Raw genomic sequence first — 54,797 nt, 5'->3', positions numbered from 1 at the left:
TCGGCCTCGAGCTGGACCCAGGCCCACCCTTCGCCGTCCTCGTCGAGAACCCGCACGGTTTCGCCGAAAAGCGCCTCCGTGTCGAGTGGGGCGTCCCCGCCCGGGCGCCGGCGGAGGGGGGCAACCGGCACGGCGACGCGACGCATCTCGCCGGTGACGAAGCGCGGCGCATCCACGACGCCCTGAAGCTCGGCGGCGGCAAGGTCGGGGCGGGCGGGGGTGACGCGCGGGTCGAGCGCGGAAGGAGAGGACATCGCGCCGCGATCAGCCGAAGCGCTCGGCGATGAGCGCGTCGAGGGCGCGGATCGTCTGCGCCTCGCCGCCCTCGGGCCGGCCGGGGCGGGTGCTGGAATTCCACGCGAACAGGTCGAGATGGAGGAAGGCCCGCGCCTGCTTCACGAACTTCTCCAGGAACAGAGCCGCGGTGATGGCTCCGGCGAGGCCGCCGGCGGAGACGTTGTTGGTGTCCGCCACCTTCGACTCGAGCATGCCTGCATAGGGCGCCCACAAGGGCAGGCGCCAGAGCGGATCGGCCTCCACCATGGCGTGGCGGGCGAGGTCGGCGGCGAGGTCCTCGTCGGCGGTAAAGGCGGCGGGAAGCTGGGGGCCCAGAGCGACGCGCGCCGCGCCGGTCAGGGTTGCGAAGTCGATGAGAAGCTCGGGCGCCTCCTCGTCCGCCAGGGCGAGGGCATCGGCCAGCACCAGGCGTCCCTCGGCGTCGGTATTGCCGATCTCCACCGAGAGGCCCTTGCGGCTCTTCAGCACGTCGCCGGGGCGGAAGGCGGGGGCGGAGACGGAATTCTCCACCGCCGGGATGAGAACCCGCAGATTCACCTTCGCGCCCCGCGCCATCAGGATGTGGGCGAGCCCCAAGGCATTGGCGGCACCGCCCATGTCCTTCTTCATGAGCAGCATGGCGGAGGAGGGCTTCAGATCGAGCCCGCCGGTGTCGAAGCACACCCCCTTGCCCACCAGCGTCACCTTGGGGTGGGTTGGATCGCCGGCCCGGATCTCGATGAGGCGGGGCGGCCGGTCGGCGGCGCGTCCGACCGCGTGAATCATGGGGAAGTTGTCGGCGAGGAGCGCATCGCCCACCACCGAGCGGAAGCGTGCTCCGTGCCGGGCGGCGAGGGCGCGGGCCGCGTCCTCAAGTTCCGGCGGGCCGAGATCGTTGGCGGGGGTGTTGACGAGATCGCGGGTGAGCCGCACCGCCTCCACCGTGCGTATCAGCTGGTCGGCATCGACGCCGTTCGGCATGGCGAGGCGCACGTCCTTCGCCTTCGCCGGCTTGTAACGGGTGAAGCGGTAGGAGCCGAGGGCGAAGGCGAGCGCGGCGAGGCGCGGGCTCGGCACTTCGCCTTCCAGCCGCCACGCGCCGGCGGGCAGCAGGCCGGGCAGGGCGCCAGCGGCGAAGGCGTCCGTCGCGGGGGCTGCGGTGACGCCGAACAGAGCGCCGCCCACCCCGCCGTCGGGGCCGGGCACCAGGAGAAGCTTGCCGGCCTCGCCGGCGAACCCGGCGGCCTCGGCGAAACGGCGCGCGGCATCCGGCACCGGCGCCGCAGCGAGGCTGTCCTTGGTCACGCACCAGACGGGAAGGCACAGGGCGGAGGCGGGCGCAAAGCAATCGGTCATCAACGAACTCCTGGCGCGGCCGCCGGGGGCGGGCGGGAAGCCTCGCTCCGCCATCCCGCCCGGCAGTGCCGCGCAAACCGCTGCATGGTGGGCCGACGAGCGGGCGGCGGCAAGACGGCTCCGGCGCCCCGACCGGCATAGCCGCCGGATGGCCCTGAAGACAACATCTGCGGATAAACCTGCGGTCTCATTTGCCCTTAGGGAAATGAGGCTCAGCCGCGCGTCAGCCTTGCATGAGGCTGGAGAAGGGGTGAAGCAGGAGCCCCGCGCCCGCCAGGGCGACGCCGTAGGGCAGGCTGGCCTGCCGTGCAAACGCGCTCCTCTCCCCCATCATCCCGGCCATCCGCCCGCTTGCCGCCGAGGCGACGCTCAGGGCGGCGCCGATGAGGCCGGCGCAGAGGATGAAGAGCGGCACCTGGAGCGGGTCGAGCCACAGCATCAGCGCGCCGGCGAGCTTGGCATCGCCCGCACCGATGATGTTCTCCGCGAACAACGAGAAACCGAGGCCGGTGACAGCCATGGCCACGAGGATACGCAGGGAGAGGTCGGGCAGCGGCGCCATCGCCGCCACCATGGCGAAGGCGAGGATGAGGGCTGCAACGATGGCGTTGGGAATGATGCGGCGGGCGAGATCGGTACCGATGCAGGCGCACAGCAGGGCGGGATAGAGGCCGAGCAGCAGCAGCTGTATTGCGCCCGCCACTCCGCTGCCCACCGTTCCGCTCACGGCGCCGTCCATTTGCCTCAGTTCCCGGCCGCGGCGGTGGACGCCTGCAGACGCGCGAAGGTGGATGCGATCTGCACGAGCACCGTGACGATGGCAATGGAGAGCCCGGCGGCGATGAGGCCGTATTCGAGGGCGGTGGAGCCGTCCTCTTCCTGGATGAAGCGCGAAAATAGAAGCTTCATGACTGGCAATTCCGATAAGGCCCGGCACCAGTGCCGTGACGAAGCCGACGCTAGGGGGCTGCCCTTGCGGGGAGGTAAAGATCGGGAGCCTGAGGGGCGGTGGGCGGCGGCCGCCGTGTCGAAGGGTTAACGGTCCGCTCTCGCGGCTTTGACCGCCACGCCCTTTGACCTGCCGCCGGGCGGGCGCCAAGGTCGGTACGAAATGCCGGCTCAGGCACCCCGCCGCGCCGGCTCGGCACCTCTCCCGGAGCTTCATGTCCCATGAGCTTTGCGCCCTCTCCCGATCCCATCCTCGGCGACGCCGCGAGCTGCGCCGCGGTAGAGACGATCATCGTCCCGCGCGCTCACGACATCGGTGGCATGGAGGTGGCGCGCGTGCTGCCGTCCGTCCACGGCCAGATGATCGGACCCTTCATCTTCTTCGACCGCATGGGGCCCGTGCGGTTCTCGGCCGCGCAGGCGCAGGACGTGCGGCCGCATCCCCACATCGGTCTCGCCACCGTCACCTATCTGTTCGAGGGAAGCATGGTCCATCGCGACAGCCTCGGCTCCGAGCGGGTGATCGAGCCGGGCGCCGTGAACCTCATGACCGCCGGACGGGGCATCGTCCATTCGGAGCGCCACGAGGCAACGGTGAAGGCGCGGGGTGGCCCGCTGTTCGGAATCCAGAGCTGGATCGCCTTGCCGAAAGACAAGGAGGAGACCGCGCCGGCCTTCCTCCACGCCGGCGGCGAGCTTCTCCCGGTGGTCGCCCACACGGGCGTAACGGCCCGCGTCATCCTCGGGTCTGCCTTCGGATCCGTTTCGCCGGTGCAGCTGGCCTCGCCAGCGACCTATGCGGAGATCCAGCTCGCGCCCGGCGCGCGCGTGCCGGTGGACGCCACCCATGAGGATCGGGCGCTGTTCACGCTGGAAGGCGAGGTGGAAGTGGACGGCACGGCATTTCCCCCCGGCCAGATGTTGGTGATCCGGCGCGGTGTAGCGACGTCCGCACGTGCGGTGACGGCGGCCCGCCTGATGCTGGTGGGTGGGGAGCCGCTGGATGGCCCGCGCTTCATCTGGTGGAACTTCGTCGCCTCCGACCTCGACCGGCTGAACGCGGCCAAGGCGGCGTGGCGGGAAGGCCGGTTCGACCTGATTCCCATGGACCACGACGAATTCATCCCGGCCCCGGACGACGGCGCCGGCCGCCCCCGCCCACAAAATCCGCGCCCCTAACCGGACAGCGCCGGCTGGGGGCTCTTCGGTCCTAGTCTTTCTTTGGCTGGGTCTGGGACGGCGGATCGCTGGCCGGGAAGGAATCGTCCAACGCCTCGTCGAGCTCCTTGGAAGCCTCACGCTTCTCCTTTTGCTCGGCGGGGGAGGGCGCCTTCGCTTCCGACTTCTTTTCCTCCGGACGGCGGGTCATGGACGGCGGGTCGGAGGCGGGGAAGCTGTCGTCTAGCGCATCGTCGAGCTTGGCTTCGGTCTCCCGCGCCGTGTGGGTCGAGGTACTCATGGCATGGTCTCCTTTGCCATGGTCAACGACCCCGTGCCCGTGCGCGTTCCTTGGCATTGCCTTTGCGCCAATTCCGCACCCGATGTCAGGCGCCCTGCGGCACCTCCTCGCGGGCGAGCCGGCTCGCGTTCCGGTAGAGCCCTGCCACGAGGGCGCGCGCGATCGGCGGCCGTTGCTCTCCGGCGGCGAGGCGCAGAGCCAGGGCCTCCAGAACGAAGGCGTCGAGCAAGATCCGGCCGGGGGCCGGGTGGCGTTCGAGATAGGCGGCGAGCACTGCCCGCTCCGCGCGAATGCGGAAGGCCGAGAGAAGCTCGGCCCGCAGCTCCGGCGCGTCGCGCGCCGCGCCGGCCTCGCCGGCGGCCACTCGTCCAAGGGTAATCTCGATGGAGACCAGCAGCGCCGCCACGTCGCGCCACGGATTTTCCTTGGCAAGGATGCCGGTCGCGGTACCGCGGCCGCCCTGGGCGCCGGTGATGACGGCGTCGCTGCCGGCCACCAGCAGGTGCTCCAGATCGAGCCGGCCATGGATGCGGATCACCGGCAGGCCGGTGGTGGCGAACAGCGTCGCCAGCCGGTCGCGCAGACGCGGCGCGAGGGCGCTCAATTCGCGCATCCGGGCGGCCGCATCCGCTACCGGCGCGTCGGCGCCGGCCTCGCGGGCGGCGGCCAGCGCGTCCTCGACTGCGCTGCGCCACGCCTCGGTCGTGGCCACGTCGGCGATTTCCGGCGCGAAGGCGGGATCGTCGCTCGGCCGCGCCAGTGCGGCATGCAGCTCGGCGAGCCGCCGCCCGCTGGCGCGCAGCAGGCGCATGAGGCCGGCGGTCTCCTCCTCGAAGCGCTGGTGCGCGCCCTCCGCCGTCGCTGCGGCGGCGTCGAGGGCGCGCTGGACCTGGTTCATGGTCCAGTCGGCGGCGTTGCCCTGGTTGCCCACGAAGGCGTAGGCGAGCGTGACCAGGGCCGAGCCCTCCGCGCCGGTGCGGGTGATGGTGCCCAAGAGCGGAGGGACGTGGGCGAAGCCCAAAGCGGTGAGATGGCGCGCCATCTCGGCTTCGCCGGTGCGACCGAACTCCACCCGGCGGAACAGCTTCACCGCCACCTTGTCGGTCACGACGAGGCTTGCCGCCGGCTCATCGGCGTCGGCGAGCGAGCAGGGGGCATCCCGTTCCACATCGACGCCAGCGAGCTTGCCGGTCGGCTCGAAGACCAGGGCGCCGCCGTCTGGGAGCGGCACCGGCGTGTTCTGGCGCAGCGCACGCAGCACGCCGGCGGGCAGGCCGTCGAGCACCACCGCGTCGGTCAGGAAGCCCACGCGCCGGCCCTGACGTACCCGGGTCAGCGCGAGTTGCTCGGCGATGGCCGGCGGGTGCTGGTCTTCCCAGGCGACGCACAGGGGCATCAGGAAGCGCTCGGTCCGGCCGCTGAGTTCTGCCTCGATCTCGGCGAGAGCCACCTCGCGCTCGGTGCCCGGCAGCCGCATGGCCCAGGCGATGCGCGCCGCGCCGGGCTCCGACGCGGGGAACCAGCGGCGGCGGGCGAGATACTGCGGCAAGGCCTCGGTCTCGATCGCCGCGCGGTGCTCCGGCGCGAGGGCGCCCATCAGGCCGTCGCGCACCACGAGGGTGGTGAATTCCGGCAGGGCTTCCGGCGCCGGATTGCGCCACGCCGGCTCCACCGCCGTCGCGGAGAGGCGGAAGGCGTAGAAGCCGTAGGGCGGCAAGGTCAGCACGAAGGGTGCCCGCTCGATGGCCGGCAGCGTGGTGCCGCTGACGAGATCCACCGGTACCCGCCGCTCGAACTCGGCGAGATCCAGCTCAACGCCCTGGAGCGTGTGGGCGAGGTTGGCGACGCACAGCACCGCCTCGCCGTCGATCTCGCGCAGATAGGCGAGGATGCGGCGGTTGCGCGGGAAGACGAGGCGGAAGGTGCCGCGTCCGAAAGCGGGATGCTCCTTGCGCACGGCGAGGAAGCGCCGGGTCCAGTTGAGCATGGAATGGGCGTCGCGCGACTGCGCTTCCACATTCACAGCGGAGAAGCCGTAAAGCGGGTCCTGGATTACCGGCAGAACCAGCTTCTCGGGATCCGCCCGCGAGAACCCGCCGTTGCGGTCCGGGCTCCATTGCATGGGGGTGCGCACGCCGTCGCGGTCGCCGAGATGGATGTTGTCCCCCATGCCGATCTCGTCGCCGTAATAGATCACCGGCGTGCCGGGCAAGGTGAGCAGCAGCGAGTTCATGAGCTCCACCCGCCGCCGGTCGCGTTCCAGCAGTGGCGCGAGGCGGCGGCGGATGCCAAGATTGATGCGCGCCCGCCGGTCGGAGGCATAGATGCTCCAGAGATAATCGCGCTCCGCGTCGGTGACCGTCTCGAGCGTCAGTTCGTCGTGGTTGCGCAGGAAGATGGCCCATTGGCACGAGGCCGGAATGGACGGTGTCTGACGCAGGATGTCGGTGACGGGAAAGCGGTCCTCCCGCGCGATCGCCATGTACATGCGCGGCATCAGCGGGAAGTGGAATGCCATATGGCATTCGTCGGCCGCGGCGCCGAAATACTGCTGGGTGTCCTCCGGCCACAGATTAGCCTCCGCCAGCAGCATGCGACCGGTGTAATGGGCATCCAGATGGGTGCGGATGGCCTTGAGGATGGCGTGGGTCTCGGGAAGGTTGGCGCAGTCCGTCCCCTCCCGCTCCACCAGATAGGGGACCGCATCGAGCCGCAGCCCGTCCACCCCGAGGTCCAGCCAGAAGCGCATGATGGAGAGCACCCGCTCCAGCACCTCGGGATTGTCGAAATTCAGGTCCGGCTGGTGGGCGTAGAAGCGGTGCCAGTAAAATTGGCCCGCCACCTCGTCCCAGCTCCAGTTGGATTTCTCCACGTCGCAGAACACGATAGGTACGCCCGGATAGCCCTTGTCGTCGTCCGCCCAGACATAGAGGTTGCGCTCCGGGCTTCCCTTCGGCGCATGGCGTGCCGCCTGGAACCACGGGTGCTGGTCCGACGTGTGGTTGATGACCAGCTCGGTGATGACGCGCAGCCCGCGCGCATGGGCCTCGGCGATGAAGCGCCGCGCCTCGTCCATGGTGCCGTAGTCCGGCGACACGCCCTCATAGAGCGAGATGTCGTAGCCGTCGTCGCGCCGGGGCGAAGGATAGAAGGGCAGCAGCCAGACAGCGGTGGCGCCCAGACTCGCGATGTAGTCCAGCTTCGAGATCAGGCCGCGGAAATCGCCGATGCCGTCGTCATTGGCATCGAAGAACGACTTCACGTGCAGCTGGTAGATGATCGCGTCCTTGTACCAGAGCGGGTTGTCGCCCGCGGTGACCGGCTCAGCCATGCGCATGCCTCCCGCTCGTGCGGGGTGCCAAGGAACGGGTGGGCGAGGGAGGGGGCAGGAAGGCGAGGGGCACGATCATCCTTGAACCGGCACGGGGGCAACTCGGGCGGAACGCACGGCCACGCTTGTCCAACGCGGCTGGAGCGTAGCGGTTCCGATGCGCATAGCAGAGTTCAGAGGAAGAATGGGGCAGCCGGACGGCATGCGGGGGAATACCGTCCGGCCAGCGCGTCGGCCACGGGTGCAGCGTCGGCGCGAATCCTGTTTGCGCTCGGCGGGGGCCGGCGGCATCCCAATAATGGAGGATGAGGGCGCGCAGATTTTTTTAATTTTTGCGGGAACCCATCTCGAACTCCGGCGTTTCTCCGGTCGAGCGGGTTCCGTTGCGCCTTGCCCCCGCTCTCCGGTCATGCGTTAGCCCCCTGTGCCCTTCCCCCGAATGCGGGAAGCGCATGAGCGCATGCTCCGACACAAGAAGCGCCGCAGCCTGAGCTGCCGAAACGGAGGATCGCCAATGTTTGAAGCTGCCCGTCGCCCCCTCAAGATTTGCGTGGATGGTTCGTGCATCGTGCTGCGTTCTCTGGATGACGCCATCGGCTTCGTGCGGGCCCATCCCGTCCGCGAGCATGCCGAAATGCTCCTCGACCAGATGGAGGCTGCGCGCCTGCCCGAGCTTCAGCGCCGGGCCTGGGTGGCTTTCGAGACTTTCGCGGATGCCATGCAGCTGTCCGACGCGCAGCGCCGGATGATGTGACGGAGTGAACCCTCGTTTCAGACAGCCCGGCAACCGCGCCGGCCATTTCAAGGACCCTCCCGGCCGCGCGGCCGGGAGGGTCCTTGCATTTTGGGGCTGTCCGGTGCCGATGGTCCCGCTCAGAAGCGCTCGGGCACCCGGTGGCGGGCATAGTCCGCTTCCACATACCCTTTCGGCTTCTGGCGCGGCGGCAGGCGGATCTTCTCGCGCGGAACATCCTCGTACGGTATGCGCGAGAGCAGGTGCGAGAGAATGTTGAGGCGGGCGCGCTTCTTGTCGTTGGAGCGGGCGACGAACCACGGCGCCCACTGGGTGTCGCTGGCCTCGAACATCTCGTCCCGCGCCCGCGAATAGTCGTACCAGCGGGAGTAGGATTCCAGGTCCATGGGCGAGAGCTTCCAGACCTTGCGCGGGTCGTCGATGCGGCTCGCCATGCGCCGGGTCTGCTCTTCCTCGGACACCTCCAGCCAGTATTTCAGCAGGATGACGCCGGATTCCACGATGGCCTTCTCGACGAAGGGCACGGTGGCGAGAAATTTCTTCGCCTGATCGTCGGTGCAGAAGCCCATGACGCGCTCGACGCCCGCCCTGTTGTACCAGGAGCGGTCGAAGATGATGATTTCCCCCGCCGCCGGCAGGTAGGGCAGGTAGCGCTGGATGAACATCTGCGACTTTTCGCGATCGGTGGGTGGCGGCAGGGCCACCACGCGGAAGATGCGCGGACTGACCCGCTCCATCATCGCCTTGATGACGCCGCCCTTGCCGGCGCCGTCGCGCCCCTCGAACACGACGCAGATCTTGGCGCCGGTGTGCTTGGTCCAGATCTGCAGCTTCACGAGCTCGCCGTGAAGACGCTTCAGCTCCTGCTCGTAGGCCTTGCGCGTCAGCGGCTCCTTTTCGCCGTTGTCCTCGGCGTCCTTCGCGCCCATGCGTTCCTCCCCTTCTTGCTCTTGGCGTGTTCTTCGCTCCCGATTGTCAGGCCCAGCTGAGGAACAGGCCCACGTCGCCGGGCATGCCGTTCGGCCAATCAATGATCATCGCCTTCAGCTTGTAGTGCCCCTCCCGCAGGTGATCGCGCCACAGTTCGTAGGCCTGGCGCGGCCGCCCGGTGAGGCTGTCGGGCCAGCCCTCCTCCGCATTGTTGATGGCGCGGCCCTTGTCGGTGCACAGCACGTTGGGGAAGCGCATGACCATAATCTCGGTCTCGCCGCGCTGGGCGGCGAGGCGCATCTTGGTCTGGAGGTTCTGGGCGATCTCGTGCAGGCGCTCTTGGGTCAGGTCCACCCGCTGGGACAGCGTCTTGATCAGCTCCGCGCGGGCCTTGTCGGCGCGGTCCATGGCCGAGATTTCCTTGGACAGCTTGGACTGCTCGATCTCATGCATGTAATCGCGCAGGTCGTCGGCGCTCATGAAGGTCTCGTCGCCGAGGGCGACATGGGTGTGGCTTTGCGCTGTGCTGTCGGACATCGCTCTCTCCCTTTTGACGCCAGCGAGCGGGTCGCTTCGAGGCGGCCGCAGTGTCCTCGGCAGGGAGCCGGCGTCCTTGTCTGATATCAACTCTTTCCGCGGCAAAGGCCAAGCCGTTCGAGCATAAGGCCGTGATCGGCGGTGGCCGCGTAGCGCCGAACGCAAAAAGCCGGCGCGGCCAAGGCCGGCGCCGGCTTTCAGCGATCACGATCGGCCGGATCAATGCGGCCGCGGGCAGGACTGAAACGCGTGTCCCGCCCTCGCGAGAAATCAGATGGCGGCGAAGACCTCGGCCGGGATGCGGAAGAAGCCGCGGCCGTTGGACAGGGTGCGGTAATAGGGGGCGGCGCCGAGCACCAAACGCTCGAACCACGCCTTCTGAGTGAGGCCTTCCGGAAGGGCGTCGATGGTGAAGACGTCGGCGTTGGGGCTGAATCGGACGTGGATCAGCACGTCGTCGGGACGCTTGGCGGAGGCACCATCGACCGGCTGCTCAGCGCGCTTGGCAAGGGCACTCATCATGATCTCCTCTGGAAGCAATCAATAAATCCGCGGCTGAGACGTCCCGGTTCGCGTTCCGTGGCTCCAAAACGCGAGCCAGGCGCGGTGCAATGCCCCAAGCGAACGACCGGCGCGGCGACCCTCGCAGGGTCGAAGCGTCGGCAGGTTCCGGTAGGTTTCCGCCAACCGGACCAAGCTAGGCACCGCCGGTCGCTCATTCCTTGATCGCGATCAAATGTTGAGCTTTTGGTAATGGGAAACCCCTGAGGCGAGTTGTCGCCTCAGCGCGCTGGCCGCCGGCTCACCACGGCGCGGATGGCGAAGGAGGACTGGATGCGGGCGACCCCCGGCAGGCGCGACAGCACCTCCTTGTGCAGGCGCTCGTAGTCGCCGGCGTTCTTCACCTCGATCTTGAGGAGATAGTCGGCGGTCCCCGTCATGAGGTGGCAGTCGGTGATTTCCGGACAGCGGCAGACCGCGGTTTCGAAGCGGTTGAGATATTCCTCGGTCTGGCGGTCGAGGGTGATCTGGGTGAACACCACCAGCCGGTCCTCGGGCGCGCCTTCGTGGATGATGGCGGCATAGCCGCGTATCACCCCTGCCCGCTCCAGGAGGCGGACCCGCCTGAGGCAGGCGGACGGTGACAGGCCGACCGCGACGGCGAGTTCCGCATTGGAGATGCGACCGTCGCCGCGCAGGACGCGCACGATGTGGGAATCGATATCGTCGAGATTGGCCATTGAACATTCTGCGGCTTATCCGCAGATCCTATCAAGCCTGTGCTCTGATCTGGCACGACATTCGCTGAATTGCAGCCAAATGCGCCGAGGTCCGGCGTAAGATGGCGCGCCGCTTTTCCTGCCGGCCTTCAGGGTCCGCAGGCGGCCGAGGGTGTCCGCGATGCGCATAGTGATTCTGGGCAGCGGGGTCGTAGGCACGGCCTCGGCTTATTACCTCTCCAAGGCCGGCCACGAGGTGACGGTCCTCGACCGCCAGCCGGCGGCCGGAATGGAAACCTCTTTCGCCAATGCCGGCCAGGTCTCGCCGGGCTATTCGGCGCCCTGGGCCGGGCCGGGCATCCCGGTCAAGGCCATCAAGTGGCTGCTGATGCACCATCGTCCGCTGGTGGTCTGGCCGAGCTTCGACCCGCGGCTGCACCTCTGGCTCGCCCGAATGCTGGCCAATTGCACTGAGGACGCCTACCGCCGCAACAAGGCGCGCATGGTGCGCCTCGCCGAATACAGCCGCGATGCCCTCGATGCGCTCCGCAAGGAGACCGGCATCACCTATGACGAGCGCACCCAGGGCACGCTCCAGCTGTTCCGCACCCAGAAGCAGCTGGACCACGTCCATTCCGACACCGAGGTGCTGGACGCCCACGGCGTGCCCTACGAACTGCTCGATCCGTCCGGCTGCATCCGCGCCGAACCGGCGCTGGCGCGCGTGCGCGGCAAGTTCGTGGGCGGGCTGCGCCTGCCGGGGGACGAGACAGGGGATGCCCATATCTTCACCCAGCGCCTCGCCGAGATCTGCGCCCGGCAGGGGGTCAGCTTCCGTTATGGCGTCACCGTCGAGGCGCTGCGGCACGAGGGCGGGCGGATCACCGGCGTCGCGCTGAAGGGCGGCGAAATGGTCACCGCCGACGCCTATGTGGCGGCCATGGGCAGCTTCACGCCGGCGCTGCTGGCGCCGCTGGGCATCCGCCTGCCGGTCTATCCGGTGAAGGGCTATTCGCTGACGTTGCCGATCCTCGATCCCGACGGGGTGCCGCGCTCCACCATCATGGACGAGACCTACAAGGTGGCCATCACCCGCCTCGGCGACCGCATCCGCGTCGGCGGCACGGCGGAACTCGCGGGCTTCAGCACCGTCCTGCGCGCGCCCCGCCGCGCCACCCTCGCCTTCTCGGTGGGGGACCTGTTTCCGGCTGGCGGCGACATCGAGAAGGCGACCTTCTGGACCGGCCTGCGGCCCATGACGCCGGACGGCACCCCCATCGTCGGCGCCACGAAGATCACCAACCTGTTCACCAACACCGGCCACGGCACCCTGGGCTGGACCATGGCCTGCGGCTCTGGCCGTGTCCTCGCCGACCTCATCGGCGGGCAGCCGCCGGAGATCGACACCGCCGACCTCTCGGTGGCGCGCTACGCGCAGGCTGCCTGAGCCGTTGCGGAGCAAGGGGTGCGGCAAGGGCGCGGCAAGGGCGCTCGCCGCCCGGCCGACCCCTGCCCGACCCGGCCGCCTTGCGCGAATACGCCGGCTGCGCCAAACCTGCGCGCGGAGGGCGGCATGCGTTTCATCCACTCGTCGGACTGGCAGCTGGGCAAGCCTTTCGGCCGTGCCCCCGAAGAGGCGCGCGCCGCGCTCAGGGAAGCCCGGCTCGACGTCATCGACCGCCTCGCGACAGCGGCGCGCGACAACGGTGCGCCGCTGGTGCTGGTGGCCGGCGACGTGTTCGACAGCGCCGAGCCGGGGGACCGCGTCTACCGGCAGGCGCTCTCGCGCATGAAGGCGGCGGGAGATGTCCGCTTCCTGCTGCTGCCGGGCAACCATGACCCGTTGCGCGCCGACGGATTGTGGAGCCGCCTCGCTGTCGAGACCCCCATCAACGTCACCGCCCTAATTGCGCCGGAACCGATGGACCTCGGTGACGGCGCCGTGCTGCTGCCGGCCCCGCTGACGCACAAACGGGCGCTGTCCGACGCGACCCAGTGGCTCGACGCCGCCGAGACGCCGCCGGGGGCGCTGCGCATCGGTCTCGCCCACGGCTCGGTGCAGACCTTCGGTAGCCACACCGACACCAATCTTCTCGCCGCGGATCGCGCCCGCCGTGCGGGCCTCTCCTATCTCGCCCTCGGCGACTGGCACGGCCGGCTCAGGATCGATGAGCGCACCTATTACAGCGGTACGCCGGAGCCGGACGATTTCGGCCGCGAGGCGTCCGGCCTCGCGCTGCTGGTGGAGCTGGAGGGCGCCGCGCCGCCCAAGGTCACGGATCTCTCCATCGGCCGCCATCACTGGCGGGAGGAGAGTTGGAGCCTCAGCGGTGGCGACGATGTGCCGGCCCGCATCGCCGGCCTCGCGCCGGGGGTGGCGCGGCCGGATCTGGTCTGCCGCCTCACCTTGAGCGGCCTCGTCACCCTGGCCGAGCGGGTGGCGGTGCGCCACCAGTTGGAGGACACCCTTGCCCATGAGATCCGCTGGCTGGACCTGAGGGCGGACGACCTCGTCATCCGCCCCACCGACACCGACCTTGCCGAGATCGACGCCCATGGCGAGCTGCGCGTCGCAGCCGACAAGCTGCGCGCCCTCTCGGCCGCCGGCGGCCCGCAAGCGCGGCTGGCGGAGGCCGCGTTGGAGCGGCTCTATGTGGAGCAGATGCGCGCCCAGCGGGCGGGAGAGGCCTGATGCGGGTGCGCCGCCTCGCCATCGAGAACTTCCGCAAGTTCCGCGCCCCCGTGGTGCTGGAGGGCTTCACCGACGGGCTCAATCTCGTGTGCGAGCCCAACGAGACCGGCAAGTCAACGATCCTCGATGCCTTGCGCGCCGTGCTGTTCGAGCGGCACAGCGCCAAAAGCGATCGCATCCGCTCGTTCCGGCCGCAGGGCGACGAGGTGGCGCCCACCGTCGAGCTGGCTTTTGACATCGCAGGTGCGCCCTGGCGGCTCACCAAGCGCTTCCTCATGGCCCCGGCGGTGACGCTGGACGGCCCGGATGGGCGCTTCTCCTCCGATGCGGCCGAGGAGAAGCTCCAGACTCTTCTGGGTTTCAGCCGGGCGGGCAAGAGCGGCGCCACGGACGACAGCCGCGGCGCGCTCGGCCTGCTGTGGGTGGAGCAGGGGCTGTCCTTCCACCTCGGGACACCGGGGGAGACGGCGCGCCGCACGCTGGAGGAAGCCCTCGCCGGAGAGATCGGCGCCGTCACCGGCGGGCGTCGCGCCAAGGCGGTGGTGCAACAGGTGGAGAAGAGCCTCGCCGACTTCTACACCGCCACCGGCCTGCCGACGAAGCGCCTGCAGCAGGCCCTGAAGGCCGCCGAGGCGGCCCGCCAGCAGGCGGTGGACCGGGCGCGGGAGCTGGAGCAGTTCGAGGGCGTGCTGGAGCGCCTCGAGCAGAAACGCAGCGAGCAGCGCCGTCTGATCCGCGATATCGAGGATCCGCAGGTGGACGCGGAGCTCAAGGCGCTCGACCTCGAGATCGACCGCGCCCGCGCCGCCGGCCAGGCGCTGGAGATCGCCGATCTTGCGGCAAGGGCTGCGGGCGGCCGCCGCGCCGAGCTGGAGCAGCGGCGCGAGCAGCGGTCGAGGCTGGCCGCGCGGCTCGCCGCCGCGGAGGCCGCCGCGGCCGCCGCGCGGGAGGCGGTGGAGGCCCATCGGCAGGTGATCGAGCGGGCGCGCGCGGGGCAGACCGCCGCATCCCTCGCCCTTGAGACCGCCCGCGCCGGATTGCGCGAGGCGGAAGCCCAGCGCGACCAGGCTGTGGCGGAGCGTACGGCCCGCAGCCATCGCGCGGCACTCGCCCTCGCCTTCGCGCGGCTCGACCGGGCCGAGGCGCTCGCCCTTGCCATCAAGGAGCGCGAGGGGCGCATTGCCGAAGAACGGATGGACGAGGCGGCGATCCAGCGCCTGCGCCAGCTGGAGGAGGCGGTCGGGACCGCGCGGGCGCAGGCGAAGGCCGGCGCGGCCAGCCTCACCCTCGCGCTGGAGGCCGGCGCGCCCGAGATCCGCCTCGACGGCATGGCGTTGGCGGATGGCGCCACCGTGCGCCTTACCGGCGCGCGGGTGCTGGCCATTCCCGGCGTGGGCACCCTCACCTTCACCCCGCCTCCGAGCGGCGAGGCGGCGCTCGCCCGGCTTCGGGCCGCCGAGCGCGACCTTGCCGATTTTATCGCCGGCACCGGCCACGACACGCCCGCCGCCGCCCACGACGGCGGGCGCTCGCGGGCACGGGACGAGACCGAGCTGCTCGGCCTTGTCACCCGCCTGAAGGCGGAGACCCCGGCCGATGGGACCCTCGGCATCGGCGAAGGGCTAGAGCCCCTGCGCGGCGCCCTGGCCGGGGTGCCGCGCCCCGCGCCCGAGGCCAAGGAGGCCACCGTCGCCGCTGCCGATCCGGAGACCCGCTATCGCGCGGCGCGCACCGCCGAGGCCGAGGCCGCCGCCCGCCGCGAGGTGGCGCTGGAGGGATTGAAGTCCGGCCAGCTGCGGGAGGTGGCGCTGTCCGCCGCGCTCGAACGCGCGGAAGCCGAGCGCGAGCGCCTCGCCGACGATCTCGCCGCCGACCGGCGCGAGCGCTCCGATGCCGATCTCGACGCGGCGCTGGCGGAGGCCGGGGCCGCCGAGGCGCGGGCGCGGGTGGACCGCGATGCCGCCCGCCGCGCCGCCGACGCACTCGATGCTGCCGCCCTCGCCCGTCGGCGCGACACATTGCGTCGCAAGCGCGAGACGCTGCAGAGCCAGCGGCCGGCGCTGGCCGGCGAGCTGGCGCGGCTCGAGGAGCAGGCCCGCACCCTGGGGGGCGAAGGACCGGCGAGCCGCGCCGCCACCGCCGCCGAGGAGGCCGACGCGGCGGAGGCGGCCCTTGCCCGGGTGAAGGGCGAAGCCGACACGCTGGCGCTGTTGCATGCGGTGCTCAAGGAGGCGCAGCAGGACGCCGCCCGGCGCTATCTCGCCCCGGTCACCCAGCGCATCGAACCTTATGTGCGCCGCCTGCTGCCGGCGGCGAGCCTGTCCTTCGGCGAGGATTTCCGGCCCCAGCTGCTTACCCGCGGCGGGCGGGCGGAGGCGGCGGAGCTGCTGAGCAAGGGGACGCAGGAGCAGATCGCCATCCTCACCCGCCTCGCCTTCGCCGACCTGCTGATCGACCGTGGCCAGCCGGCCTCGCTGGTGCTGGACGATGCCCTCGTCTTCGCCGACGACGACCGTTTCGACACGATGATGGAAATCCTCGCCGAGGCGGCCGGGCGCATGCAGGTGCTGATCCTCAGCTGCCGCGCCTCCGCCTATCGCGGCATACCGGCCACCCGCCTCTCCATGCACTCCGCTGCGTGAGCAGGGGGGCGGTGGGCGAAGTTCCGATGCCGACCTGCGCCGGCCCACGAGGTGCCCGACCTGATCGCGGTCGCGCGGGCCCTCAAGGCGTGGCGGCGCGCGCGACGTCATCGAGCGCCTTCGCGAGGGCGATGTCGGACGTATCCAAAGATGGAAAAACTGGAGCGGGCGATGGGAATCGAACCCACGACATACAGCTTGGGAAGCTGTCGTTCTACCACTGAACTACGCCCGCGCAGGCGCCGACCATAATCGCAGCCGGGGGCGCCGTTCAAGGGCGTCAGGGAAAATACCCACCGCGTTGCCGGACCGGGGCGAGGCTCCTATGGTCGGCTCGATCTCAATCATCGCCGGCCGCCCCGCCATGTCCGCCCCTCCTTCATCTCCAGGTTCATCCCTCAAGGCCGTCCCGTCGGCCGGACCGGGTCCGGCTTCCGGCCATCCCCATACCTCGCGCGCGTTCAAGGCCACGTTTCAGACCTTCGAGGACCTTGCGGACGGGGCCGCCGGTCCCGGCCGGCTCGGCGCCCTGCGCGCGGAACTGGCCAGGCACGGCTTCGATGGCTACGTGGTGCCGCGCGCCGACGCCCATCAGAACGAGTACGTCCCGGCGCGCGAGGAGCGCCTCGCCTTCCTCACCGGCTTCACCGGTTCGGCGGGGACGTGCGTGGTGCTGCCCACCGAGGCGGCGCTGTTCGTGGACGGGCGCTATACGCTCCAGGCGCCGGCGCAGGTGGATGCCGATGCCTTCTCCGTGGTGCCTCTCTCTCAGATGCGGCCGGAAGCCTGGATCGAGGCGCACCTGCCCCGGGGGGCACGGCTCGGCTACGACCCGTGGCGCACCACCATTGACGGGCGCGACAAGCTGGTGAAGGCGGTGGCCGCCGCGGGCGGCATCCTCGCGCCGCTGGAGGCCGATCCGTTCGACCCGATCTGGCCCGACCGCCCGCCGCCGCCGCGCGCGCCCGTTCGCCTGCTGGACCTGTCCGTCGCCGGCGAGGATGCCGCCGCCAAGCTCCGCCGGGTGCAGGAGAAGCTTGCCGCCGACCGGCTCGACGGCGCGCTGGTGTCCGACCCGCACGGCGCGGCGTGGCTGTTCAACATGCGCGGCGCGGACGTGGCCCACACGCCCCTGCCGCTCGCCTGGTGCATCGTGCCGCGGGAAGGGGAGCCCGAGCTCTTCCTCGAGCCCATGAAGCTCTCCCACGAGGTGCGGGCGGACCTCGCCCGCCATGCCCGCCTGCACGGCGTGGGCGACCTCGACACGGTGCTGGCCGCCTTCGCCAAGGGCCGGCGCGTGCGGGTGGATCAGGCGACGGCGCCGGTGCGGCTCGCCGGGCTCATCGAGGCGGCCGGCGGCACTGTCGACAAGGGCACCGACCCCATCGCCCTGCTGAAGGCGTCGAAGAATCCTGCGGAGATCGCCGGCATGCGCGCCGCCCACGTGCGCGACGGCGTGGCGCTCGCCCGCTTCCTCGCGTGGTTCGACCGCGAGGCGCCGGGCGGCCGGCTGACCGAGATCGACGCGGTGGAGGCGCTGGAGACCTTCCGGCGGGCGTCGGGCAACCTCACCGACATTTCCTTCCCCACCATCGCGGGGGCGGGCGAGAACGGCGCCATCGTGCATTATCGCGTCACCCGCACCACCAATCGGGCGATCCATCCCGGCGAGCTGTTCCTGCTGGATTCCGGCGCGCAATATCCCGACGGCACCACCGACATCACCCGGACCCTCGCGGTGGGTGCGCCGACCGAGGAGATGCGGCGGCACTACACCCTCGTGCTGAAGGGCCACCTCGCTTTGACCCGCGCGGTGTTCCCGCAGGGGATCAACGGTGCCCAGCTCGACCCGCTGGCGCGCCAGTATCTGTGGGCCCACGGACTCGATTTCGACCATGGCACCGGCCACGGCGTCGGCGCCGGCCTGTCGGTGCATGAGGGGCCGGCGCGCATCTCCCAGCTCGGCCATCTGGCGCTGGCGGAGGGCATGATCCTCTCCAACGAGCCGGGCTATTACCGCACCGGGGCCTATGGAATCCGGATCGAAAATCTCATTCTGGTGGAGCGCCGGACGGTGGAGGGCGCGGAGAAGCCCTGCCTCGGCTTTTCGACCCTGACCCTCGTGCCCTACGACCGTCGCCTGATCGATCTCGGCCTGCTCGACGGCGGCGAGCGGGAGCAGGTGGACGCCTATCATGCCGAGGTTCATGCCGCCCTGGCGGACGGTCTCGACGTGGCGGCCCGGGACTGGCTGGCGCGGGCGACCGCGCCCCTGTGAGAGCTTGCGGCTCTGCCGCAAGGGAAAACGGAAGGGGTGCGAAGCGAAGCCGGATGTCCGGCGCACGCATCGCATCGGGCCGTTCGATCAGCTTAATCTCAGTGCCGCTCTGGCTGAGGCGGAACCGGAGCGCGGCAGCAGCGTTTGGAAAGCGTGGCGGCCGACGGCTGTCGCACCGATCAATTCAAACGGAAGCGCCTCTGGGCCGACCCCGCACGCGGGCCGGAACCGTGCGCGTGCGCCGTGAACGGAGGCTGGGTCGTGTCCACAATTCTCATCATCATCCTCATCCTGCTTCTCATCGGCGCCCTGCCCAACTGGGGCTACAGCCGCGGCTGGGGCTACGGTCCCGGCGGTATCGTCGGCGTGCTCCTCATCATCGTGATCGTGCTCGCCCTGACCGGACGTCTCTGACGGCAGCCTGCCGCGCCACGGCCCGGGACTGGCTTTGCCTTAGCCGGCGCCGCGATCGCGCGGCTGCGCGAGCCATTCCGCCCTTGCTCTGCGCGGCCTCGCGCACCTGGCCGCTGGCCGCCTTACGGCGGGCCGGCGGCCAGGATGCATTGTGCCCGCAGGATCAGGCGGTCTTCTCGATGACCCGGCCGAGCTTCTCCACGAGTTCGCCCACCTGATCGTTCGAGATGATGAGCGGCGGCGTCACCACCAGCGTGTCGCCGGCAATACGCATCATCAGGTCCTCCTCGTGGAAGGCCTTTTCCAGCCCCTCGTAGCCGCGCAGGCCGGGGGCTCCGGCGCGCGGGGCGAGGTCCACCGCGCCGGTGATGCCCACCGTGCGGATGTCCAGCACGCCGGGCTTGCCCTTCAGCGTCATCATCGCATCGGCAAACGCCGGCTCCAGGGCCTTCGCCTTGGCGAAGGTGTCTTCCTGCGCATAGAGGTCCAGGGTGGCGAGGCCGGCCGCGCAGGCGAGCGGATGGGCCGAATAAGTGTAGCCGTGGAACAGCTCCACCATATGCTCCGGCCCCTTCATGAAGGCGTCGTGGACCGGTTTGCGGGCGATGACGCCGCCCATGGGCACCGCACCGGCGGTGATGCCCTTGGCGAAGCAGATCATGTCCGGGATCACGCCGTAGCGCTCGGCGGCGAAGGCGTGGCCCAGACGGCCGAAGCCGGTGATGACCTCATCGAAGATCAAAAGGATGCCGTACTTGTCGCAGATCTCCCGCAGGCGCTGGAGATAGCCCTTCGGCGCCGGCAGCACGCCGGTGGAGCCGCCCATGGGTTCCACGATGACGGCGGCGATCGTTGAGGCGTCATGCAGGCCGACGATCCGCTCCAACTCGTCGGCGAAGTGCGCGCCATACTCCGGCTCGCCCTTGCTGAAGGCTTGGTTCTCGCGGTCGTAGGTGGTGCGCAGGTGGTCCACGCCGGCCAGCATGGTGCCGAAGGTGCGCCGGTTGGCCACCATGCCGCCCACGGAAATGCCGCCGAAGCCCACCCCGTGATAACCGCGCTCGCGGCCGATGAGGCGCGTGCGGGTACCCTGGCCGATGGTCTGCTGGTAGGCGAGGGCGATCTTCAGCGCCGTATCCACCGCCTCGGAGCCGGAATTGCAGAAGAAGACGTTGTCGAGATCACCGGGCGCCAGCGCGGCGATGCGGCTCGCCAGACGGAACGCGTTGGGATGGCCGTATTGGAAGGTCGGCCCGAAATCGAATTCCGCGGCGCCGGCGCGGATGGCCTCGACGATGGGCTCGCGATTGTGGCCCGGATTGACGCACCACAGGCCGGCGCAGCCGTCGAGGATCGCGCGGCCTTCCGGCGTGTAATAGTGCATGTCCTTGGCGCGGGACACGAGGCGCGGGCGCTTCTTGAACGACCGGTTCGAGGTGAAGGGCATCCAGAAGGCTTCGAGGTCGTTCGGAACCGCGTCCGAGCGCCCGGCCGAGCCTTCGGTGACCAGATCGTCCAAAGCCATGATGGAATATCCTCTCCCAAGCATCGCGCCCACCAGCGCGTGTCGCGTCGGCGCGGCCGCGCGCCACTCTGTGGTACCGCCGCCGTCGGGGCTGCGGGCGTGATGGTCGCGTCGGTGGAAGCTAGCAGTGCGCGCGACAAGTGGGAACACCGGCACCATCATCCCGCCCTCTTGCGGATGCATGGCTTCTGACCGACAAAGGTGCTGCCCATAGGTTAGGACGGTATTTTGGTGAGCGTGGCCGAAGACAGCGAGGACGGCGCGGCCGGTCCCGAGGCCTCCGTCGGCACCCCCCGCGCGGGCGACGCGCCGCAGGCGGTGCAGGCGGAGGCGGTGCGCGCCGCCCTCGACCGGGTGCTCGCGTCGGCCGATTTCGTCGCTTCGCCGCGCCTTGCGGCCTTCCTGCGCTTCGTTGTGGAATCGACCCTCGACGGCCGCGCGGATGCCCTCAAGGGCTACACCATCGCCGTGGAGGCGCTGGGGCGTCCACCTTCCTTCGATCCCCAGTCCGACCCGATCGTACGGGTGGAAGCGACGCGTCTGCGTCGCGCGCTGGAGCGCTACTACACGACCATCGGCAGCGACGATCCGGTCGTCATCGACATCCCCAAGGGCGGCTATGTGCCGCTGTTCATCGCCCGCGGCGCGGCCGACCCTGCACCTTCCGCCGAGCTCGAGCTGCCGGCGGGTCCTCCCCCGTCCGTCGCCCCGCCGCGCCCGCCCCGCCGGAGCGCGATTTTCTCCGCTCTGGCAGCACTGGTCGTCCTGGTGGTGGGCGCGAGTCTGTTCGGGGCCGATTTGCTCGGTGCCCGGCGGGAGCCGGCGCGGGTCGCCATGGCCGATCTCGTGCGTCTGCCTCTGGTGGAGGTGCGCACGTTCGAGGCCGCGGGCAATGGCGCACCTTCCGCTACGGAACTCAGAGCGCTGGAAGAGCGCATGCGCGACGCCTTTGCCCGCTTCGACTTCACCGAGGTGAAGGCGGCCGGGGCGGGCATCGCGGAGGGCGCCCTGGCCGAGGCCTGCACCGGCCCCCTGCCGCGCTCGGTCTTTTCCCTCGCCGGGCTTGCCGAAGGTCGGCCGGACGGCAGCTTCTCCCTCGTCGCCCGCCTCACCGACCGCTGCGACGGGTCCATCGTCTGGTCCACCGTGCTGGATGGTCTCGCCGCCTCCGACCACCTCGCGGAGAGCGAGCAGCGCGTCGTCCACGACGTGGCGGTGGCGGTGATGGAAGGCTATGGCGTGGTCCAGGTCCGCGCTCGGGCACAGGCGCTGGCCCGCGCGCCCGAATCAGGCTTCGGCTGTATCGCGGCGGCTTTCGCCCAGCGGCGCAGCGAATTCGGCGACCCCAAGGCCGCCACCAAGGGCGTCAATGTGGAGGAATGCCTCACGGACCTCACCCGGCGCAATCCGGGCTTCGCCCTGGGGCATGCCGTACGCGCCGAGGCCATGCTCTACCGCACGCTGCACGACGACACGCCGGCGCCATCCGAGGCCGAGCTGGAATTGCTGCTCGACGAGGCCGAGCGGGCCGCCGAGCTCGCCCCCGCCAGCGCCTATGCGGCGCGGTCCCTTGCGCTGGTCCAGCTGTTCGCCGGCGAGCCGGACGACGCCCTCGCCACCGCCGAGCGGGCGCTGAAGCTCAATCCGCTGGATTTCGACGTGGCCGCCACCGTGGGCGTGGTGTTCATCGGCGCCGGCCGCATCGCCGAGGGCGAGGCTCTCCTGTTGCAGGCGCGTCGGGAGGGTGCGGGAGCGACGCCGTTCCGCGACGCCTTCCTTGCCCTTGCAGCCTTCATCCGCGGCGACCTGTTCGCGGCGCAGGCGCTGGTGCCGCAATTGACCCTGCACCCGGCGGTGGAGAACAAGCTGGCCTTGGCCTTGTGCCTGCACGCGCTGGGCCGTCCCAGCGACGAGCGCGAGGTGGTCGTAGCTCTGGTCCACCAGACGGCGGACGGGGCCGAGGGCGTGCGTCGGCTGGTGTCCCGGCTCTTGCCGTCGAAGGACCACGCGGCAAAGGCCATTTCCGCCCTCGAAAGCGCGGGCCTGTCCCAGGAGGCCGTGGTCGGCAAGCCGCCGCGAGGTTAAGCGGCCGCAGCATAAAGGCGAACCCGGGGGGCGTGGCGTTCGCGCAACGCTTCATTTACCCTGGGCGTGGACCATGCACCTGATGGGTTTTGCGTGATTGCTCTGCCATGTCCGGATTGTCTTCGCCCCGCCGCAACGGCGGCCCCGCCCGCCTGATCATTTGCGACCCTGATCCGGCCGTGCGCAACGCGTTGCGGGCGGCCCTGGCACGTCGCGACGCCATCGATGTCATCGAGACCGCGGATCTTGCCGCTGCGCTTCCGATGGTCCCGCGGTGCGCCGCCATGCTGATGTCCGTTGCGGAGCCGGAGGATGCGATCCGCCGGGTGCGCGCGGCCGGGTTCACCGGCACGCTGGTGGTGGCGCTGGCGGAGGGTGCGGTGGCCGATGCCGTCGCGGCCATGCGGGCGGGCGCGGACGACGTGGTTCAGGCCCCCGTGCAGCCCGAGCAGGTGGTGGATCGCCTGCTCGCCGCAACGCCGGCCCGCCGGCCCGAGCGCCGCCGCCGCGCCTCCCGGCCCTTGCCGCGGGGCGGCGATTTCTGCGGCCTGTCCGGCCGGTCGGAGCCCATGCTGGCGCTTTATGCCCAGATCGAGCGCCTCGCCGCATCCCGCGCGCCCGTCTTCGTCACGGGCGCATGCGGTTCGGGCAAGGATCTGGTTGCCACCGCGCTCCACGTGGCCTCGCCGCGGCAGGACGGCCCCTTCGTCGCGCTCAACTGCGCGGCCATTCCGCCCGACCTGATGGAGGTGGCGCTGTTCGGCCGCGAGGACGCCGGCGCCCTGGAGCGCGCGCAGGGCGGCACGCTGCATCTGGACGAGGTCACCCAGATGGAGCCGGCGACCCAGGCCAAATTGCTCCATTTCGTCGAGACCGGCCGCTTCCGCCCGGTGGGCGAGGTCGGCGAGCGCGACGCCGACGTGCGTCTCGTCTGCGCCACCAGCCGCGATCCCCTGGAAGAGACCAGCGCCGGCCGGCTGCGGGGCGATCTCTATTACCGGCTGAACGTGCTTCCCCTCGCCATCCCGCCCCTGCGGGCGCGCGGCGACGACGTGCTGCTCCTCGCAGAGACCTTCCTTGCCCGCTTCGCCGGCGAGGAGGGCCGCCCCATGCCCCGCCTGACTCCCGAGGCCGTGGCGGCACTGCGGGCGCGCACGTTCCGCGGCAACGTCCGGGAATTGCAGAATCTGATGCGCCGCGCCGTGGTCCTGAGCGAGGGTGGCGTGCTGCCGGCGGACCTTTTCGTCGAGCCGGAGCCCGCCACGGCGGCCGACGCCGCGGAGCCGCGCTTCGAGGCCTGGATGGATGGGTTCGCCACCTATTCGGGCCGGGTCGAACCCCTCGCCGTGGTGGAGCGCCGGGCCATCGAGGCGGCCATCGCCGCCTTCGACGGCAACATCTCGCTCGCCGCCGCCGCCCTCGACCTCAGCCCCTCGACCCTCTACCGCAAGAAGCTCGCCTGGCAGGAGCGGACGCTCCAGTCCTGAGCCGCCTCACAGGATGAAGCGGCTGAGATCGGCATTCTTCGCGAGATCCGCGACGCGGGATCGCACATATTCCGCATCGACCACCACGGTCTCGCCGGAGCGGTCCGGGGCGGAGAAGGACAGATCGTCCAGCACCCGCTCGATCACCGTCTGGAGGCGGCGGGCCCCGATATTCTCAACGTTGGAATTCACCTCCACCGCCGCATCGGCGATGGCCTCCACGGCGTCGGCCGTGACCTCCAGCGTGACGCCTTCGGTGGCCATCAGCGCCACCGACTGCTTGACGAGGCTCGCCTCGGTCTCGGTGAGGATGCGCACGAAATCGGCGCGGGTGAGCGCCTCCAGCTCCACGCGGATGGGCAGGCGACCCTGCAGCTCCGGCAAAAGGTCCGAGGGCTTGGAGACGTGGAAGGCCCCCGAGGCGATGAACAGGATGTGGTCGGTCTTCACCGGCCCGTGCTTGGTGGAGACGGTGGTGCCTTCGATGAGGGGCAGCAGGTCGCGCTGCACGCCCTCGCGGGAGACGTCCGCGCCCGAGCGGCCTTCGCGCCCGGCGATCTTGTCGATCTCGTCGAGGAAGACGATGCCGTTGTTCTCCACCGCATGGATCGCCTCCTGCACGGTGGCGTCCTGATCAATGAGCTTGTCCGCCTCCTCGGTGAGGAGGAGGGGGTGGGCCTCCTTCACCGTCACCCGGCGCGGCTTGGCCCGGCCGCCGAAGGCCTTGCCCAGCATGTCGCCGAGGGAGATGGCGCCCATTTGCGCGCCCGGCATGCCGGGAATCTCGAACATGGGCATGTTCTGTGCGCCGGCCTGCAGCTCGATCTCCACTTCCTTGTCGTCCAGTTCGCCCGCCCTCAGCCGCTTCCTGAAGGCGTCGCGGGTCGCCGGTGACGCGGTGGCGCCCACCAGGGCGTCGAGCACCCGGCCTTCCGCGTTGAGATGCGCCTTGGCCTGCACGTCCTTGCGCTTGGCGTCGCGCATCAGGCCGATGCCCACCTCCACGAGGTCGCGCACGATCTGCTCCACGTCGCGGCCCACATAGCCCACCTCGGTGAACTTGGTGGCCTCCACCTTGAGGAAGGGCGCGCCGGCGAGACGGGCGAGGCGACGGGAGATCTCGGTCTTGCCGACGCCGGTGGGCCCGATCATCAGGATGTTCTTGGGCAGCACCTCCTCGCGCAGCTTGTCGTCCAGCTTCAGGCGGCGCCAGCGGTTGCGCAAGGCGATCGCCACGGCCCTCTTGGCATTGGCCTGCCCGACGATATGGCGGTCGAGCTCGGAGACGATCTCGCGGGGGGAAAAGTCGCTCATGGGATCGGAATGTCTTTCTCCAGTCCGCCCGCGCGCAGGGGGCGCGCCGGGCTCGCCGTCAGGAACCGATGGTTTCCACGACGATGTTGCGGTTGGTGTAGACGCAGATGTCCGCAGCGATCTCCAGCGAGCGGCGGACAATGGCCTCCGGGTCCTCCTCCCGGTCGAGGAGGGCGCGGGCGGCGGCGAGCGCGAACGCGCCGCCAGAGCCGATGCCGGCGACCCCGGCCTCGGGCTCCAGCACGTCGCCCGTGCCGGTGAGCACCAGGGAGACCGAGGCGTCGGCGACGATCATCATCGCTTCCAGCCGGCGCAGGTAGCGGTCGGTGCGCCAGTCCTTGGCGAGCTCGACCGCGGCGCGCTGGAGCTGCCCGGGATACTGCTCGAGCTTTGCATCCAGCCGCTCGAACAAGGTGAAGGCATCCGCCGTGGCGCCGGCGAAGCCGCCGATCACGTCGCCTTTGCCCAGGCGTCGGACCTTGCGGGCGTTCGACTTCAGCACGGTCTGGCCGAGCGTGACCTGCCCGTCGCCGGCGATAGCGACGCGGTTGCCTTTGCGCACGGAGACGATGGTGGTGCCGTAGATGGTATCCGGGGAATGCTGCATAGAAAGCTCCGCTCCGGCCTTACTTAGGCGGTTCCGGCGCGGACGCAACTCGTGGCTGCTCCTCGGTTTACCCTCGGGCGGCGTCAGCTGCCCTCGAGGAAGGCGCGGACGGTGGTGCAGAAATTCTCGGGCGCCTCCACCATCGGGCAGTGGCCGCTGTCGATGATCTCGTCCAGGGCGGCGTGGGGAATGGCGTCGGCCACCTCGCGCACCATGGCCGGGGCGAACAGGCGGTCGTCGTCGCAATAGATGGCAAGCGTCGGCGCCGCGATCATGCCGATGCGGGTGAGGGCGTCGAAGGACACGCAGGCGTCGAGCTGGCGCAGGAAGGCGTCCTTCTCCTGGTAAAGTCCGGCATCCAGCGACTGCTGAACAGCGGCGAACAGGGGAATGGTCTTCAGCGTCCGCATGCCGAGGACGAAGGTGGTCAGCGCTGCGCCGAAGGTCAGCTCGTTGTCGATCTGCAGGCGCAGCTCCTTCAGGAGGCGCATGATCTCGGTGGTGTAGAGGTCGGAGCGGGCGATGGTATTGGACAGAACCAGCCGATCTACCCTCTGGGGCGCCATGAGGGTCAGCTCCTGGGCGATCATGCCCCCCAGCGAATGGCCGACCACATGCGCCTTGGCGATCCCGGCGGCGTCGAGGACGGCGAGGGCGTCGCGCGCCATGTCGGCGACGGCGTAGGGCGCCTTGGCCCGCGCGCTCTTGCCGATGTCGCGATTGTCGAACTCGATGAGGGTGAAGCCGCTGAGCAGCGGCCGGGACAGAGTCCAGAACGAGCGCTCCGCCGAAAGGCCGGAGATGAGGAGGAGGGGCGGGCCCTCACCGCTGACCTGGTAGGCAAGCTCCAACCCGTCGTTCTGCGTCGTCGGCATCGGCCATCCTCGCTCCGTGACGGTGGTCCTATGCCACATCCCTCTTGCGCCCGCGAGATGGGCGGCGGCGGCGGAGGCAAAGGCTGCAGAGACGCGGGTGCCGAAAGGACCGCGCCCCGCGTCATCTCTTCGCCATATGGCGTCGCAGCGATGTTGCTGATAGAAACCGCGGCCTTGGAGGAGTTCCATGCGCAAGGCCGAAATCGTTCGCGAGACCAAGGAGACCCGGGTCGCCCTGACCGTCGATCTCGACGGGACGGGGAAGGCTGCCGTTTCCACGGGCATCGGCTTCCTCGACCACATGCTGGACCTGCTTGCGCGCCACGCCCGCTTCGACCTCGACATCAAGGCGGACGGCGACCTCCACGTGGACTTCCACCACACCACGGAGGACGTCGGCATCGTGCTCGGCCAGGCGCTGCGGAAGGCGCTCGGCGACATGCGCGGCATCACCCGTTATGCCGACGTGCTGCTGCCCATGGACGAGACGCTGACCCGCGTGGCGCTCGACATCTCCGGCCGGCCGTTCCTCGTCTTCCGTACCGAATTCGCGGTGCCGAAGATCGGCGAGTTCGACACCGAGCTGGTGCGCGAGTTCTTCCAGGCCTTCGCCTCCAATGCCGGCGTTACCCTCCATGTGGAGACGCTGTACGGGGTGAATGCCCACCACATCGCGGAAAGCTGCTTCAAGGGCCTCGCCCGGGTGCTGCGGGCGGCGGTGGCGGTGGATCCGGCCGCGGCCGGGGAAATTCCCTCCACCAAGGGCGCGCTCGGAACCTGAAGCCCGGAACGTGAGGCATTTATGGCCACCTATACGGTCCTGACCCGGAACGCCCCCGGCGACACCGCCGAGGCGGCGGCGGGGCGCACGGTGTTCGTGCGGGAGAAATTCTCCTGGGCGACGCTGCTGTTCGCCCCCTTCGTGCTGTTGCGCTTTCGCCTGTGGCTGGCGTTCGCCGCCTATGTGGCGGTGGTGGTGCTGCTGGGCGTCAGCGAATATTTCGGCGGCATGCACGATCTGGTGGGCAATGTGGTGCTCGCCGGCTTCCATATCCTTCTCGCCTTCGAGCTGCCCCGGCTGCGCCAGCGCAAGCTGGAGCGACTCGGCTACGAGGAGGCCGGCATTGTGATCGCCGCCGATCGCGAGGACGCCGAGCATCGCTTCTTCAGCGCCTGGGAGGGGCTCTATCCCGCGCCCCGGTCCGCCGGCGCGTTGCCGGCGATCCGCGCAGGTGGGGGCGGCCCGACCGCCCCCACGGGCGTCATTGGCGCCTTTCCGGGAGCCTGAGGCGAATGAGCGTCGCCATCATCGACTACAATTCCGGCAACCTCCACTCGGCAGCCAAGGCCATGGAGCGGGCGGCGCTCGACCTCGGAGCGGAACAGGTGGTGGTCACCAGCGATCCCGATGTGGTGCGCGCCGCCGATCGGGTGGTGCTGCCGGGGGTGGGCGCCTTTGCCGACTGCCGCGCCGGCCTCGACGCCGTGTCCGGCATGGTCGAGGCCATGACCGAGGCGGTGAAGGAGAAGGGCCGGCCCTTCCTCGGCATCTGCGTCGGCCTCCAGCTGCTCGCCGAGCGTGGTCTGGAGCACGGGGTGACCGACGGCCTCGGCTGGATCCGCGGCGAGGTGGACCGCATCACGCCGAACGATCCCGGGCTCAAGATCCCGCACATGGGCTGGAACACGCTGGAGGTGGCGCGCGAGCACCCGCTGCTGGCCGGCATCCCCACGGGCGCTTCGGGCCTCCACGCCTATTTCGTGCATTCCTACCACCTGAAGCCGGCCGACGGGCTCGACCTCGTCGCCACCACCGACTATGGCGGCACCATCACTGCCATGGTCGCACGTGGCAACGTGGCCGGCACCCAGTTCCATCCCGAGAAGAGCCAGAGGCTGGGCCTCGCTCTGCTCGCCAATTTCCTGAAGTGGCACCCGTGATCCTTTTTCCGGCCATCGACCTCAAGGACGGCCTCGCCGTGCGCCTCGAACAGGGCGACATGGCGCGCGCCACCGTGTTCAACCGCGATCCCGCCGCCCAGGCCTCGGAGTTCGAGATCCTCGGCTTCCGCTATCTCCACCTCGTGGACCTCGACGGCGCCTTCGCCGGCAAGCCGGTGAATGCCGCGGCGGTGGAGCGCATCCTGGAGAGCGTCTCCATCCCGGTGCAGCTCGGTGGCGGCATCCGCGACATGCGCACCGTCGAGGGCTGGCTGGAGAAGGGCGTCACCCGCGTCATCCTCGGCACCGCCGCGGTGCGCGACCCGGACTTCGTGAAGGCCGCGGCCAAGGCCCATCCCGGCCGCATCGTGGTGGGCCTCGACGCCCGCGACGGACGTGTCGCGGTGGAGGGCTGGGCGGAGACCTCGGACCTTGCCGCCGTGGACATCGCCAAGAGGTTCGAGGATGCGGGCGTCGCCGCCATCATCTACACCGACATCGCCCGCGACGGCCTGCTGAAGGGGCTCAACCTGGACGCCACCCTCGCGCTGGCCGAGGCGGTGGCCCTGCCCGTGATCGCCTCCGGCGGGCTCGCCGCGCTGGCCGACATCGAGGCCCTGCTGGCGCCGCGGGCGGCGAAGCTCGAGGGCGCCATCACCGGCCGCGCGCTCTACGACGGGCGGCTCGACCCCCGCGCGGCGCTCGCGCTGGTGGCCGGACGATAGGTGTGCCATGCTCAAGGTCCGCGTCATCCCCTGCCTCGACGTGAAGGACGGCCGCGTGGTGAAGGGCGTCCAATTCGTGGACCTGCGCGACGCCGGTGATCCGGTGGAGGCCGCGCGCGCCTATGACGCGGCGGGCGCCGACGAGCTCACCTTCCTCGACATCACCGCCAGCCACGAGAACCGCGGCACCATCCTCGACGTGGTGCGCCGCACCGCCGAGCAATGCTTCATGCCGCTTACCGTGGGCGGCGGCGTGCGCACGGTGGACGATGTGCGCACGCTGCTGCACGCAGGCGCCGACAAGGTCTCCATCAACACCGCCGCCGTGAACCGCCGCGCCTTCGTGGGCGAGGCGGCGGAGAAGTTCGGCGAGCAGTGCATCGTCGTCGCCATCGACGCCAAGAAGGTGTCGGGCGCAGGCGAGGCGGACCGCTGGGAGATCTTCACCCACGGCGGCCGCCATCCCACGGGGCTCGATGCGATCGCGTACGCCCGCGAGGTGGTAGGCCTCGGGGCGGGCGAGATCCTGCTCACATCCATGGACCGGGACGGCACCGGCCAGGGCTTCGACTGCGCGCTGACCCGCGCGGTCGCCGACGCGGTCCACGTGCCGGTCATCGCCTCGGGCGGGGTCGGCACGCTGGATCATCTCGTCGACGGGATCCGCGAGGGTGGCGCCTCGGCGGTGCTCGCCGCCTCCATCTTCCACTTCGGCACCTTCACCGTGCGTGAGGCCAAGGAGCGGCTCGCCGAGGCGGGCCTCCCCGTGCGGCTCGACGTCTAGGGCGGACCCCCGCTCACCCACCGAACCACCGGCGCCGGCCGCGTGCCGTCTGACCCTTCCTGCGGGGCCAACTGATGAGCGACAGCTTCTCCCTTGCCGATCTCGAAGCCATCGTCGCGGCCCGCGCCTCGGCCGATGCGGGCGCGTCCTACACCCGCAGCCTGCTCGACAAGGGCGTGGGCAAATGCGCCCAGAAGCTGGGCGAGGAGGCGGTGGAGACGGTGATCGCCGCGGTTTCCGGCGACCCGGCGGAACTGGTCTCGGAGACCAGCGATCTTCTCTACCACCTGATGGTGGTGCTGCACGCCCGCGGAGTGGCACTCGCGGACGTGCATGCCGAGCTTGCCCGGCGCACCGGCCAGTCCGGCCTCGCCGAAAAAGCCGCCCGTTCCAACGGCTGAGAGGGGCCGCCCATGGACCTGCACCTCGATCCCGGCCTTTCTCCCTATCGCTCCTTCTCCCGCGCCGAATGGGCCGCGCTGCGCCGCGATACCCCCATGACGCTGCGTCCGGACGAGATCACACGGCTGGAGGGCCTCGGCGTCCACCTTTCCATGAAGGAGGTCGAGGAGATCTACCTGCCGCTGTCGCGCCTGCTCTCGCTCTATGTGGCCGCGACCCAGAAGCTGTTCCGCGCCATGAGCCACTTCCTCGACCATCGCGCCGAGGACGCCAATGGCGAGGGCAAGATGCCCTACATCATCGGCGTCGCCGGATCGGTGGCGGTGGGCAAGTCCACCACGGCGCGCGTGCTGCAGGCGCTGCTCGCCCGCTGGCCCAACACGCCCAAGGTGGACCTCGTGACCACGGACGGCTTCCTTCTGCCCAACGCCATCCTCGAGCGCGAGGGGCTGATGGAGAAGAAGGGCTTCCCGGAGAGCTACGACGTGCCGGCGCTGCTGCGCTTCCTCACCGACATCAAGGCCGGCCGGCGGCCGGTTCGCGCGCCGCTCTATTCGCATTTCTTCTACGACGTGATGCCCGACCAGCATGTCGAGATCGACCGCCCCGACATCCTCATCGTCGAGGGGCTCAACGTGCTGCAGACGACGCGGCCGCCCAAGGACGGAAAGGCCATCCCCTTCGTCTCCGACTTCTTCGACTTCTCGGTCTATATCGACGGCGACGAGGAGGTGATCGAGCACTGGTACGTGGAGCGCTTCATGCGGCTGCGGTCCACCGCCTTCAAGGACCCGCTGTCCTACTTCCATCGCTATTCGCAGCTCACCGACGAGGAGGCCGAGGCGACGGCCCTCTCCATCTGGCGGCGGATCAACCTGCCCAATCTCGTGGACAACATCCTGCCCACCCGCCAGCGCGCCGACCTGATCCTGCGCAAGGAAGGCGCCCATGAGGTGGCCGAGGTGAGCCTGCGCCGGCTGTAAGCCGCGCCGTGCGTCCTCAGGCGGCGGCGGGAAGCCGCTCAGCCCTTGCCGCCTGGCAGTCCTCCAGCTCCCACGGATTGTGGGCGCAGAACACCCGGACCTCGGGATGGGCGGCGGTGAAGCTGCGCAGGCGGGCCTGGTTGTAGAAGCGGGCGCGCGTGTCCATGGTGACCACCATCTGGAACAGACGTACCACCGGCGCGCACTGCCAGACCGGCCCCTTCACCTCGCGGGGATCGAAGTAGGAATCCCCCGCGTGCAGAAGCCAGCCCTCCGCCCCGCGGACGGCGACGCCGCAATGGCCGAAGGTGTGGCCGAAGAGGGGAACGAGAAGGATCTCGGGCGGAAGCCCTTCCAGATCGCGCACCGCCTCGAAGCCGAACCAGGGCTCGCCTTCCTCGGAATAGGTGTTGAACTCGGGCTGGTGTGCCCACATGAGCGGCCGGTAGCGCCCCTTCGCGCGCACGCCGCGCCGCGCCATCGCGGCGGCAAGCTCCGCGGAGTGGACGTGGATCTTGGCATGGGAAAGTCTGACAGGCCGCCTACGTGGTCGAGATCCATGTGAGTGAGGACGATGTGGCGCACGTCCTCGGGCCTGAGGTTCATCGCCCGGATCTGGTTGATCGCCGCGAGGGAGGGGTCGCGTTTGGGATTGGCGTAGCCATAGGCGAAGCCGTAGCCGAGCCGGCTGGGCATGTTCGCATAGTCCGGGGTGCCGAGGCCGGTATCCACCAGCACGAGGCCGTCGGACGGTGTCTCGATCAGCTGCACATGGCAGCGAGGCATCGCCCATTGATGGACAGCCGCTGTACGCAGGCACAACTGAGATGATGGATCCTCATGGGTCGCCTCACCCTGCCGGACGCCATACAAGACTATCGTCACTGAGTTTGAGCGAGGGGCGGCGGTAACGCAATCAGTCCGTGCAACCTGCGACCTTGAGTCGGCCCGGGGGTCGCGTGCGATGCGTCCTGGAAGCCGGCGGAGCGGATGGGCCGCCCTTGAAATCGGCGCTATCTGTCTCAAACTGCGTTTAACGGCAATTTGCGACATCGGACCTGTAGATGCGGCGTATCGGATTCATCATGGAGGACGGCTTCCAGGTCATGGGGCTCGCCGCTTTGTCGGCCTTCGAGTTCGCCAACACCATCCTGGAGGAACCGGCCTATTGCCTCGCGGTCATGTCCGAGCGAGGCGGCAGCATCTCATCGTCCCTCGGGGTGCAGATCGGCACGCAGGCGCTCGGGGATTTTCCCGATACGCTGATGGTGCTCGGCGAACTCGAGGTGCGGCCGATCTCCGAGGTCCTGCGGAGCTATATCGCCCGCGCAGGCGAGCGATCGCGGCGGGTCGCCGGCGTCTGCACCGGCGCATTTCTCCTCGCTGAGGCCGGCCTCCTCGACGGCAGGGCGGCGACGACGCATTGGGCGCATGCCAAGGCGCTTCAGGACCGCTTCCCGGCCGTCCGCGTGGATGACGACCGCATCTTCATCCGCGACGGCCACATCTGGACATCGGCGGGCATGAGCGCAGGCATCGATCTCACCCTCGCGCTGATCGAGGAGGACCATGACGCAGCGCTGGCTCGGGAGGTCGCCCGCAAGCTCGTGGTCTATCACCGCCGCCCCGGCGGGCAGTCGCAATTCTCCGCCTTGCTGGAGCTGGAGCCGCGGTCGGACCGCGTCCGCCGGGCGCTGGTCCACGCCAGGGAGAACCTTTGCAACGCCTTGACTGTCGAGGAACTGGCTGAGGCCGCGCGCCTCAGCCCCCGCCAGTTCAGCCGGGTGTTCCGCCAGGAGACGGGGGTGTCCCCGGCCAAGGCGGTGGAGCGGCTGCGGCTGGAGGCGGCAAAGGCCATGCTGGAGGAGGGGCGCCATGCCCTGGACGTGGTGGCGCGCGACACCGGATTCGCCGACCGGGACCGCATGCGGCGCGCCTTCCTGCGATTCTTCGGTCATCCGCCCCAGAGCCTGCGCCGCAACCTGCGTCACATGGAGGGCGCCGCCTGACCGTGGCGAAGGCGGGATCGCACCTTACCTGAGCCAGGCTCCCGTTCTCACGGCGGTCATGACGACGCTGGCGTAGACGATCAGGCCGGCGGAAAGGGCGGCGAACAGCGCTTCCATCGAGCCGGTCAGCCGCAGGGCGAGCCAGCCGCCGCCGAGGCCAACGACGACGCGCAGGAAGCCCGCCACCACCGGCCAGAACAGGCGGCCGGCGCCCTGCCCGGCGAAGTACAGGGCGAGGCCGATACCGAAGAAGCCGTAGAACGGGCCGACGATCCGCAGATAGGCGCTGCCCGCCGCGATCATGCCGGGCTCGGCGCTGAACAGCGACAGCCACGCCTCCGGGAAGACCGCCGCGGCGAGCCCCACGCACTCGGTCACGAGGAAGGCGAGGCCCGCGCCGGCGATGGCGATGCTCCTCGCCCGGTCGCCGCGTCCGGCGCCGAAATTGGTCCCCACCAGCGCCACCATCGGCGCGCCGATGCCGAAGATGAGGGGAATGAGCAGATATTCGAGCCGCACGCCGGTGCCGAAGCCCGCAACGCCGTCCACCCCGGCGTGGAGCGCGACGAGGGCCGTGGCGCTGGCGACGATGATGTTGGTCTGGATGGACTGGAGCGACGAGAGGGTCCCGACGCGGGTGATGGCGCCCACCACGCGCCAGTCGAGCCGCACCCAGCGCCAGCGTGCCGGGTTGCGGCCGGACAGGATGTAGCCCGCCAGCACCAATGTGCCGCCAAGCGAATAGGCCACCAGCGCCAGCCCGCCGCCGGCGATGCCGAAGCCCGGGATCGGCCCGAAGCCGAAGATCAGCACGGGCGACAGCGGGATGAGGAGCGCGACGCCGACGCAGGTGACGAGGGCCGGCAGCAGCATGTTGCCGGTGCCGCGCACCACGCTCGCGAGGCCGTTCATGGTCCAGGTGAGCGGCGTGCCGAGGAAGACGATGTTGGAATAGATCAGCGCCGCCTCCAGCTCCGGGCCGGACCCGCCCATCGCGCCGTAGATCTGGCGGCCGAAGATCAGGAAGAGGGCGGCAAAGCCGATCCCGAACACCAGGCTCACGACGAGGGCGTGCAGCACCAGCGCGTCGGCTGCCTCGCGCCGGCCCGATCCCAGCGCCCGCGCCACGGCGGAGGAAATGCTGCCCCCCAGCGCCCCCGCGGAAAGGGTCGTCATCAGCATCACGGCCGGGAACACCAGCGCCATGGCGGCGAGCGCCGTCGTGCCCAGCTTGGCGACGAAGTAGGTCTCGATCAGGCCGGAGGACGCCTGCGCCAGCATGATGAGCACGTTCGGCCACGCGAGCCGGATGAGCAGCGGCACGATGGGCGCTTCCAGCAGGCTGCGCGTGCGGGCATCCACCGCTGGCCCGGTCTCGGCGGGTGCGGGCGCGGCCGCGTCGTCTGGGCGATGGAGCATCGGGTGCCTCAGAGCGCTTCGAGGGCGAGCGCGATGCCCTGCCCGCCACCGATGCACAGCGTGACCACGCCGCGCTTCAGCCCATCCCGCCGCATACCGTGCAGCAGCCGCGTCACCAGGACCGCCCCGGTGGCGCCGATGGGATGGCCGTGCGCCACCGCCCCGCCTTCCACGTTCACGATCTCCTGCGGCAGGCCGAGCTCGCGGGCGACGGCGATGGGGACGGCGGCGAAGGCTTCGTTGATCTCGATGCGCTCGATATCGGCCAGCGACCAGCCGGCGCGGTCGAGCGCCTTGCGCACGGCGGGGACGGGACCGAGGCCGAACAGGCCTGGCTCGACTCCTGCGATGCCGTAGCCGGCGAGACGTGCCATGGCCTCGATGCCCTGCCTCTCGGCAAATCCCCGCTCGGCGACGACCATGGCCGAGGCGGCGCTGTTCAGTCCCGGCGCATTGCCGGCGGTGATGGTGCCCTCCGGGCGGAAGGCCGGGCGCAGCTTCGCCAGGGTCTCCACGGTGGTGTCCGGGCGTGGCGCCTCGTCGACGGCGAAGGGCTCGGGGCCCTTTTTGCCCTTCACCTCCACCGCGACGATCTCGCCGGCGAAGCGGCCATCCTTCTGGGCGGCGGCGAAGCGCTGCTGCGAGCGGGCGGCGAAGGCGTCCTGCTCGGCGCGGGTGATCTGCAGCTTTTCGACGAGATCTTCCGTGTGCCAGCCGGAATGCTTGCCGGAGAAGGCATCGTCAAGCCCGTCCGTGAGCATGCTGTCGAGGATCTGAGCCGGGCCCATGCGATAGCCCCAGCGGCCTCCGTCCATCAGATACGGCGCCCGGTCCATGTTCTCCATGCCGCCGGCGATGGCGAGGTCATGCACGCCGGCGGCGATCTCCTGCGCCGCGCTGACCACGGCCTGCGCGCCGGAGCCGCAGACGCGATTGACCGTCATGGCCGGCACCTCCACCGGCAGGCCGCCGTGGATGGCCGCCTGTCGGGCCGAGTTCATGCGGTTTCCGGCCTGGATCACATTGCCCATCACCACCGCGCCCACCGAAGCCGGATCGAGGCCGGCCCGGCGCAGGGTCTCGCGCACGGCGACGGCGCCGAGCTCGGTGGCAGGGGTACCCTTCAGCGTCCCGTTGTATGCGCCGATGGCGGTGCGGACGGGGTGGGCGATGACGATGTCTCGGGTCATTTCGACCTCCTGGGAACGGTGCGATGGGGATCCCGCGCAGGGCGGGATCAGGCGACGGGGACGAGCGGTCGCGCGGTTTCGTCGGCAGCGCGCGGGGCGGCGGCGACCGCTGCGGCCTTCGCCTCGGGCGCGCTGGCGGCGTCGAGGCGGGCGATGTGCTCGGACGTCAGGCTGAGGGCGCTCGCGCCGAGGTTGCTCGACAGCTGGGTGAGGGTGCGCGGGCCGATGAGGGGAATGGCGCCGGAGCGTCCCGCCCAGGCGATCGCCACCTGATCGGGCGTTGCGCCGAGTTCCTGCGCGACGGTGAGCACCGCATCGAGCGTCGCGCTGCGGCGGGCGGAATTCTCCGCCTGGAACACCCGCCCGCCCAGCGCCTCGGCGCGGCCGGTCTCGCCGCTGCGATACTTGCCGGTGAGCATGCCGCCGCCGAGCGGCGACCAGGTGACCGCGGCGATGCCGAGCGCGGCGCAGGCGGCAAGCTCATCCGCCTCCGGCTCGCGCCGCACCAGGCTGTATTCGAACTGGGCGGCGGCGACGGGGACGGCGCCGGTCAGTTCCGCGAGGGTGGCGGCGCGGGCGACGCGCCACGCCGGGAAATTGGACAGGCCCGCATAGAGGATCTTGCCGGCGCGGGCGAGATCGTCGAGACCGCGGACGATCTCCTCGGCGGGGGTCACCTCGTCGGTGTGGTGCACCCAATACAGATCGATGCGGTCGGTGTTCAGGCGCCTGAGACTCGCCTCCACCGACGCCACCATGGCCTTGCGGCTATTGCCCGTAACGAGACGATTGGCATTGGGACTCGCGCCGTTGGTGAATTTGGTGGCGAGCAGGAAGTCTTCACGCCGGCCGTCCAGCAGTGTCGCCAGAAATTCCTCCGACTGGCCGAACTGGTAGATGTCGGCCGTATCAATGAAATTGCCGCCGGCCTCGGCATAGGCATTGAACATGGCGGCACTTTCCGCCGCGTCGGCACCGTGGCCCCAGCGCCCCCCGAAATTGGCGGTGCCAAGCGCCAGCTCCGCCACCTTCACGCCGGTGCGGCCGAGAAGTCTGTATTTCATATGCTTTGCTCCCGAGGGGAATGGGTTTGGGCGCCGGCTCCCGCCGGCACACGCGCAGGACGGAGCGCTCGAGGCCCGCTCAATAAGGGCATATACCCGTATTCGGCGCTGAAGAACGCGCTGTGGTGGCGGTCAAAGTGCGCTGAGGAGTTCACGAAGCTGCTCCACGCGGTGCGGGCCCAACTGGCCTTCGATCTTCTTCTGGCTCTGCGTCCAGGCTTCCGCCGCGCGCTTTATCAGGTCGGCGCCCTGCTTGGTCAGAGCGACGCAGGCCTCGCGCTGGTCCTCCTTGCCGCGGCGCATCTCCAGCAGACCGGGGCGAACCAGCACCCGCACGTTCCGCCCCACGGTGGAGCGGTCGAGCTCCAGCGTGGCGCCCAGCTCCGTCAAGCTGACTTCGCCCTTGTGGCGAATGCACTGGAGCAGGGAATACTGCGCCACATTGATTCCGAACGGCGCGAGGGCCTCGTCATAGAGCGCCGACACGCGCCGCGTGGCGCGTCGCAGGCTGGCGCAATAGCAAGGACTGTCCATGTATCCGTGTATATACCCGTAGTTGGATGCTGTCCACCGCCGGGTGGTCGCGCTCGTGGCTTGAATTGCCGTTTTTTCGACATTCGGGACGCAGACGCCCGCCCCTATGCTCCGGCCAGTTTGAACAAGGCGACCGGAGTGACGGCCATGAATGCAGACAACACCAAGGGCACGGCCCTCGTCACCGGCGCATCCGGTGGCATCGGCGCGGTCTATGCCGAGCGGCTGGCGCGCCGCGGATATGATCTGGTCCTCGTCGCGCGCAATGCGGCGCGCCTCGATGCCGTTTCCGCCTCCATTGCCGGCGCCAGGGGGCGCTCCGTCCGCCCCGTCGTGGCGGATCTGAGCGATGCGGCCGACCTGCGCCGCATTGAGGCGACCCTGCGCGATGACGCCGCCATCACGCTTCTGGTCAACAACGCCGGCTTCGGCGCCGCGACCCCGCTGCTCTCCTCCGACGTGGCGCGCATGGAGGAGATGATCGCCATCAACGTCACGGCGCTGACCCGGCTGACCTATGCCGCGGCTCCCGCCTTCGTCGCGCGCGGCGGGGGGACCATCATCAACATCTCATCCATCGTGGCGCTGGCGCCGGAGGTGCTCAATGGAGTCTACGGCGCCAGCAAGGCCTATGTGCTCGCGCTGACGCAATCGCTGCAGCACGAGCTCGGCCCCCGCGGATTGCGCGCCCAGGCCGTGCTGCCGGGCGCGACGGCGACGGAATTCTGGAACATTCCGGGCGTCGGGGGACACGAGAACCTGCCGGCGGAAATCGTGATGACGACCGAAGCGATGGTGGATGCCGCCCTCGCGGGGCTCGACGCGGGCGAGGTCGTGACCATCCCTGCGCTCCAGGATGGCGGCGAGTGGCTGTCCTACGAAGCCGCCCGCCGCGCCATGAGCCCGCACCTCGGCGGCGCCACCCCCGCGCCCCGCTATCGGGCTGCCAGCTGACGGCGCGGCTCAGGCCGGGGCTGAAGACGCCAGGGGAGTGGACATCCGGTCACCCGGATGTCCCCGCTAGAAGCGCCACGCCAGGTTGGCCTGGACGGCGTTGACCGTGACGCTGTCTGCGAACTGGCCGACATAGGCCATGCCGAGGCGGACCCGTTCGCTGATGCGCAGGTCGGCGCCCGCCTTCACCAGGGCGGTGTTTTGCGCCAGCGGCACGCCGGCCACGGTGAAGTTCGCGCTCGGGACGCTGAGGAAGGCGAGCCGGGCATTGGGGGTGAGGTCGCCGAACGCATATTGCCAGGCGACCGAAGCATTGGGCTCCAGCGCCATGCCCCGTGACAGTTCCACATTGGTCGCGAGCCTAAGTCCGAGCGAGGAATAGCCGACGCCCATCGCGCTCGACGCGCCGGTCAGGCCGGCAGAGGCGCCCGTCTCGGTGAAGCCGTCGGTTTGCAGGTGGACGTAGGCAAGTCCTGCGAACGGCTCCAGCGCCAGTTGCTGGACCGCGAAGCCGTAGCCGACCTCCGCGAACACCTGCCCGGTGCCGCCGGAATAATCGGCGCTCGCGTGCTGGGAATATCCCGGATAGGCAATGGTGCGCGAAGCGTCGATCTGGTTGAAGGCGTAGCTCGCGGCAAGGCGCAGCTTCCAGGGCCCGGAACTGGTGCCCGCATAGAGCGCCACCAGCAGGCTGTCGGTGTCGGACTGGCTCGCCAGCGCATCCATCTGCGCATTGGAGTGCGTGTAGCCGATCGCCGCGCCGAGCATCCAGTTCTCGCCCTTCACGTCGGCGCCGGAGATGATACCGCCGATGTTGGCATCCACATCAGCTGTGACGCCGCCGCCGCCATAGGCGCTCCACCCGCCGAAGGCCTGCGCCCAGATGGTGCCGTTGAACGCCGGCTCGGCGGACGGCTGCGCCTTGGTCGGAAACGGCACGCCGGACGCGGTCGGCGCGGCATAGGCGAGCGCCGGCCCGCCGAAGCCGAGCGCGGCCGTCGGGCCGCCCTGGCCGGCATAGGAGCCCTGGCGCAGGCGTCCCAGAAGAGCGTCGCGGCTATACGCGCTGTCGCCCAGGAGAACCGTCTGCGTGCTGGCATAGGCCTCGCCGGAAAGGGCGGTGAGGGCGCCGGGCAGCTCCGCCGCGGTGAGGCCGTAGAGCGGGCTGAGCGCCGTCGGAAGGGTCGTCAGCAGGCCGTTGGTGGTGGTGTTGATGACGCGATCGAGCGCACCGCCGACCGCGCGCTGGTTCGGCGTGTTCCCGGCCTTGCCGGCGAGATCGGCGGCGACCGACATGGTCACCGTGTTCGGCGCATAGGACACGCTCGCGTCGAACAGCGCCGGCAGTCCCGGGGTGACCACCTGGTCGAAGGTGCCGGTGATGCCATCGGTCGCCACGATGAGCGTCGTGGTCGGGGCAAAGCTGGTCTCGAGGAAGGACGCCTGCAGCGTGCCGGAGAGCCGCACGGTGCCCGTCACCTCCAGGAAGTCGCTGCCCATATCCGTCACCCGCGCCGCATAGGTGCCCGTCGCGGTCTGCACGAAGATGCCGCTGAGGAGGTGGGTAATCGTCGGGCCGGTGCCGCTCACGCCGAGCCAGCCGGAATTCTCAAACCTCTTGTCAGCCCCCGCCGTCGCAGCCAGCCGGCCATCAATGATGCCGGTGTTCACGATCACCGTCCCGTGGGCGTCCAGGCCTGTGCGCAGGGCGTCGGCCTCGACCGTGGTCTGCAGCGTGCCGTAATTCAGGAAGGTGCCGTAGGTGCCATGCAGATCCACCGCTGCCCCGGCGATGCCTGAGGCGGTGATGGTGCCCTTGTTGGTCAAAACGCCATAGGTCTCGCCACGCATGGCGATGCCGCCGTTGCCGGTGACATTGATGGTGCCGCTGTTGATGATGTCGTCGCCCTTCCGGCCCGACAAGGCGGCGGCGTTGTCGTCCGCGAAGTTCAGCGTTCCGGTGTTGCGGATCGGGTTGTACATGCCGGGAATGGTGGCGATGAACCCGTTTATGGTGGTCGTGCCGCCCTCGGTCGAGACATAGATGCCCACGACATTGTCGCCATAGGCCGAGTTGGAGGACACGACGAGGGCCCCGGGAATATCGATCTCGTACCAGGTCACGACGCCAAGCGCGTCGATGTGCATGACCGCGGGATGCACCACCCCGTCGGCCGTCACCCAGTTGGTGACGAGGTTGTATTCGCCGGAGCGGCCGGCCCCGGTGATGCCCTCGAAATGGGTCGCGACGGCACCGGGGTGGTCGTAGGTCTGATAGGTGCCGGTGGTCTGGTCGTAGATGTAGCCGTGCTCGGCGTGGATCCCGCCGCCCACCTCGACCTCGCCGTAGCCGCCGGCGATCTTGTCGCCGTAGATGCCATAGGCTGTGGTGCTGACCGCACCCGGTATGTTGTTGGTGGTATAGGTTTTTGTGTCGATATTGTAGATGAAGGCGTTGCCGGTCGCGAGCCGGGTGTCGTAGTCGCCGACCACCTGGTTGCCGAAGTTGCTGTGGGCAATGGTGTAGAGCGTGTCGGTGCCCGGATAGGCCAGCGGCGTCAGCGTCTGCCCCGCTGGCGCGGCGGCGTCGTAGAGATAGCTGAGGTCGTAAGGCGCCGACGTTTCGGTCTGGTAGCTCCCCACCACGCGCAGGATGCCGCCGGGGGTTCCGAAGCTCGGCCCATAGGGCGAGGAGCCGATGGCGCCGGGATAGTTGGCGCCGTTGTCGGTGGCCTGTGGCATGGGCGACCAGGTCTGGCTGGTCATGTTGTAGTAGAGGCCGCCGGTCTCGGTGGTGCCGGGAATGGTGTAGTTGCCGACGATGTTGTCGCCGCGAATGCCGGTGAGGAACGTCCCGTTCGTCCCGTAATTCAGCGTCTCATAGGTCGTCGACGACGACGGCAGCGGGTCCGCCAGCGCGCCCGGCGCAAGGCCGGCGGCGCCCAGGCCAAGGCCCGTGGCGACGAGCTTGAGCGCGCGCGTGCGCGATCCGCCGCAAAAAAACGATCGAATTGTCATGAGATGCCCCGGCGCCCTGGCTCAGGGCAAGGCCAAGCTATCCAGCGGCAACTGGGGTGACGATGTCACATTTTGAACTTATTCCGCTTTTTCCAGCGCAATCGTTGCGCGCGTCACCGGTGGAAAGTGCGTCGGCATGGAGGACGGAGGCCAGGCCTCTCATGCGGGCCTCTTAAAGAGAAGCGGGTGAAGACCAGCCATGCGGCTTTGCGCAAGATCTTGAATTCTGAAGTCAAAAATAACGACTAAAAACCAGATCGTTGACCCAGAACATGTGGTGTCCCGGAAGTCCACCAAACTATAGTCCACGGTGGAATGTGAGAGTCTAAGAGGCACCAAAAAATACCTTCTGAATCAGTAGCCTGCCGCTCTTCCCGTCTATGGGAGAATACCATAGACTATGACGATCTAAGTTTGCTGCTGGGGCAGATGCTAGGGCAGCGCTGGGGCAGAGATGGGCCGCGAGACAAAGAGGCTGACCGCGCGCACGGTCGCGTCGCTGACCACGCCCGGGCGGCATGCCGACGGGGGGAACCTCTATCTGTCCATTTCCGCGAACGGCGGGCGCCGGTGGATCTTCCTCTATCGGTGGGGCGGGAAGCAGCTTGAGATGGGGTTGGGCTCGGCTCGCGACGTGTCGCTCGCGCGGGCCCGCGAACTGGCCGACCTGGCGCGCGCGCAGCTCGCCGAGGGAATTAACCCTCTGGAAGCTCGCAGGGCTGAGCAGGTGGCCATTCCGACCTTTGGCGCCTTCGCGGACGAACTGGTGGAAACCCTTGGCGCTGGCTTCAAGAACGAAAAGCACCGCTGGCAGTGGAAGCACACCTTGGAAGTGTACGGGGCGCCGTTGCGTGCACTCCAGATCGACAGGGTGAGCACCGAGGACGTGCTGGGTATCTTGCAACCGTTATGGCAGACGAAGCAGGAAACGGCCTCCCGGTTGCGCGGCCGCATCGAGCGCGTTCTCGACGCAGCCAAGGCGAAGGGGCTCCGCACCGGCGAAAACCCGGCCCGCTGGCGCGGTCATCTCGACGCCTTGCTGCCCAAGCGCCAGAAGCTCCAGCGCGGCCACCATGCCGCGATGCCCTATGCCGACGTGCCGGCATTCGTTGCCGAGCTTCAGCAGCGGCGGGCCACCGCAGCGCTTGCCCTTGAGTTTGCGATCCTCACGGCGGCCCGGACGGCCGAAGTGCTGGGCGCCACCTGGCGGGAGATAGACCGCGAGGCCAAGGTGTGGACCATTCCGGCGGCCCGCATGAAAATGGGCAAGGAACACCGGGTGCCTCTGACCGAGCGTGCGCTTGCGATCCTCGCCGCTGCTGAAGAGGAGCGCGGGGAGGGCGATTACCTCTTCCCGAGCCCGAGGAAGGGAAAGCCCTTCTCCGACATGGCGATGGCGATGCTGCTGAAAATCCGGATGAAGCGGCCCAACCTAACGGTGCACGGCTTCCGGTCTTCATTTCGGGACTGGGCGGGCGAGGAGACGAGCTTTCCGCGCGAGATTGCCGAGGCCGCTTTGGCCCACACGGTCGGCGACGCTACGGAACGCGCCTATCGTCGGGCCGATGCCCTGGAAAAGCGCCGGAAGCTCATGGAGGCTTGGGCGAAATACGTCACGGGCGGCGCGGGCGCCAAGGTGGTGCCGATCCGCGCTGCGAAGGGATAGGAACCGCGCCCATCTGGGCGCTTCGTGAAGCGTGGGGCTAGGCCGGCCAGCCGAAAGCCGAGATGCACCCTCGGTTGCCCCACGCGCCTCTCGGTGCGGACGTGGTGCACGTTTGTTCAATAGACCGGCTTTCGACCCCAAGGGGTGTATCTGGATCGTTGATGCCGAGGACCTGCTCGGCCGGTCGATCTATGGGCGGGATTGGTGTCCGTCATGGTCACTGCCAACGAAGTGGATGCTGCCACCGCCCGACAGCGAGGAAGCAAATACCGAGCGGGCCAAGGTTGGCGCCTTAGCTTATCTAGCCATGCGATCCATTGAGGATCGAGCACTCGCGGGCGTGGCGAAGGATGGGCAGCGTATTCCGACGTTGGCTGCAGAGGGTCTTCGAAAAATCGGAATTATCCTGCCCAGCGCTTGGCAAGAGGTGCCCGAAGCCTTGGAAAATTTGCCGGTAACGACGGAAATCTACTCGCTCGCCTACCGCCTGGATCGGGAGGTGCGGCTGTTTTGGGAGATGATCGAAAACATCCGGGGCAGCATCGTGCGCAATTGCGAGGCCGGGAAAATCCTGACCTTAGCTCGGGCGGAAGCTGGCGGCGAACTCACGCAATTGCCGGCCCACACATGGAGCATGCAATTTTGGGATCCGCGCTTCGATTCTGGCGCAATAGACCTTCTAAAGCCGTTTCCCCGCCGGCCCGACTACATTGAATTCTACCACGATCCGGTGAAGAGGAAATGGACGCGTCTGCACATCGGCGCTGAGGAACGAGATCGGTCGACGAGCGGTTTGCATTGGATATTTTTCGATGTTGAGAGTTTTTCTAAGACCTATGGAGAAACAGAGGCGGGCGTCCTACCCAATGCTGGCAAGGCGGTTCCGATGGAGCCGGTCGATCCTTATAAGTCAGGGGGCAAAGGCCGCCCTACTGCAATGCACTTGATCGAGGCGGAGCTGCGCCGTCGATCTTCCGCCGGTCAGATGCTTGGCTCTTGGGCTCAGGAAGCGAAAGCGCTCGCCGAATGGCTGAGCGAAAACCGGGCGGATGCGCCGAAAACAACACCGAAGGCTATTCGAGATAGCCTCGCGGAGACTTACCGCACCTTGAGGGCTGACCCTGCCGGAAAATAGCTGCCGGAAATTAAATTCAGTACGCCATTTTACGGCAGCTTTTTCCGGCAATACGAGTTCTGCAACCTCTCCTCACCCCCCACGGAAATCCACCGTGGCCCATGTGAGTGGAGAGCCGAAATGCAGCTTGCCGCCGACACCGCCGTTCCCGCCCCGGCCGGCGTCTATCATGCGCCCGAAGCCTTGGCCTACGACGTTGCCACCGCCGCCCGGATCATGGGCGTGTCGAAGGCCACCGTCTTCAATGAGCTGAAGAAGGGCACCATCGCGGCCAAGAAGTTCGGCCGCAAGACCCTCATCACACGCGCCGCCATCGACGCCTGGGTCGCGAACCTTCCCGCTCGCAATGCCGCCTGAAATCGAAAACGCCCCGATGCCGGCGAGCAACGGGGCGTTGATTTCGTTGGTCTGACGCCTCTCTTCCGGAAAAGCATCATGGACAAATCCATACTCCACGCCCGCCGTGCGGGCAAGCGTCCGCCACCCACCAGCAGCGCGAAGCCCGCGTCCTCCAGCCTGCCGAACACCCTTCACCTTGCCGCCCATCGGCTCGCGTCCGCCCTCGGCGTGCCGTTTGGCGTGGCCCTGGCGCATGCCGAAGCCGCCGGCCTTGGACGGGAGGTGGCGGCATGAGCCGTTCCACTGTCATCCCCCTTGCCGAAGGCCGGGAGCACCTCCTGGATGCGCGGTGGCGGGCCTACACCGCCGCCCTGCACCGCGCCCAAGCCACTCTCGACATCCGCGACGGCATCGCCGCGGGTGAGGCCTGGCGGGACTTCCTTGCGCTGTTCCTGCCGCCCCATAGCCGGGGTGTGCTCTGCAAATTCAGGGGGCGCGAGTGACATCCCCTGGCATCCACAACGTGGAGGCCGAGCAGGCGCTGCTCGGCGCCATCTTCGTCAACAATCAGGCCTTCGGGCGGGTGAGCGGCATCGTCGGCCCCCAGCACTTCTATGAGCCGATCCACGCCAAGCTCTTCGAGCTGTGCGGGGATGCGATCCTCGACGGCCGTGCGGCGACGCCGATCACCTTGAAGCCGAAGCTGCCCGCGGATCTGGACATCGCCGGCCTGACGCCGATGGAATACCTTGCCCGGCTGATGGCGGAGGCGACCACTGTCCTGAACGCCCCCGACTACGCCATGACCATCCGGGAAGCGTGGGCCGCCCGGCGCGTGGTGGAAGCGGCGCGGGAGGCAGCAGGCGCCGTTGCCCAGCCGGACGCCAATGTGAAATCGTCCATCACCGCCTTGCTGTCCGACCTCGACGGCATCCGCGCCGAACTGGACGACGGGCACCGCGGGCGCCAGTCCTTGGCCGATTGCCTGTCTGGCGTGCTCCTCCGCGTCGACGCCATCCGGGAAGGCAGGATCGAGCCCGGCGCCACCACGGGACTTGCCGATCTGGACCGGATGATCGGAGGGCTCCAGCCCGGGCGCCTCGTCATCGTCGCTGGCCGGCCAGGAATGGGGAAGACCATTGTGGGGGCGAACATGGCCCGCGCCACGGCGGCGGCTGGCAACGGGTGCCTCCTCTTCTCCCTGGAAATGCCGGCCGAGGAAATCGGCGCGCGCATCCTTTCCGACCATGCCTTCCGCCATGGCTCGCCGGTTACATCGAAAGCGGTGTTCGAGGGTCATCTGGACGCCCGTGAGATGCGGGAGATGGAGCAAACCGCCTCGGCTGCCGCAGGCCTTCCGCTGCTGATCGAAACACCGGCCACGGTGTCGGTGGGAGAAATCCTCGCCCGCACCCGCTCGGCGGCGGATGAGATGAAGGCCCGCGGCGTGCGGCTCAAGGTGGTGGTGATTGACTATCTCAAGTTCGTCCGCGCCTCCGACCGTTACCGTGGCCAGCGTGTCTATGAGGTGGGCGAAATCACCGCCGGGCTGAAGGCTCTCGCAAAAGACCTTGGCGTCTGCGTCGTACTCCTCGCCCAGCTCAATCGGACCGTGGAGCAGCGGCAGGACAAGCGTCCCGAGCTTTCTGACCTTCGCGAGAGCGGAGATATCGAGGCTGACGCAGACGTTGTGCTGCTGCTGTTCCGGGAAAGCTACTATCTGAAAGAGAAAACCGATCCAGATTCGCAAGCTCGATTGATGGCCTGCGAGTTTTCGCTTGAGATAATCGTTGCCAAGTGCCGCATGGGCGCGGTCGGGGTGGCAGAGGTGTTCTGCCATCCCGGAGCGTCTGCCGTGCGGGATCGGGGGTGAGGCATGGCCGGCGCCCCATGGGTGAAGTGGTACTGGTCCGACTGGCGCAGCGATCCCTGCCTGCGCATGTGTTCGCTGGGGGCGCGGGGCCTATGGGCTGAAATGCTCGCCCTCATGCAGGAGGCGGTGCCTTATGGGTACCTCCTGATTGCCGGACGTTCGCCGACTAGCACGCAGCTCGCCGCTTTGGCAGGCGCGCCTTCCGAACAGATCCCCGATTTGATCGCGGAGCTGGAAGCGGCGGGCGTGTTCTCCCGAACGAGAGAGGGCGTCGTCTACTCGCGCCGAATGGTCCGCGATGAACGCAAGGCGAAGCAGGCGCGGAAAAACGGCTTGAGAGGAGGCAATCCAATTCTTTGTAATAATGAAGGAAATTCCGCGTCGGATAACCCCGTGGATAAGAGGGGTGATAACACCCAGAGTCCAGAGGCCAGAGGCCGAGAAGAAGAAAACAAATGTGCTGCCGAGGTGATCCGTCTGGATGCCCCTCCTGCAAAGGCTGATCTGGCCGAAGCGTGGGACCAGTTCCGGCGGACTTATCCTCGCCGGGAGGGTTCCCAAGATTGGGCGCGGGCGAAGGACGGGTTTGCCAAGGCCGTAAAGGCTGGGGCGACCGTGGATGCCATCATCGGTGGCGCGAAACGGTATTTGGCCGAATGCCGGCGCCTTGGAATCGAGGGCACGCGGTTTGTGAAGCAGGCTCGCTCTTGGCTGAACGGCCGATTGTGGGAGGAGTACGGGGGCGCCTCGCCTCCGGGGTCGACCGCCAGCATTTCACCGGATTGGCGAGCGCTGGTGATGTCTTTCCAGCGTTCCGGGAATTGGCCTTCAAGCCTGGGGCCAGGGCCTGGATTTTCCGGGTGCCGCGTTCCGCCACCCCTCCTGGCGGAATTTGGCTTCGGGGCATTGGATGGCGTGGGGGGTGGGAAATGACCGGCTTTCGGTCCCCGGCCTCGCGTGCGCCTGCACGCCCGCACGTGCGAGCCCTCCCGCTCCGACCGGCCTCGCCTCACGCCACCAGCCGCACCGGCAACCTCATGGCGCACGCGAACGTCTCGAACGCCTGCCAGGCCCGCCGCTCCATCTCCGGCTGGTCCGCCGCCTCCATCACGTCGATGAGCGGCTCGGCATGCTCCGCGATGGACAGGCTCCGTAGGAAGTCCGCCGCCTCGCCGAGAGAAGCCAGGGCGACGGGCGGTTGGATGGGGCGGACCTGCATAGGGCGGATGTCGGTGCACTGCATGGCTCGGTTCTCCTGCATGATCGCTCGCCCCTCTCATCGCGATCCTTGCAGGGAAACGCGCCCCCACTTTGGGGGAGATGTGACAATTCCGGGGAATGCGGTCGTCGTCGTCATTTGTCGTCACACCTCAGCAACATCCGTGCCGGGGAGCGGGTGTCCGGTTTGGACCACTCGGAATTGGAACGCGCCGAGGGGCTTTGCTCCGGCCAGCATCGGAGACCGAACCATGTCGAACCCTCGCCCGTCGCTCTTCGCCACCCTGCTCCGCGCCGCCGCGGACTGGGCCGAGGCTCGCCATGGGACGCCGAAGGGAAGCCGCTCCGAACGCCGCAGCCGGTATCGCCAGCGTCTTAAGGATCGGGCCGCTCTGGCGGACTTCTTCCGGGGTCGCTGCCAGGACCTCGGCGGCCAGGTGGACGCCCTCCAGCAGCTCGTGGCCGGGCTGAACGTCGAGCGGGATCGTCTGCGCCAGCAAATCCAGATCCACCACGAATGCATGGACGACCTCGGCCGGCGCAACGCCTACCTGCTCGGCCAATGCGCCGCCTCCCAGCACGAGGCCGAACACTGGAAGCGCTTCGTGGAAGACGAGCGGGCGCGGGAGGCCGAGATTGCGCGCAAGCTTCAATTAAATTGATAGGTTAGTCTCTGGTAGTCTTCAGTAGACTTGAGCGAATTGCGATACATAAGATCATTTCATGCGACAACCTGTCGTACACGCTCGAAACCGCGGTATTATTCATCGACAGGAGATTTGCAGATGGCCGTTTGCTACGTCGAGAGCGTGAACTTCCGAGGACCGCAGGGCTTCACCGCGGCGATCAACGAGGCCGCGGCACGCGAAAGCCTGAAGCCGAGCGATTTCGTCCGCCGCGCCATCCTGGAGCGCATCGAGCGCGCCGGCGTGACGCCGCCGGCCGTGAAGCCGCTCCCGAAGCAGGAGGGCTGACCGATGGCCTGGGATGTCCCGTCCTTCATGATCCCCGTCAACCCCAATCAGGGTGGGCAAATCGCGTCCTACGCCGACAGGCTGCTCGGCGCCTATGATCAGGGGCAGGCGTCCCGCCGCCAGCAAGACACGCTGAATGCGCGCAAGAGCGTCGGGCAGGACATGCTTCCGGATGGGAGCCCGAACTATCAGTCCATGGCCGCGCGGCTGCTGGGCAGCGGCGATCTGGAAGGCTCCGCAGTCCTGTCGCGCCTGGGTCAGCAGGACGTGCAGAACGACTTCGAGCGCCAGAAGATCGACATCATGCGCCAGCGGGCGGGGAAGTCGGAACAGCCCACCTATGGCCTGAACCCGGTGTGGGGCGTGGACGCCAGCGGCAACCCGACGATCATCCAGCTCGGCAAGGACGGCAACCCGATCCAGCCGAAGTTGCCCGCCGGTGTCACGGTCGCGAAAGATCCGATCAAGGTCGACGCCGGAACCCATTTCGTGCTGCTGGATCCGCAGACGCGCCAACCTATCACGACCATTCCGAAGAACGTCGCCGGCGCGGCGCGCGAGGGCGCAATCGGCAAGGCCTCCGGCGAAGCACAGGCGCAGCTTCCCGGCGCCGAAGGCATGGCGGGCCAGATCGGCAAGCACATCGACGAACTCGCCAACGATCCCTACTTGCCGAACATGCTGGGGCCGTTGGCCTCGCGCATGCCGAACGTGTCGGCGGATGCGGCCCGGGTGCAGGCCAGGATGGACCAACTCAAGGGCGGCGTGTTCCTTCAGGGCTACCAGATGCTCAAGGGCGGCGGCGCCATCACGGAGGTGGAGGGCCTGAAGGCCGAGAACGCCATGGCCCGCCTGAGTGCGGCGCAGAACCTTCAGGACTACACGAAGGCGCTTTACGACTTTCGGGACGCCCTCACCACCGGCCTGACCAAGCTTCGGGCTCAGGCCGCCATGGTGCCGGGTGGGCCGGGACAGGGCAGCTCGGTGCCGAACGGGCAGCAAGGTCCGCAGCAACAGGGCAGCTCCCAGCCAGCCGGAGACCCGCTCGCGCAGGCCCGGGCCGCCATCGCCCGCGGGGCGAACCGTGATGCCGTGATCCAGCGCCTCCAGCAGATGGGCGTGAACCCCGCGGGGCTTTGACCATGCAGAACGCCTTCCAAGACCTCGTGCCCCTTCCGCCCGCCAGCCCCTACGCCGGGAGCCTCGCGGAGCGCCTGATGGGCCAATCCCCGCGCGTCACGACCTATTCGCCCCAGCGCGGCGGCGATCGGATGGAAGGCGGCTATGCATCGTCTCGGCCTGGCCCGGATGGGCAGGCCATGGTGCGCACGCTGGAGGACTTCCGCACCGGACAGGCGCCCTATGTGACCATTGCCGGCAATCCGGCTCTCTACGGGCGCGAATACACCATTCCCGAGGTCAGCTATCAGGCCGGTGGTCAGCGCCATGTGCTGAAGGACGTTCCGGTGGTGGTCCACGACACCGGCGGCGCGTTCCGCAATGCGCCGGAGGGACGGTTTGACGTTCCCGTGGGCCGCGACCTCGGCCCAGCCGACACCAACCAGGGCCTTTCCGGCGTGCAGTTCGTGCCGCGGCAGGCAATGGCCTATACGGCAGAGCCGCCGAAGCCGGCCGGCGTGCAGGCCATTGAGGGCGCCATCCGTCCGGTGCCGGGTGCAGATCCGATCCCGCCCAGGCCGACGGGCATTCCCGGGCAGGCCCACCCGTGGCAGGACGGCGCGGTGCAGAGCATGCCGGCGCCGCCGGTGGGGCAGCAGGCTCAGGCGGGGCTCTTTGACGATCTGATCCCGTCGGCGTCCCAGCAGCAGGCGGGAGCCGGCCTGTTCGACGACCTCATTCCGAGCTCGCCCCAGCCTCCCGCCCAGCCCGCGGCCCCCTCGGGGCTCTGGAACAACCTTACGGCCGGCACCAATGAAGCGATCTATTCGACCTTGGGCGCACCGGTGGACGCGGCGACGTGGCTCACGAACAAGGCCGTGCAGGGCATCAACGCCGTGACCGGCGCCGAACTGCCGCAGGCTCGCCCCAACCTTCCGGGCTCCAGCCAGTGGCTTGCCGGTGTCGGCGAGACCGTTGGCGTGAACGACCCCGCCAAGGTGCAGGCCGGGAGCATGGGCGAGAAGATTGCGCGCGCGGCCGGCGCCGGTGCGGGTGGCATGCTCGCGCCTGAAGCGGTGCTGGGCGGATTGAACCGCGCCGGTGTGGTCGGCGAAGGCGCCATGAACACGCTCGGGCAGGTCTTCGGCCGCTCGGCCTGGGTAGGCGATGCCGCCGTGAACGCAGGCGTCGGCGCCGCGGCTGGTGTCGGTGGGCAGATGGCGGGCCAGGTGGTGCCGGAGCCGTGGAAGCCGCTTGCGGAGACCGTCGGCGGCATGGCCGGGGCGGGCGTGGGCGTCGGTGCCGTGGCGGCCGGGCGCGGCGTGGCCGGCCTGCCGCAGGCGTGGCGCGACTTCCGCCTGTCCGATCCGGCGACGCAGGAACGCGTGGCCGGTGAGCGCCTTCAGCAGTGGGCGACCGATCCCGCTGCGGTGCGCGACACGCTGGACGCGGCTGCGGCATCGAAACAGGTGGGCCTGCCGACCGAGCCGGGCGCCGTGGCGCGCAATCTGGTGGCCGGATCCGAGCCCACGACCTTCCAACTGACGGGCGACATGGGTCTTGGTGCGCTGGAGCGCGCGAGCGCGGCGCAGAACCCGGCCGAGTTCATGACGCGCCGGGCAGACCAGAATACGGCTCGCGTCGGCGCGCTGGAGGCAATCCAGCCCAAGGGCGCACCGGAGCAGGTGGTCGGTGTACTGCGCCAGAACCTTGCCGCGCTCGACCAGCAGACCGGGCAGGCCCTGGAAGCCGCGACCGCCACGGCCCGGCAGGCCACGGGCAGGCTGGGCGGTGAAGGTGCACCGGAGGCCTATGGCGGCGCGATCCGCCAGAGCATCATGGATGCCCGCGGCGTAGCCAAGGAGCGCGAGCGAGCCCTGTGGCAGGCCGTGGACCCGGCTGGAGACCTGAACCTGCCGGCGACCGGCGTGCGCGACACGGCTCGGACCATCGTGAAGGGGTTGGAGAAGTCCGCCGCGCCCCTGGCGGGCGAGGAACGCGCCACCATCGTCACGGCGTTGCGCTATCCTGATGTGGTGCCGTTCCGCGAGATGACGGCCCTGCGCAGCCGGGTGTCGGACGCGATGCGGCAGGAGATGTTGGCGAATGGCCAGTCTCGCGTGTATGCTCGCCTGTCGCAGCTTCGCGGCGCCATCGAGCGTGACATTGAGAACGCCGTGGCCGCGAAAGCGGAGATGGAACAGCAGGCGGTGCAGGTCGGCGCGATGTCCGAAGAGGACACGATGGCGGCGGCAATCGCGCAGCTCCAGCGGGACCAACAGGCTTGGTATGAGCGACGCGCCTCCGAGACGTCCATGGGGCAAGGCGCTGCAGAAGGTGGTGGCGGAAATGCCGCCTTCGGACCGGGCCGAGTTCATCCAACACCTGGAGGCCAAGTACCGGGCGGAGGGGGATTTCGCGATGCTCCGCGAGATCAAGGCGTACAAGGCTCTGGCTTCCTCCCCAACGACCTCCAGCCCAATTTCGACGCCGGAGCCGCCGACCGACTGAAGGCCGCCAGCGAGGCGACCAAGCAGCGCGCGCAGACGTTCGACAGCGGCCGGGTGGGCGGCACGATCCAGCGCAGCGGCGCGTCCGGCCCCTTCCAGATGGAAGCCTCCGTCGTCCCCGGGCGGTTCTTCGTGCCCGGCCCGCGCGGCTATGAGGCCATGCAGGCGCTGCGCAACGCGGCGCCCAACGCCGTGACGCAGGTGCGCGAATATGCCCTCTCCACCCTGCGCAAGGCCGCGCAGAGCCCCGTGGACGGCACGCTGGATCCCGCCAAGGTGCAGGCGTGGCGGCAGAAGCACGCCGACGCCCTGCGGGCCATGCCCGAAGTCGAGCAGATGCTCGCCAGCCCGGTGGTTGCGTCCGAGGCCATGGCCAAGGCTGCGGCCGACCGCAAGGCGGCGCTGGACACCTTCGAGCAGGGCGCCGTGGCGCGGCTCCTGAACGTCTCCGACCCGGCCGACGTGACCAAGACCATCGGCGGCATCTTCTCGCGGCAGGACGCCGTGCAGCAGATGGCGCGCCTTGCCCGCGAGACCGCCGGCAACGAAGAAGCCCGCAACGGCCTGCGCAAGGCGGTGGCCGATTACATCAATCTGCGGTTCATCGGGAACACCGAGGGCGCGGCGTCCGGAACGGACATGATGCGCTCGGACGCCTTCCAGCAGTTTCTGCGCCAGAACGTACCGGCCTTGAAGCAGGTGCTCTCCGGCCCGGAGATCATGACCCTCCAGGCCGTCGCGGCGGACCTGAAGCGGTCCAACCGCTCCTTGGCGGCCGTGAAACTCCCAGGCGGCTCCAACACGACGCAGGACATGAACGCCGTGGCCAAAGCCAGCGGCGCGCAGTCCTGGCTATCCCGCATCCTCTCTCCGGGCGCGCTCGCCAGCGCGGGGGCTGCGGCTGGCAGCATGACGGCCGGCGGCATTGGTGCGGCGGCGGGCGCCGGTGGCGGCGGGCAGCTCGGCCGCGTCATCGAGGCCATGCGGCAGGCTGGCCTCCAGAGCGTCGATGACATTGTGCGCGACGCCCTGCTGAACCCGGAGCGCGCCCGCGCGCTGCTGGCGCAGGTGAAGGGCGAGCCGACCACGGGGCAGGCCATCAGCCTTGCTCGGGTCTACATGCGGGCCGCGGTGGCCAACGCCGCGGATTGAACCACTTAGTTTGCCTTCTCGCACGAGTATCGATCGGCAGGGTATCGCCTCATGTACATCTCGGCGATTTCTGCACAGAAGCCGAAATCGTCAACAAAGCCAAATATCAGACCAACTCTCTCATGCTGAGCAAAGAGGTTGTACTTTACGAGCCAATAGTCGGATCCGCTGCCGATCCGGCTGTTCGCCACGACTTTTTCGAATGCATAGCGCCTCGCATTGTCACCATCCCCGCATGAAGCGATGAACAGAACAAGGGTCAAAGCCACTGCCCAGGACCATTTCATAGGAGGTTGCCCCATGAGTTCAGTTCGCCTCACCTTGGACTGGGGCACCGATCAGCAGTGCGTCATCGATTGCGCGGCGGAGAAGCTCCAGAGCTTCTCGATTTCCTTTCAGGACCGCCACGGCCGTGACAATGGTCGGAACGGCGCCGTCGGTGAAGCCAACGGGGCGGCCAACGCACAGGCCGACGGAGTAAATTCCTTTCTGGTGCCCGATGGCGCTCACGCCCTCGAAGTAAGCAATCGGCGCAGTCTCGGCGCCAACTATGACGGGGCGCGGAACAGTGTCGTCAGCCATGGTCTCCCCCAGAACTCGCAGGCACAATCCCGCTTGGTGGAACGCTAGCACCGCTTCAATCTGAGGTGGAGTCGATCAAAAGAAGGAGCGAGCCGTGGCCCCTCTTCGCAACGGCCGGCGCGAGCGGTTCGCCCAGCTCGTGGCCGAGGGAAATGCGGTGGCCGAGGCCTACGCTGAAGCCGGCTTCCGGGCGGACCGGAAGAACGCCCACCGGCTGGCGAGCGAACCCGCCGTGCGGGCCCGAATCACCGAATTGCAGGAGAGAGGCGCCATGCGTGCGGAAATCACCTTGGCCGACGTGACCGCCAACCTGAAGCGCATCGCGGAGGCCGCCGAGGAGGAAGGCGGCGCGCCCGGCCTATCGGTGGCCCGCGCCGCATGGATGGACGTGGCGAAGCTGAACGGGCTCGTGGTGGACAAGAGCGAGAACGTGAACATCCACCACGAGATCAGCGACAAGCCCATGTCGGAAGATG

General features: G+C 68.9%; 52 protein-coding genes, 1 tRNA gene and 1 pseudogene (2 of these 54 cut by a window edge). 30 read left to right on the top strand and 24 right to left on the bottom strand.

The genetic code is table 11. The features are described 5' to 3' along the window. The 4 genes from ABLE93_RS15945 to ABLE93_RS15930 all read right to left on the bottom strand — a co-directional run. Window positions 1–254, bottom strand: the beginning of a protein-coding gene (locus ABLE93_RS15945; protein ID WP_348840827.1) for a C40 family peptidase. 598 nt of this gene lie to the left of the window's left edge; only the first 254 of its 852 coding nucleotides appear in the window; its start codon is at window positions 252–254; its stop codon lies off the left edge, out of view. A gap of 10 nt (window positions 255–264) precedes the next feature. Further along, on the bottom strand, window positions 265–1,635 hold the full coding sequence (locus ABLE93_RS15940) for a leucyl aminopeptidase family protein (protein WP_510183035.1): 1,371 nt from the start codon (window positions 1,633–1,635) through the stop codon (window positions 265–267). A gap of 220 nt (window positions 1,636–1,855) precedes the next feature. Then, window positions 1,856–2,371, bottom strand: coding sequence for an A24 family peptidase (locus ABLE93_RS15935; RefSeq protein WP_348840825.1), 516 nt, complete (start codon window positions 2,369–2,371; stop codon window positions 1,856–1,858). 5 nt (window positions 2,372–2,376) lie between these two features. After that, window positions 2,377–2,541 (bottom strand): Flp family type IVb pilin, encoded by a 165-nt coding sequence (locus tag ABLE93_RS15930; RefSeq protein ID WP_348840824.1) that lies wholly within the window; start codon window positions 2,539–2,541, stop codon window positions 2,377–2,379. A 261-nt stretch (window positions 2,542–2,802) separates the two neighbouring features. Here ABLE93_RS15930 and ABLE93_RS15925 point away from each other — a divergent pair, with 261 nt between their 5' ends. Beyond that, window positions 2,803–3,759 (top strand): pirin family protein, encoded by a 957-nt coding sequence (locus ABLE93_RS15925; protein WP_348840823.1) that lies wholly within the window; start codon window positions 2,803–2,805, stop codon window positions 3,757–3,759. 31 nt (window positions 3,760–3,790) lie between these two features. Here the strand turns inward: ABLE93_RS15925 and ABLE93_RS15920 are convergent, their stop codons facing one another. Both ABLE93_RS15920 and treS read right to left on the bottom strand, forming a co-directional pair. Further along, window positions 3,791–4,039 (bottom strand): hypothetical protein, encoded by a 249-nt coding sequence (locus ABLE93_RS15920; protein ID WP_348840822.1) that lies wholly within the window; start codon window positions 4,037–4,039, stop codon window positions 3,791–3,793. Window positions 4,040–4,124: 85 nt separating this feature from the next. Then, window positions 4,125–7,370, bottom strand: coding sequence for a maltose alpha-D-glucosyltransferase (gene treS / locus ABLE93_RS15915; RefSeq protein ID WP_348840821.1), 3,246 nt, complete (start codon window positions 7,368–7,370; stop codon window positions 4,125–4,127). 568 nt (window positions 7,371–7,938) lie between these two features. Here treS and ABLE93_RS15910 point away from each other — a divergent pair. Further along, window positions 7,939–8,124 carry a hypothetical protein gene (locus tag ABLE93_RS15910; protein WP_348840820.1) on the top strand — a complete coding sequence of 62 codons (186 nt, stop codon included), beginning with the start codon at window positions 7,939–7,941 and terminating at the stop codon, window positions 8,122–8,124. A 119-nt stretch (window positions 8,125–8,243) separates the two neighbouring features. On the opposite strand, the gene ppk2 is transcribed toward ABLE93_RS15910, so the two are convergent. The 4 genes from ppk2 to ABLE93_RS15890 form a co-directional block, all read right to left on the bottom strand. Further along, window positions 8,244–9,053: a polyphosphate kinase 2 gene (ppk2, locus tag ABLE93_RS15905; protein ID WP_348840819.1), complete on the bottom strand. Its 810-nt coding sequence runs from the start codon at window positions 9,051–9,053 to the stop codon at window positions 8,244–8,246. 46 nt (window positions 9,054–9,099) lie between these two features. Next, the gene (locus tag ABLE93_RS15900) at window positions 9,100–9,591 is read right to left on the bottom strand and encodes a hypothetical protein (RefSeq protein WP_348840818.1); all 492 of its coding nucleotides are present in this window, start codon (window positions 9,589–9,591) and stop codon (window positions 9,100–9,102) included. Between the two features lie 270 nt (window positions 9,592–9,861). Then, window positions 9,862–10,110 carry a hypothetical protein gene (locus tag ABLE93_RS15895; RefSeq protein WP_348840817.1) on the bottom strand — a complete coding sequence of 83 codons (249 nt, stop codon included), beginning with the start codon at window positions 10,108–10,110 and terminating at the stop codon, window positions 9,862–9,864. A gap of 263 nt (window positions 10,111–10,373) precedes the next feature. After that, entirely contained in the window at window positions 10,374–10,832 is a 459-nt protein-coding gene (locus ABLE93_RS15890; RefSeq protein WP_348840816.1) for an Lrp/AsnC family transcriptional regulator, read from the bottom strand. 160 nt (window positions 10,833–10,992) lie between these two features. Between ABLE93_RS15890 and ABLE93_RS15885 the strand changes: the two genes are divergently transcribed. The 3 genes from ABLE93_RS15885 (at window position 10,993) to ABLE93_RS15875 (ending at window position 16,145) form a co-directional block, all read left to right on the top strand. Continuing rightward, complete coding sequence (locus ABLE93_RS15885) at window positions 10,993–12,258, top strand: D-amino acid dehydrogenase (protein WP_348840815.1); 1,266 nt, start codon at window positions 10,993–10,995, stop codon at window positions 12,256–12,258. Window positions 12,259–12,384: 126 nt separating this feature from the next. Next, window positions 12,385–13,503 carry a metallophosphoesterase family protein gene (locus ABLE93_RS15880; RefSeq protein WP_348840813.1) on the top strand — a complete coding sequence of 373 codons (1,119 nt, stop codon included), beginning with the start codon at window positions 12,385–12,387 and terminating at the stop codon, window positions 13,501–13,503. Then, window positions 13,503–16,145, top strand: a complete 2,643-nt coding sequence (locus ABLE93_RS15875; RefSeq protein ID WP_348840812.1) for an AAA family ATPase — start codon at window positions 13,503–13,505, stop codon at window positions 16,143–16,145. The genes ABLE93_RS15880 and ABLE93_RS15875 overlap by 1 nt, the downstream gene beginning before the upstream one ends. 160 nt (window positions 16,146–16,305) lie before the next feature. On the opposite strand, the gene ABLE93_RS15870 is transcribed toward ABLE93_RS15875, so the two are convergent. After that, a tRNA-Gly gene (locus ABLE93_RS15870) sits at window positions 16,306–16,380 on the bottom strand. Between the two features lie 90 nt (window positions 16,381–16,470). Here ABLE93_RS15870 and ABLE93_RS15865 point away from each other — a divergent pair. Continuing rightward, window positions 16,471–18,423, top strand: a complete 1,953-nt coding sequence (locus ABLE93_RS15865; protein WP_348840811.1) for an aminopeptidase P family protein — start codon at window positions 16,471–16,473, stop codon at window positions 18,421–18,423. Window positions 18,424–18,684: 261 nt separating this feature from the next. After that, on the top strand, window positions 18,685–18,837 hold the full coding sequence (locus ABLE93_RS15860; RefSeq protein ID WP_348840810.1) for a DUF3309 domain-containing protein: 153 nt from the start codon (window positions 18,685–18,687) through the stop codon (window positions 18,835–18,837). A gap of 163 nt (window positions 18,838–19,000) precedes the next feature. Here ABLE93_RS15860 and aptA read toward each other — a convergent pair whose 3' ends face one another. Next, window positions 19,001–20,362: an omega-aminotransferase AptA gene (gene aptA, locus ABLE93_RS15855; protein WP_348840809.1), complete on the bottom strand. Its 1,362-nt coding sequence runs from the start codon at window positions 20,360–20,362 to the stop codon at window positions 19,001–19,003. A gap of 231 nt (window positions 20,363–20,593) precedes the next feature. On the opposite strand from aptA, the gene ABLE93_RS15850 reads away from it, so the two are divergent. Beyond that, window positions 20,594–22,447: a tetratricopeptide repeat protein gene (locus ABLE93_RS15850; protein WP_348840808.1), complete on the top strand. Its 1,854-nt coding sequence runs from the start codon at window positions 20,594–20,596 to the stop codon at window positions 22,445–22,447. A gap of 284 nt (window positions 22,448–22,731) precedes the next feature. Further along, window positions 22,732–23,934, top strand: a complete 1,203-nt coding sequence (locus ABLE93_RS15845; RefSeq protein WP_348840807.1) for a sigma-54-dependent transcriptional regulator — start codon at window positions 22,732–22,734, stop codon at window positions 23,932–23,934. A 6-nt stretch (window positions 23,935–23,940) separates the two neighbouring features. Here the strand turns inward: ABLE93_RS15845 and hslU are convergent, their stop codons facing one another. The 3 genes from hslU to ABLE93_RS15830 form a co-directional block, all read right to left on the bottom strand. Further along, the gene (hslU, locus tag ABLE93_RS15840) at window positions 23,941–25,248 is read right to left on the bottom strand and encodes an ATP-dependent protease ATPase subunit HslU (RefSeq protein WP_348840806.1); all 1,308 of its coding nucleotides are present in this window, start codon (window positions 25,246–25,248) and stop codon (window positions 23,941–23,943) included. Window positions 25,249–25,306: 58 nt separating this feature from the next. Then, on the bottom strand, window positions 25,307–25,855 hold the full coding sequence (hslV, locus tag ABLE93_RS15835) for an ATP-dependent protease subunit HslV (protein ID WP_348840805.1): 549 nt from the start codon (window positions 25,853–25,855) through the stop codon (window positions 25,307–25,309). Between the two features lie 83 nt (window positions 25,856–25,938). Beyond that, the gene (locus tag ABLE93_RS15830) at window positions 25,939–26,730 is read right to left on the bottom strand and encodes an alpha/beta fold hydrolase (RefSeq protein WP_348840804.1); all 792 of its coding nucleotides are present in this window, start codon (window positions 26,728–26,730) and stop codon (window positions 25,939–25,941) included. Between the two features lie 187 nt (window positions 26,731–26,917). On the opposite strand from ABLE93_RS15830, the gene hisB reads away from it, so the two are divergent. The 7 genes from hisB to coaA all read left to right on the top strand — a co-directional run bounded on the left by hisB (window position 26,918) and on the right by coaA (window position 31,565). Next, window positions 26,918–27,511, top strand: coding sequence for an imidazoleglycerol-phosphate dehydratase HisB (gene hisB, locus ABLE93_RS15825; RefSeq protein ID WP_348840803.1), 594 nt, complete (start codon window positions 26,918–26,920; stop codon window positions 27,509–27,511). Between the two features lie 21 nt (window positions 27,512–27,532). Further along, entirely contained in the window at window positions 27,533–28,018 is a 486-nt protein-coding gene (locus ABLE93_RS15820) for a DUF2628 domain-containing protein (protein WP_348840802.1), read from the top strand. Between the two features lie 5 nt (window positions 28,019–28,023). Beyond that, complete coding sequence (hisH, locus tag ABLE93_RS15815) at window positions 28,024–28,671, top strand: imidazole glycerol phosphate synthase subunit HisH (RefSeq protein WP_510183034.1); 648 nt, start codon at window positions 28,024–28,026, stop codon at window positions 28,669–28,671. Then, window positions 28,659–29,396 (top strand): 1-(5-phosphoribosyl)-5-[(5-phosphoribosylamino)methylideneamino]imidazole-4-carboxamide isomerase, encoded by a 738-nt coding sequence (gene hisA, locus ABLE93_RS15810; RefSeq protein ID WP_348840801.1) that lies wholly within the window; start codon window positions 28,659–28,661, stop codon window positions 29,394–29,396. The genes hisH and hisA overlap by 13 nt, the downstream gene beginning before the upstream one ends. Window positions 29,397–29,403: 7 nt before the next feature. Continuing rightward, the gene (gene hisF, locus ABLE93_RS15805) at window positions 29,404–30,180 is read left to right on the top strand and encodes an imidazole glycerol phosphate synthase subunit HisF (protein ID WP_348840800.1); all 777 of its coding nucleotides are present in this window, start codon (window positions 29,404–29,406) and stop codon (window positions 30,178–30,180) included. 74 nt (window positions 30,181–30,254) lie between these two features. Beyond that, on the top strand, window positions 30,255–30,581 hold the full coding sequence (locus tag ABLE93_RS15800) for a phosphoribosyl-ATP diphosphatase (RefSeq protein WP_348840799.1): 327 nt from the start codon (window positions 30,255–30,257) through the stop codon (window positions 30,579–30,581). Between the two features lie 12 nt (window positions 30,582–30,593). Then, window positions 30,594–31,565, top strand: a complete 972-nt coding sequence (gene coaA / locus ABLE93_RS15795; protein WP_348840798.1) for a type I pantothenate kinase — start codon at window positions 30,594–30,596, stop codon at window positions 31,563–31,565. A 16-nt stretch (window positions 31,566–31,581) separates the two neighbouring features. On the opposite strand, the gene ABLE93_RS15790 is transcribed toward coaA, so the two are convergent. Then, window positions 31,582–32,046 (bottom strand): MBL fold metallo-hydrolase, encoded by a 465-nt coding sequence (locus ABLE93_RS15790; protein ID WP_348840797.1) that lies wholly within the window; start codon window positions 32,044–32,046, stop codon window positions 31,582–31,584. A 56-nt stretch (window positions 32,047–32,102) separates the two neighbouring features. Continuing rightward, a pseudogene (locus tag ABLE93_RS27005) lies at window positions 32,103–32,351 on the bottom strand (MBL fold metallo-hydrolase); the annotation flags it as partial. A 278-nt stretch (window positions 32,352–32,629) separates the two neighbouring features. Between ABLE93_RS27005 and ABLE93_RS15785 the strand changes: the two are divergent. Continuing rightward, complete coding sequence (locus tag ABLE93_RS15785; RefSeq protein WP_348840796.1) at window positions 32,630–33,574, top strand: GlxA family transcriptional regulator; 945 nt, start codon at window positions 32,630–32,632, stop codon at window positions 33,572–33,574. 24 nt (window positions 33,575–33,598) lie between these two features. Here ABLE93_RS15785 and ABLE93_RS15780 read toward each other — a convergent pair whose 3' ends face one another. The 4 genes from ABLE93_RS15780 to ABLE93_RS15765 form a co-directional block, all read right to left on the bottom strand. After that, a complete protein-coding gene (locus ABLE93_RS15780) occupies window positions 33,599–34,993 on the bottom strand; it encodes an MATE family efflux transporter (RefSeq protein WP_348840795.1) in 1,395 nt (464 codons plus the stop codon). A gap of 8 nt (window positions 34,994–35,001) precedes the next feature. Continuing rightward, complete coding sequence (locus ABLE93_RS15775) at window positions 35,002–36,183, bottom strand: thiolase family protein (RefSeq protein ID WP_348840794.1); 1,182 nt, start codon at window positions 36,181–36,183, stop codon at window positions 35,002–35,004. 47 nt (window positions 36,184–36,230) lie between these two features. Then, window positions 36,231–37,247 (bottom strand): aldo/keto reductase, encoded by a 1,017-nt coding sequence (locus ABLE93_RS15770; RefSeq protein WP_348840793.1) that lies wholly within the window; start codon window positions 37,245–37,247, stop codon window positions 36,231–36,233. Window positions 37,248–37,379: 132 nt separating this feature from the next. Continuing rightward, complete coding sequence (locus ABLE93_RS15765) at window positions 37,380–37,781, bottom strand: MarR family winged helix-turn-helix transcriptional regulator (RefSeq protein ID WP_348840792.1); 402 nt, start codon at window positions 37,779–37,781, stop codon at window positions 37,380–37,382. A 147-nt stretch (window positions 37,782–37,928) separates the two neighbouring features. On the opposite strand from ABLE93_RS15765, the gene ABLE93_RS15760 reads away from it, so the two are divergent. Then, window positions 37,929–38,735, top strand: coding sequence for an SDR family NAD(P)-dependent oxidoreductase (locus ABLE93_RS15760; RefSeq protein WP_348840791.1), 807 nt, complete (start codon window positions 37,929–37,931; stop codon window positions 38,733–38,735). 66 nt (window positions 38,736–38,801) lie between these two features. Here the strand turns inward: ABLE93_RS15760 and ABLE93_RS15755 are convergent, their stop codons facing one another. Continuing rightward, window positions 38,802–41,753, bottom strand: a complete 2,952-nt coding sequence (locus ABLE93_RS15755; protein WP_348840790.1) for an autotransporter outer membrane beta-barrel domain-containing protein — start codon at window positions 41,751–41,753, stop codon at window positions 38,802–38,804. A gap of 454 nt (window positions 41,754–42,207) precedes the next feature. On the opposite strand from ABLE93_RS15755, the gene ABLE93_RS15750 reads away from it, so the two are divergent. From ABLE93_RS15750 to ABLE93_RS15720, 7 genes are all read left to right on the top strand, one after another. Beyond that, window positions 42,208–43,419: a tyrosine-type recombinase/integrase gene (locus tag ABLE93_RS15750; RefSeq protein WP_348840789.1), complete on the top strand. Its 1,212-nt coding sequence runs from the start codon at window positions 42,208–42,210 to the stop codon at window positions 43,417–43,419. Between the two features lie 235 nt (window positions 43,420–43,654). Then, complete coding sequence (locus ABLE93_RS15745) at window positions 43,655–44,554, top strand: hypothetical protein (protein WP_348840788.1); 900 nt, start codon at window positions 43,655–43,657, stop codon at window positions 44,552–44,554. Window positions 44,555–44,674: 120 nt separating this feature from the next. After that, window positions 44,675–44,911 (top strand): helix-turn-helix domain-containing protein, encoded by a 237-nt coding sequence (locus ABLE93_RS15740; protein ID WP_348840787.1) that lies wholly within the window; start codon window positions 44,675–44,677, stop codon window positions 44,909–44,911. Window positions 44,912–44,989: 78 nt separating this feature from the next. Then, a complete protein-coding gene (locus ABLE93_RS15735) occupies window positions 44,990–45,187 on the top strand; it encodes a hypothetical protein (protein ID WP_348840786.1) in 198 nt (65 codons plus the stop codon). Continuing rightward, window positions 45,184–45,396, top strand: a complete 213-nt coding sequence (locus tag ABLE93_RS15730) for a hypothetical protein (protein ID WP_348840785.1) — start codon at window positions 45,184–45,186, stop codon at window positions 45,394–45,396. Before ABLE93_RS15735 ends, ABLE93_RS15730 begins: the two co-directional genes overlap by 4 nt. Next, window positions 45,393–46,766 (top strand): replicative DNA helicase, encoded by a 1,374-nt coding sequence (locus ABLE93_RS15725; RefSeq protein ID WP_348840784.1) that lies wholly within the window; start codon window positions 45,393–45,395, stop codon window positions 46,764–46,766. The genes ABLE93_RS15730 and ABLE93_RS15725 overlap by 4 nt, the downstream gene beginning before the upstream one ends. Before the next feature lie 21 nt (window positions 46,767–46,787). Next, window positions 46,788–47,699, top strand: a complete 912-nt coding sequence (locus tag ABLE93_RS15720) for a hypothetical protein (protein WP_348840783.1) — start codon at window positions 46,788–46,790, stop codon at window positions 47,697–47,699. 76 nt (window positions 47,700–47,775) lie between these two features. On the opposite strand, the gene ABLE93_RS15715 is transcribed toward ABLE93_RS15720, so the two are convergent. After that, window positions 47,776–48,027, bottom strand: coding sequence for a hypothetical protein (locus ABLE93_RS15715; RefSeq protein ID WP_348840782.1), 252 nt, complete (start codon window positions 48,025–48,027; stop codon window positions 47,776–47,778). 208 nt (window positions 48,028–48,235) lie between these two features. Between ABLE93_RS15715 and ABLE93_RS15710 the strand changes: the two genes are divergently transcribed. From ABLE93_RS15710 to ABLE93_RS15695, 4 genes are all read left to right on the top strand, one after another. Next, window positions 48,236–48,646 carry a hypothetical protein gene (locus ABLE93_RS15710; RefSeq protein ID WP_348840781.1) on the top strand — a complete coding sequence of 137 codons (411 nt, stop codon included), beginning with the start codon at window positions 48,236–48,238 and terminating at the stop codon, window positions 48,644–48,646. A 123-nt stretch (window positions 48,647–48,769) separates the two neighbouring features. Next, the gene (locus tag ABLE93_RS15705) at window positions 48,770–48,958 is read left to right on the top strand and encodes a hypothetical protein (RefSeq protein WP_348840780.1); all 189 of its coding nucleotides are present in this window, start codon (window positions 48,770–48,772) and stop codon (window positions 48,956–48,958) included. Window positions 48,959–48,961: 3 nt separating this feature from the next. Beyond that, window positions 48,962–50,098, top strand: coding sequence for a hypothetical protein (locus ABLE93_RS15700; RefSeq protein ID WP_348840779.1), 1,137 nt, complete (start codon window positions 48,962–48,964; stop codon window positions 50,096–50,098). 2 nt (window positions 50,099–50,100) lie between these two features. Then, on the top strand, window positions 50,101–53,739 hold the full coding sequence (locus ABLE93_RS15695) for a hypothetical protein (RefSeq protein ID WP_348840778.1): 3,639 nt from the start codon (window positions 50,101–50,103) through the stop codon (window positions 53,737–53,739). 306 nt (window positions 53,740–54,045) lie between these two features. Here the strand turns inward: ABLE93_RS15695 and ABLE93_RS15690 are convergent, their stop codons facing one another. Next, window positions 54,046–54,321 carry a hypothetical protein gene (locus ABLE93_RS15690; protein ID WP_348840777.1) on the bottom strand — a complete coding sequence of 92 codons (276 nt, stop codon included), beginning with the start codon at window positions 54,319–54,321 and terminating at the stop codon, window positions 54,046–54,048. Window positions 54,322–54,415: 94 nt separating this feature from the next. Here ABLE93_RS15690 and ABLE93_RS15685 point away from each other — a divergent pair, with 94 nt between their 5' ends. After that, window positions 54,416–54,797, top strand: the 5' portion of a protein-coding gene (locus ABLE93_RS15685) for a terminase small subunit (protein WP_348840776.1). The gene runs 38 nt beyond the window's last position; the window shows 382 of its 420 coding nt (coding positions 1–382); it begins with the start codon at window positions 54,416–54,418; its stop codon lies off the right edge, out of view.

Source organism: Xanthobacter pollutisoli (assembly GCF_040044995.1).
Classification (GTDB): Bacteria; Pseudomonadota; Alphaproteobacteria; order Rhizobiales; family Xanthobacteraceae; genus Xanthobacter.
The sequence above is the reverse complement of the archived record's forward strand: the minus strand, read 5'-3'. Positions and strand labels throughout refer to the sequence as shown.

What these genes read in the sequence shown, in the direction of transcription:
- ABLE93_RS15900 (WP_348840818.1), bottom strand. Translation starts at nt 9,591, where the DNA reads ATGTCCGACAGCACAGCGCAAAGCCACACCCATGTCGCCCTCGGCGAC.
- hisB (WP_348840803.1), top strand. Translation starts at nt 26,918, where the DNA reads ATGCGCAAGGCCGAAATCGTTCGCGAGACCAAGGAGACCCGGGTCGCC.
- ABLE93_RS15845 (WP_348840807.1), top strand. Translation starts at nt 22,732, where the DNA reads ATGCTGATGTCCGTTGCGGAGCCGGAGGATGCGATCCGCCGGGTGCGC.
- ABLE93_RS15885 (WP_348840815.1), top strand. Translation starts at nt 10,993, where the DNA reads ATGCGCATAGTGATTCTGGGCAGCGGGGTCGTAGGCACGGCCTCGGCT.
- ABLE93_RS15715 (WP_348840782.1), bottom strand. Translation starts at nt 48,027, where the DNA reads ATGCAGGAGAACCGAGCCATGCAGTGCACCGACATCCGCCCTATGCAG.
- ABLE93_RS15775 (WP_348840794.1), bottom strand. Translation starts at nt 36,183, where the DNA reads ATGACCCGAGACATCGTCATCGCCCACCCCGTCCGCACCGCCATCGGC.
- ABLE93_RS15690 (WP_348840777.1), bottom strand. Translation starts at nt 54,321, where the DNA reads ATGGCTGACGACACTGTTCCGCGCCCCGTCATAGTTGGCGCCGAGACT.
- hslU (WP_348840806.1), bottom strand. Translation starts at nt 25,248, where the DNA reads ATGAGCGACTTTTCCCCCCGCGAGATCGTCTCCGAGCTCGACCGCCAT.
- aptA (WP_348840809.1), bottom strand. Translation starts at nt 20,362, where the DNA reads ATGGCTTTGGACGATCTGGTCACCGAAGGCTCGGCCGGGCGCTCGGAC.
- ABLE93_RS15820 (WP_348840802.1), top strand. Translation starts at nt 27,533, where the DNA reads ATGGCCACCTATACGGTCCTGACCCGGAACGCCCCCGGCGACACCGCC.
- hisH (WP_510183034.1), top strand. Translation starts at nt 28,024, where the DNA reads ATGAGCGTCGCCATCATCGACTACAATTCCGGCAACCTCCACTCGGCA.
- ABLE93_RS15800 (WP_348840799.1), top strand. Translation starts at nt 30,255, where the DNA reads ATGAGCGACAGCTTCTCCCTTGCCGATCTCGAAGCCATCGTCGCGGCC.
- ABLE93_RS15765 (WP_348840792.1), bottom strand. Translation starts at nt 37,781, where the DNA reads ATGGACAGTCCTTGCTATTGCGCCAGCCTGCGACGCGCCACGCGGCGC.
- ABLE93_RS15880 (WP_348840813.1), top strand. Translation starts at nt 12,385, where the DNA reads ATGCGTTTCATCCACTCGTCGGACTGGCAGCTGGGCAAGCCTTTCGGC.
- ABLE93_RS15705 (WP_348840780.1), top strand. Translation starts at nt 48,770, where the DNA reads ATGGCCGTTTGCTACGTCGAGAGCGTGAACTTCCGAGGACCGCAGGGC.
- coaA (WP_348840798.1), top strand. Translation starts at nt 30,594, where the DNA reads ATGGACCTGCACCTCGATCCCGGCCTTTCTCCCTATCGCTCCTTCTCC.
- ABLE93_RS15930 (WP_348840824.1), bottom strand. Translation starts at nt 2,541, where the DNA reads ATGAAGCTTCTATTTTCGCGCTTCATCCAGGAAGAGGACGGCTCCACC.
- ABLE93_RS15895 (WP_348840817.1), bottom strand. Translation starts at nt 10,110, where the DNA reads ATGAGTGCCCTTGCCAAGCGCGCTGAGCAGCCGGTCGATGGTGCCTCC.
- ABLE93_RS15865 (WP_348840811.1), top strand. Translation starts at nt 16,471, where the DNA reads ATGGTCGGCTCGATCTCAATCATCGCCGGCCGCCCCGCCATGTCCGCC.
- ABLE93_RS15730 (WP_348840785.1), top strand. Translation starts at nt 45,184, where the DNA reads ATGAGCCGTTCCACTGTCATCCCCCTTGCCGAAGGCCGGGAGCACCTC.
- ppk2 (WP_348840819.1), bottom strand. Translation starts at nt 9,053, where the DNA reads ATGGGCGCGAAGGACGCCGAGGACAACGGCGAAAAGGAGCCGCTGACG.
- treS (WP_348840821.1), bottom strand. Translation starts at nt 7,370, where the DNA reads ATGGCTGAGCCGGTCACCGCGGGCGACAACCCGCTCTGGTACAAGGAC.
- ABLE93_RS15760 (WP_348840791.1), top strand. Translation starts at nt 37,929, where the DNA reads ATGAATGCAGACAACACCAAGGGCACGGCCCTCGTCACCGGCGCATCC.
- ABLE93_RS15700 (WP_348840779.1), top strand. Translation starts at nt 48,962, where the DNA reads ATGGCCTGGGATGTCCCGTCCTTCATGATCCCCGTCAACCCCAATCAG.
- ABLE93_RS15770 (WP_348840793.1), bottom strand. Translation starts at nt 37,247, where the DNA reads ATGAAATACAGACTTCTCGGCCGCACCGGCGTGAAGGTGGCGGAGCTG.
- ABLE93_RS15935 (WP_348840825.1), bottom strand. Translation starts at nt 2,371, where the DNA reads ATGGACGGCGCCGTGAGCGGAACGGTGGGCAGCGGAGTGGCGGGCGCA.
- ABLE93_RS15735 (WP_348840786.1), top strand. Translation starts at nt 44,990, where the DNA reads ATGGACAAATCCATACTCCACGCCCGCCGTGCGGGCAAGCGTCCGCCA.
- ABLE93_RS15780 (WP_348840795.1), bottom strand. Translation starts at nt 34,993, where the DNA reads ATGCTCCATCGCCCAGACGACGCGGCCGCGCCCGCACCCGCCGAGACC.
- ABLE93_RS15785 (WP_348840796.1), top strand. Translation starts at nt 32,630, where the DNA reads ATGCGGCGTATCGGATTCATCATGGAGGACGGCTTCCAGGTCATGGGG.
- ABLE93_RS15890 (WP_348840816.1), bottom strand. Translation starts at nt 10,832, where the DNA reads ATGGCCAATCTCGACGATATCGATTCCCACATCGTGCGCGTCCTGCGC.
- ABLE93_RS15740 (WP_348840787.1), top strand. Translation starts at nt 44,675, where the DNA reads ATGCAGCTTGCCGCCGACACCGCCGTTCCCGCCCCGGCCGGCGTCTAT.
- ABLE93_RS15875 (WP_348840812.1), top strand. Translation starts at nt 13,503, where the DNA reads ATGCGGGTGCGCCGCCTCGCCATCGAGAACTTCCGCAAGTTCCGCGCC.
- ABLE93_RS15750 (WP_348840789.1), top strand. Translation starts at nt 42,208, where the DNA reads ATGGGCCGCGAGACAAAGAGGCTGACCGCGCGCACGGTCGCGTCGCTG.
- ABLE93_RS15710 (WP_348840781.1), top strand. Translation starts at nt 48,236, where the DNA reads ATGTCGAACCCTCGCCCGTCGCTCTTCGCCACCCTGCTCCGCGCCGCC.
- ABLE93_RS15925 (WP_348840823.1), top strand. Translation starts at nt 2,803, where the DNA reads ATGAGCTTTGCGCCCTCTCCCGATCCCATCCTCGGCGACGCCGCGAGC.
- hisF (WP_348840800.1), top strand. Translation starts at nt 29,404, where the DNA reads ATGCTCAAGGTCCGCGTCATCCCCTGCCTCGACGTGAAGGACGGCCGC.
- ABLE93_RS15920 (WP_348840822.1), bottom strand. Translation starts at nt 4,039, where the DNA reads ATGAGTACCTCGACCCACACGGCGCGGGAGACCGAAGCCAAGCTCGAC.
- ABLE93_RS15790 (WP_348840797.1), bottom strand. Translation starts at nt 32,046, where the DNA reads ATGGCGCGGCGCGGCGTGCGCGCGAAGGGGCGCTACCGGCCGCTCATG.
- ABLE93_RS15755 (WP_348840790.1), bottom strand. Translation starts at nt 41,753, where the DNA reads ATGACAATTCGATCGTTTTTTTGCGGCGGATCGCGCACGCGCGCGCTC.
- hslV (WP_348840805.1), bottom strand. Translation starts at nt 25,855, where the DNA reads ATGCAGCATTCCCCGGATACCATCTACGGCACCACCATCGTCTCCGTG.
- ABLE93_RS15830 (WP_348840804.1), bottom strand. Translation starts at nt 26,730, where the DNA reads ATGCCGACGACGCAGAACGACGGGTTGGAGCTTGCCTACCAGGTCAGC.
- ABLE93_RS15745 (WP_348840788.1), top strand. Translation starts at nt 43,655, where the DNA reads ATGCTGCCACCGCCCGACAGCGAGGAAGCAAATACCGAGCGGGCCAAG.
- ABLE93_RS15695 (WP_348840778.1), top strand. Translation starts at nt 50,101, where the DNA reads ATGCAGAACGCCTTCCAAGACCTCGTGCCCCTTCCGCCCGCCAGCCCC.